52 protein-coding genes, 1 tRNA gene and 1 pseudogene (1 of these 54 running past the window's edge) are annotated in these 55,895 nt (G+C 71.1%); 31 read left to right on the plus strand and 23 right to left on the minus strand.

Annotation, left to right across the window (positions count from 1 at the left end; genetic code table 11):
- The first annotated feature begins 118 nt into the window (after positions 1-118).
- Positions 119-463 (plus strand): MerR family transcriptional regulator, encoded by a 345-nt coding sequence (locus ACZ63F_RS38455; protein WP_469718308.1) that lies wholly within the window; start codon positions 119-121, stop codon positions 461-463.
- 313 nt (positions 464-776) lie between these two features.
- The gene (locus ACZ63F_RS38460) at positions 777-1,592 is read left to right on the plus strand and encodes an SAM-dependent methyltransferase (protein ID WP_469718310.1); all 816 of its coding nucleotides are present in this window, start codon (positions 777-779) and stop codon (positions 1,590-1,592) included.
- Positions 1,593-1,738: 146 nt separating this feature from the next.
- On the opposite strand, the gene ACZ63F_RS38465 is transcribed toward ACZ63F_RS38460, so the two are convergent.
- Positions 1,739-1,816, minus strand: a tRNA-Met gene (locus tag ACZ63F_RS38465).
- Between the two features lie 424 nt (positions 1,817-2,240).
- Here ACZ63F_RS38465 and ACZ63F_RS38470 point away from each other — a divergent pair.
- A complete protein-coding gene (locus ACZ63F_RS38470; protein ID WP_093498613.1) occupies positions 2,241-2,411 on the plus strand; it encodes a hydrophobic protein in 171 nt (56 codons plus the stop codon).
- A 432-nt stretch (positions 2,412-2,843) separates the two neighbouring features.
- On the opposite strand, the gene ACZ63F_RS38475 is transcribed toward ACZ63F_RS38470, so the two are convergent.
- Positions 2,844-3,476, minus strand: a complete 633-nt coding sequence (locus tag ACZ63F_RS38475) for a type III effector protein (protein WP_469718311.1) — start codon at positions 3,474-3,476, stop codon at positions 2,844-2,846.
- 127 nt (positions 3,477-3,603) lie between these two features.
- Here ACZ63F_RS38475 and ACZ63F_RS38480 point away from each other — a divergent pair, with 127 nt between their 5' ends.
- The 3 genes from ACZ63F_RS38480 (at position 3,604) to ACZ63F_RS38490 (ending at position 5,469) form a co-directional block, all read left to right on the plus strand.
- Positions 3,604-4,041 carry an Hsp20/alpha crystallin family protein gene (locus tag ACZ63F_RS38480; RefSeq protein WP_469718313.1) on the plus strand — a complete coding sequence of 146 codons (438 nt, stop codon included), beginning with the start codon at positions 3,604-3,606 and terminating at the stop codon, positions 4,039-4,041.
- A gap of 484 nt (positions 4,042-4,525) precedes the next feature.
- On the plus strand, positions 4,526-4,960 hold the full coding sequence (locus ACZ63F_RS38485) for a DUF2267 domain-containing protein (RefSeq protein WP_469718314.1): 435 nt from the start codon (positions 4,526-4,528) through the stop codon (positions 4,958-4,960).
- A 167-nt stretch (positions 4,961-5,127) separates the two neighbouring features.
- Complete coding sequence (locus ACZ63F_RS38490; protein WP_469718315.1) at positions 5,128-5,469, plus strand: ANTAR domain-containing protein; 342 nt, start codon at positions 5,128-5,130, stop codon at positions 5,467-5,469.
- A gap of 31 nt (positions 5,470-5,500) precedes the next feature.
- Here the strand turns inward: ACZ63F_RS38490 and ACZ63F_RS38495 are convergent, their stop codons facing one another.
- Both ACZ63F_RS38495 and ACZ63F_RS38500 read right to left on the minus strand, forming a co-directional pair.
- Complete coding sequence (locus ACZ63F_RS38495; protein WP_469718316.1) at positions 5,501-5,686, minus strand: hypothetical protein; 186 nt, start codon at positions 5,684-5,686, stop codon at positions 5,501-5,503.
- Positions 5,687-5,709: 23 nt separating this feature from the next.
- Positions 5,710-6,987, minus strand: a complete 1,278-nt coding sequence (locus ACZ63F_RS38500) for an MFS transporter (protein ID WP_469718317.1) — start codon at positions 6,985-6,987, stop codon at positions 5,710-5,712.
- A 481-nt stretch (positions 6,988-7,468) separates the two neighbouring features.
- On the opposite strand from ACZ63F_RS38500, the gene ACZ63F_RS38505 reads away from it, so the two are divergent.
- Positions 7,469-8,311, plus strand: coding sequence for an RNA polymerase sigma factor SigF (locus ACZ63F_RS38505; RefSeq protein ID WP_469718318.1), 843 nt, complete (start codon positions 7,469-7,471; stop codon positions 8,309-8,311).
- 4 nt (positions 8,312-8,315) lie between these two features.
- Here the strand turns inward: ACZ63F_RS38505 and ACZ63F_RS38510 are convergent, their stop codons facing one another.
- Entirely contained in the window at positions 8,316-8,750 is a 435-nt protein-coding gene (locus ACZ63F_RS38510; protein ID WP_469718319.1) for an STAS domain-containing protein, read from the minus strand.
- 209 nt (positions 8,751-8,959) lie between these two features.
- On the opposite strand from ACZ63F_RS38510, the gene ACZ63F_RS38515 reads away from it, so the two are divergent.
- Complete coding sequence (locus tag ACZ63F_RS38515) at positions 8,960-9,373, plus strand: ATP-binding protein (protein ID WP_469718320.1); 414 nt, start codon at positions 8,960-8,962, stop codon at positions 9,371-9,373.
- Positions 9,374-9,521: 148 nt separating this feature from the next.
- Here the strand turns inward: ACZ63F_RS38515 and ACZ63F_RS38520 are convergent, their stop codons facing one another.
- The 3 genes from ACZ63F_RS38520 to ACZ63F_RS38530 all read right to left on the minus strand — a co-directional run bounded on the left by ACZ63F_RS38520 (position 9,522) and on the right by ACZ63F_RS38530 (position 11,928).
- Positions 9,522-9,800, minus strand: a complete 279-nt coding sequence (locus ACZ63F_RS38520; protein WP_469718322.1) for a GlsB/YeaQ/YmgE family stress response membrane protein — start codon at positions 9,798-9,800, stop codon at positions 9,522-9,524.
- 136 nt (positions 9,801-9,936) lie between these two features.
- Positions 9,937-10,953, minus strand: coding sequence for an SDR family NAD(P)-dependent oxidoreductase (locus ACZ63F_RS38525; protein WP_469718323.1), 1,017 nt, complete (start codon positions 10,951-10,953; stop codon positions 9,937-9,939).
- Positions 10,954-11,337: 384 nt separating this feature from the next.
- Positions 11,338-11,928, minus strand: a complete 591-nt coding sequence (locus ACZ63F_RS38530; RefSeq protein WP_469718324.1) for a TetR/AcrR family transcriptional regulator — start codon at positions 11,926-11,928, stop codon at positions 11,338-11,340.
- 230 nt (positions 11,929-12,158) lie between these two features.
- Here ACZ63F_RS38530 and ACZ63F_RS38535 point away from each other — a divergent pair.
- Positions 12,159-13,099, plus strand: a pseudogene (locus ACZ63F_RS38535) (alpha/beta fold hydrolase).
- 409 nt (positions 13,100-13,508) lie between these two features.
- Positions 13,509-14,852, plus strand: coding sequence for a PP2C family protein-serine/threonine phosphatase (locus ACZ63F_RS38540; protein WP_469718326.1), 1,344 nt, complete (start codon positions 13,509-13,511; stop codon positions 14,850-14,852).
- A 115-nt stretch (positions 14,853-14,967) separates the two neighbouring features.
- Here the strand turns inward: ACZ63F_RS38540 and dps are convergent, their stop codons facing one another.
- A complete protein-coding gene (dps, locus tag ACZ63F_RS38545; RefSeq protein ID WP_469718327.1) occupies positions 14,968-15,531 on the minus strand; it encodes a DNA starvation/stationary phase protection protein Dps in 564 nt (187 codons plus the stop codon).
- 225 nt (positions 15,532-15,756) lie between these two features.
- On the opposite strand from dps, the gene ACZ63F_RS38550 reads away from it, so the two are divergent.
- Together ACZ63F_RS38550 and ACZ63F_RS38555 are read left to right on the plus strand one after the other, a co-directional pair.
- Positions 15,757-19,935, plus strand: a complete 4,179-nt coding sequence (locus ACZ63F_RS38550) for a SpoIIE family protein phosphatase (RefSeq protein ID WP_469718328.1) — start codon at positions 15,757-15,759, stop codon at positions 19,933-19,935.
- Positions 19,932-20,231: an STAS domain-containing protein gene (locus tag ACZ63F_RS38555; RefSeq protein WP_469718330.1), complete on the plus strand. Its 300-nt coding sequence runs from the start codon at positions 19,932-19,934 to the stop codon at positions 20,229-20,231. The genes ACZ63F_RS38550 and ACZ63F_RS38555 overlap by 4 nt, the downstream gene beginning before the upstream one ends.
- A gap of 115 nt (positions 20,232-20,346) precedes the next feature.
- On the opposite strand, the gene ACZ63F_RS38560 is transcribed toward ACZ63F_RS38555, so the two are convergent.
- Together ACZ63F_RS38560 and ACZ63F_RS38565 are read right to left on the minus strand one after the other, a co-directional pair.
- A complete protein-coding gene (locus ACZ63F_RS38560) occupies positions 20,347-20,778 on the minus strand; it encodes a response regulator (RefSeq protein WP_352360095.1) in 432 nt (143 codons plus the stop codon).
- Positions 20,779-20,781: 3 nt separating this feature from the next.
- The gene (locus ACZ63F_RS38565; protein ID WP_469718331.1) at positions 20,782-21,150 is read right to left on the minus strand and encodes a hypothetical protein; all 369 of its coding nucleotides are present in this window, start codon (positions 21,148-21,150) and stop codon (positions 20,782-20,784) included.
- A gap of 126 nt (positions 21,151-21,276) precedes the next feature.
- Here ACZ63F_RS38565 and ACZ63F_RS38570 point away from each other — a divergent pair, with 126 nt between their 5' ends.
- A complete protein-coding gene (locus tag ACZ63F_RS38570; RefSeq protein ID WP_469718333.1) occupies positions 21,277-22,854 on the plus strand; it encodes a sensor histidine kinase in 1,578 nt (525 codons plus the stop codon).
- Positions 22,851-24,062 (plus strand): PP2C family protein-serine/threonine phosphatase, encoded by a 1,212-nt coding sequence (locus ACZ63F_RS38575; protein WP_469718334.1) that lies wholly within the window; start codon positions 22,851-22,853, stop codon positions 24,060-24,062. Before ACZ63F_RS38570 ends, ACZ63F_RS38575 begins: the two co-directional genes overlap by 4 nt.
- A 20-nt stretch (positions 24,063-24,082) precedes the next feature.
- On the opposite strand, the gene ACZ63F_RS38580 is transcribed toward ACZ63F_RS38575, so the two are convergent.
- Both ACZ63F_RS38580 and ACZ63F_RS38585 read right to left on the minus strand, forming a co-directional pair.
- The gene (locus ACZ63F_RS38580) at positions 24,083-24,919 is read right to left on the minus strand and encodes a YihY/virulence factor BrkB family protein (RefSeq protein WP_469718335.1); all 837 of its coding nucleotides are present in this window, start codon (positions 24,917-24,919) and stop codon (positions 24,083-24,085) included.
- Positions 24,920-25,051: 132 nt separating this feature from the next.
- Entirely contained in the window at positions 25,052-25,387 is a 336-nt protein-coding gene (locus ACZ63F_RS38585) for an STAS domain-containing protein (protein ID WP_469718337.1), read from the minus strand.
- Between the two features lie 218 nt (positions 25,388-25,605).
- Here ACZ63F_RS38585 and ACZ63F_RS38590 point away from each other — a divergent pair, with 218 nt between their 5' ends.
- Genes ACZ63F_RS38590 through ACZ63F_RS38600 form a run of 3 tightly spaced genes read left to right on the plus strand, consistent with a single transcriptional unit; the run spans position 25,606 to position 28,753 of the window.
- The gene (locus tag ACZ63F_RS38590) at positions 25,606-27,273 is read left to right on the plus strand and encodes a PP2C family protein-serine/threonine phosphatase (protein WP_469718339.1); all 1,668 of its coding nucleotides are present in this window, start codon (positions 25,606-25,608) and stop codon (positions 27,271-27,273) included.
- Positions 27,270-28,358 carry a cobalamin B12-binding domain-containing protein gene (locus ACZ63F_RS38595; RefSeq protein WP_469718341.1) on the plus strand — a complete coding sequence of 363 codons (1,089 nt, stop codon included), beginning with the start codon at positions 27,270-27,272 and terminating at the stop codon, positions 28,356-28,358. The genes ACZ63F_RS38590 and ACZ63F_RS38595 overlap by 4 nt, the downstream gene beginning before the upstream one ends.
- Positions 28,355-28,753 (plus strand): STAS domain-containing protein, encoded by a 399-nt coding sequence (locus ACZ63F_RS38600; RefSeq protein WP_469718343.1) that lies wholly within the window; start codon positions 28,355-28,357, stop codon positions 28,751-28,753. The genes ACZ63F_RS38595 and ACZ63F_RS38600 overlap by 4 nt, the downstream gene beginning before the upstream one ends.
- A 16-nt stretch (positions 28,754-28,769) precedes the next feature.
- On the opposite strand, the gene ACZ63F_RS38605 is transcribed toward ACZ63F_RS38600, so the two are convergent.
- From ACZ63F_RS38605 to ACZ63F_RS38615, 3 genes are all read right to left on the minus strand, one after another.
- Positions 28,770-29,219, minus strand: a complete 450-nt coding sequence (locus tag ACZ63F_RS38605) for an ATP-binding protein (RefSeq protein ID WP_469718344.1) — start codon at positions 29,217-29,219, stop codon at positions 28,770-28,772.
- Positions 29,219-29,578 (minus strand): STAS domain-containing protein, encoded by a 360-nt coding sequence (locus ACZ63F_RS38610; protein ID WP_469718345.1) that lies wholly within the window; start codon positions 29,576-29,578, stop codon positions 29,219-29,221. The genes ACZ63F_RS38605 and ACZ63F_RS38610 overlap by 1 nt, the downstream gene beginning before the upstream one ends.
- 249 nt (positions 29,579-29,827) lie before the next feature.
- Complete coding sequence (locus tag ACZ63F_RS38615; RefSeq protein ID WP_469718347.1) at positions 29,828-30,568, minus strand: hypothetical protein; 741 nt, start codon at positions 30,566-30,568, stop codon at positions 29,828-29,830.
- Between the two features lie 59 nt (positions 30,569-30,627).
- Between ACZ63F_RS38615 and ACZ63F_RS38620 the strand changes: the two genes are divergently transcribed.
- The gene (locus ACZ63F_RS38620) at positions 30,628-31,263 is read left to right on the plus strand and encodes a TetR/AcrR family transcriptional regulator (protein ID WP_469718349.1); all 636 of its coding nucleotides are present in this window, start codon (positions 30,628-30,630) and stop codon (positions 31,261-31,263) included.
- Positions 31,264-31,382: 119 nt separating this feature from the next.
- Here ACZ63F_RS38620 and ACZ63F_RS38625 read toward each other — a convergent pair whose 3' ends face one another.
- The 3 genes from ACZ63F_RS38625 to ACZ63F_RS38635 all read right to left on the minus strand — a co-directional run bounded on the left by ACZ63F_RS38625 (position 31,383) and on the right by ACZ63F_RS38635 (position 36,573).
- Positions 31,383-32,033 carry a TetR/AcrR family transcriptional regulator gene (locus ACZ63F_RS38625; RefSeq protein WP_469718350.1) on the minus strand — a complete coding sequence of 217 codons (651 nt, stop codon included), beginning with the start codon at positions 32,031-32,033 and terminating at the stop codon, positions 31,383-31,385.
- 113 nt (positions 32,034-32,146) lie between these two features.
- Positions 32,147-33,193 carry a zinc-binding dehydrogenase gene (locus ACZ63F_RS38630; protein WP_469718351.1) on the minus strand — a complete coding sequence of 349 codons (1,047 nt, stop codon included), beginning with the start codon at positions 33,191-33,193 and terminating at the stop codon, positions 32,147-32,149.
- A gap of 158 nt (positions 33,194-33,351) precedes the next feature.
- Positions 33,352-36,573: a bifunctional cytochrome P450/NADPH--P450 reductase gene (locus tag ACZ63F_RS38635; protein ID WP_469718353.1), complete on the minus strand. Its 3,222-nt coding sequence runs from the start codon at positions 36,571-36,573 to the stop codon at positions 33,352-33,354.
- Positions 36,574-36,816: 243 nt separating this feature from the next.
- Between ACZ63F_RS38635 and ACZ63F_RS38640 the strand changes: the two genes are divergently transcribed.
- From ACZ63F_RS38640 to ACZ63F_RS38650, 3 genes are all read left to right on the plus strand, one after another.
- Positions 36,817-37,464, plus strand: coding sequence for a TetR/AcrR family transcriptional regulator (locus ACZ63F_RS38640; protein WP_469718354.1), 648 nt, complete (start codon positions 36,817-36,819; stop codon positions 37,462-37,464).
- Positions 37,465-37,918: 454 nt separating this feature from the next.
- On the plus strand, positions 37,919-38,674 hold the full coding sequence (locus ACZ63F_RS38645) for a hypothetical protein (RefSeq protein WP_469718355.1): 756 nt from the start codon (positions 37,919-37,921) through the stop codon (positions 38,672-38,674).
- Positions 38,568-38,945: a peptidase inhibitor family I36 protein gene (locus tag ACZ63F_RS38650; RefSeq protein WP_469718357.1), complete on the plus strand. Its 378-nt coding sequence runs from the start codon at positions 38,568-38,570 to the stop codon at positions 38,943-38,945. Before ACZ63F_RS38645 ends, ACZ63F_RS38650 begins: the two co-directional genes overlap by 107 nt.
- 227 nt (positions 38,946-39,172) lie before the next feature.
- Here the strand turns inward: ACZ63F_RS38650 and ACZ63F_RS38655 are convergent, their stop codons facing one another.
- The 3 genes from ACZ63F_RS38655 to ACZ63F_RS38665 form a co-directional block, all read right to left on the minus strand.
- The gene (locus ACZ63F_RS38655; RefSeq protein WP_469718358.1) at positions 39,173-39,562 is read right to left on the minus strand and encodes an SsgA family sporulation/cell division regulator; all 390 of its coding nucleotides are present in this window, start codon (positions 39,560-39,562) and stop codon (positions 39,173-39,175) included.
- Positions 39,563-39,775: 213 nt separating this feature from the next.
- Positions 39,776-40,105, minus strand: coding sequence for an NIPSNAP family protein (locus tag ACZ63F_RS38660; RefSeq protein ID WP_469718359.1), 330 nt, complete (start codon positions 40,103-40,105; stop codon positions 39,776-39,778).
- 40 nt (positions 40,106-40,145) lie between these two features.
- Positions 40,146-40,511, minus strand: coding sequence for a hypothetical protein (locus ACZ63F_RS38665; protein WP_469718361.1), 366 nt, complete (start codon positions 40,509-40,511; stop codon positions 40,146-40,148).
- A gap of 343 nt (positions 40,512-40,854) precedes the next feature.
- On the opposite strand from ACZ63F_RS38665, the gene ACZ63F_RS38670 reads away from it, so the two are divergent.
- From ACZ63F_RS38670 to ACZ63F_RS38710, 9 genes are all read left to right on the plus strand, one after another.
- Positions 40,855-41,073 carry a ferredoxin gene (locus tag ACZ63F_RS38670; RefSeq protein WP_469718362.1) on the plus strand — a complete coding sequence of 73 codons (219 nt, stop codon included), beginning with the start codon at positions 40,855-40,857 and terminating at the stop codon, positions 41,071-41,073.
- Positions 41,070-42,473 carry an NAD(P)/FAD-dependent oxidoreductase gene (locus ACZ63F_RS38675; protein ID WP_469718363.1) on the plus strand — a complete coding sequence of 468 codons (1,404 nt, stop codon included), beginning with the start codon at positions 41,070-41,072 and terminating at the stop codon, positions 42,471-42,473. Before ACZ63F_RS38670 ends, ACZ63F_RS38675 begins: the two co-directional genes overlap by 4 nt.
- Positions 42,474-42,533: 60 nt before the next feature.
- Positions 42,534-43,802: a cytochrome P450 gene (locus ACZ63F_RS38680; protein WP_469718365.1), complete on the plus strand. Its 1,269-nt coding sequence runs from the start codon at positions 42,534-42,536 to the stop codon at positions 43,800-43,802.
- A 24-nt stretch (positions 43,803-43,826) separates the two neighbouring features.
- Complete coding sequence (locus tag ACZ63F_RS38685) at positions 43,827-44,870, plus strand: NAD(P)-dependent alcohol dehydrogenase (RefSeq protein WP_469718366.1); 1,044 nt, start codon at positions 43,827-43,829, stop codon at positions 44,868-44,870.
- A gap of 216 nt (positions 44,871-45,086) precedes the next feature.
- Positions 45,087-45,761, plus strand: a complete 675-nt coding sequence (locus ACZ63F_RS38690; RefSeq protein WP_469718368.1) for an HdeD family acid-resistance protein — start codon at positions 45,087-45,089, stop codon at positions 45,759-45,761.
- Between the two features lie 186 nt (positions 45,762-45,947).
- A complete protein-coding gene (locus tag ACZ63F_RS38695; RefSeq protein ID WP_469718369.1) occupies positions 45,948-46,901 on the plus strand; it encodes a diacylglycerol/lipid kinase family protein in 954 nt (317 codons plus the stop codon).
- Positions 46,902-47,114: 213 nt separating this feature from the next.
- Positions 47,115-49,577 (plus strand): SpoIIE family protein phosphatase, encoded by a 2,463-nt coding sequence (locus ACZ63F_RS38700; RefSeq protein WP_469718371.1) that lies wholly within the window; start codon positions 47,115-47,117, stop codon positions 49,575-49,577.
- Between the two features lie 67 nt (positions 49,578-49,644).
- Positions 49,645-52,083 (plus strand): SpoIIE family protein phosphatase, encoded by a 2,439-nt coding sequence (locus ACZ63F_RS38705; RefSeq protein ID WP_469718373.1) that lies wholly within the window; start codon positions 49,645-49,647, stop codon positions 52,081-52,083.
- 67 nt (positions 52,084-52,150) lie between these two features.
- A complete protein-coding gene (locus ACZ63F_RS38710) occupies positions 52,151-52,753 on the plus strand; it encodes a serine hydrolase domain-containing protein (protein WP_469718374.1) in 603 nt (200 codons plus the stop codon).
- Position 52,754: 1 nt separating this feature from the next.
- Here ACZ63F_RS38710 and ACZ63F_RS38715 read toward each other — a convergent pair whose 3' ends face one another.
- A complete protein-coding gene (locus ACZ63F_RS38715) occupies positions 52,755-55,526 on the minus strand; it encodes an AAA family ATPase (RefSeq protein ID WP_469718375.1) in 2,772 nt (923 codons plus the stop codon).
- A 202-nt stretch (positions 55,527-55,728) separates the two neighbouring features.
- Here ACZ63F_RS38715 and ACZ63F_RS38720 point away from each other — a divergent pair, with 202 nt between their 5' ends.
- On the plus strand, positions 55,729-55,895 hold the 5' end (the start) of the coding sequence (locus tag ACZ63F_RS38720; protein WP_469718377.1) for a LuxR C-terminal-related transcriptional regulator. The gene runs 2,599 nt beyond the window's last position; only the first 167 of its 2,766 coding nucleotides appear in the window; the start codon lies at positions 55,729-55,731; the stop codon falls past the right edge of the window.

Raw genomic sequence — 55,895 nt, forward strand, 5'->3', positions numbered from 1 at the left:
GATCACGCACAGCGTACGCCACGCCCCGTATGCGGTCCCGCGCTGGCCCGCCCCCCCCCCCCCCCCCCCCCCCCCCCCCCCCCCCCCCCCCCCGACGCATCCCCGAAAGAAGAGGTCTATGCCCTCTCGCAGTACCCGGCCCGCCGACTCCCTCGACGACGACGACTATCCCGCCTACACCATGGGCCGGGCCGCCGAGATGCTCGGCACCACCCCAGCCTTCCTCCGCGCCCTCGGCGAACACCGCCTGATCACCCCCTTGCGTTCCGAAGGCGGCCACCGCCGCTACTCCCGCTACCAGCTGCGCATCGCCGCCCGCGCCCGCGAACTCGTCGACCAGGGCACCGCCATAGAGGCCGCGTGCCGCATCGTCATCCTCGAAGACCAGCTCGAAGAAGCTCAGCGCATCAACGAGCAACTGCGCGCCCAAGGCGGCCAGGCGCAGTCGGAAACCCCGGCCTGACAAGGACGCCGGGAGCGGCCCCGACGCCGACCGACCAGCACCGCACCAAGGACCCCGACACGCCGGCCGGGGTCCTTGGCCGTTCACGTGAGCTGCCCCGTCGCATCCGCTTCGGTGGTGCCGGGGCTGGTCGACGCGAGTGGCGACAGCCGCAAGCGGAGGCCCGTCGACCCGGGTTTTCTCCGTCCCACCTGTTCCGGGACGAGATGGCGGCGCTGTGCGGCAGAATGACGCCCACCGATGCGCCGTAGCGCAGCCGTGACCGCAAGTGCCGTGTTTCACGCGGTCCTTGGGCGTGTGAGGAGAGGAAGACGTGAGCGAGAACCAGAGCGCCACCGCCGCAGTGCAGCGACTCGACACCGGGACGGCGCACAACGCTCGCGTGTGGAACTACTGGCAGGGCGGCAAGGACAACTACGAGGTCGACCAGCAGGTAGGCGATCACGTTGCCGGAATGATCCCCGTCATCCGCGACATCGCGCGCGCCGACCGGGCGTTCCTCGGCCGCGCCGTGCGCTGTCTGGCACAGGAGCACGGCATCCGTCAGTTCCTCGACGTCGGCACCGGCCTGCCGGCGTTGGAGAACACCCACGAGATCGCCCAGCGGATCGCCCCCGAGTCGCGGATCGTGTACGTCGACAACGACCCCATCGTGCTCGCGCACGCCCGCGCCCTGCTGGCCAGTGCTCCGGAAGGCGCCACCGACTACATCGACGCCGACGTGCACGACCCGGACACCATTCTGCGCATCGCCGGACGGACACTCGACTTCACCAAACCCACCGCACTCATGCTGCTCGGCATCCTCAACTTCGTCCTTGACGGTGACGAGGCGCGGGCCATCGCACGTCGGCTCGTGGAGGCGCTGTCCCCCGGCAGCTTCCTCGTACTGACCCATCCCACCACGGAGCCCGAACTCGGCGGCGACCTGCAGCTCGAGGCGATGGAGTTCTGGAACACCAACGCCAAACCGCCGGTCACCGCCCGCAGCAGCGAGGAGGTCGGCCAGTACTTCGACGGGCTCACGCTCCTGGAGCCCGGGCTTGTGTCCTGCTCGCGCTGGCGGCCGGAGCCCGGCGAAGAGCCCACGGTCGTACCCCAGTTGGGAGCCGTGGCGTTGAAGCCGTGATCTCTCGCTTCACCTTGGCGCTGGTCAGCCCCGGCGGCGTCGGGGTGCGAAGGCACCCGGATACGTCTGGCGACGACGTACGACCTGGAGCCTGCTGCCGGACGACTCCGGCCCCCGGCGACGAAATGTCGCCGGGGGCCGGATGTTGGTAGCGGGGGCGGGATTTGAACCACGCGACCTCTGGGTTATGAGCCCAGCGAGCTACCGAGCTGCTCCACCCCGCGTCGGTGTCTCCACCGTACGGCATCCGTGCGGCGCCGACAGGGATTTATGCCGCTCGGGTCCACGAACCGCACCCGTGGGTGGGTTCGTGGACCCCGGCGACCTACCACTCCACCTGATGTCCTGTCAGGCCCGCGGGCTCTCGGTGTCTGCCTGACGAGCGACCCGAGCAGAGCCCCAAGACGGGGAGTACACCGCCGGCAGGGTCGCCGACGTGCGGCGCAGTGATCGGTGCAGTGGTTCAGGCGAGGTCGCGTGTCAGTGCTCCTCAGGGCGATGCCCTCGACGATGTACAGGGCCTGGCCCAGGCCGCAGACGCAACCGGTAAAGGCCATGTGATGCCCCGAGTTCCCCTCCATAAACAAGGCAACATCCACGAATGAACGGATGACCGCAGGGCAATCGGGGCGCAGGAGGTTGATAATTATGGTTCCCCTGCTTCTGGTCCTGCTTCTGGCGCTCATTCTGTTCGGTGCGGGCTTCGCCCTGAAGGTCCTCTGGTGGGTCGCGGTGGTCGTCCTGGTGGTGTGGCTCCTCGGGTTCGTCATGCGGTCCACCACCACAGGGGGCGGCCGGGGTCGCTGGTACCGATGGTGACCTGAGCGCCCCAGCACGTCGCCGAAGGACCCGTCCGGACGCCCGGACGGGTCCTTCGCGTTCCTCGCGCGTGTCGCGGACGGAGTGGCGGCGCTTCCAACAGGCAAGAAAATGCTTCACGAGTCACGCCGGGATATCGGGGTAGGGGCGCCGTGCCGGGGACAGGAGGCGCCAGCGCGTGGGAACCCGCGCAACCTCCCGACGCGTCCCGTCCCCGGTCCCCGGGAGCACACGGTGGCGCCCCGTGTCTGCCGCCTTCGCGCCCTGGCGGACGAACTACGGATTCGTCCCGCGCTGGGCCGCAACCGGGGGACACCGGCGTCATCCGTGACCGGCTTCGCCGCCTGGCCCGCCTGGCCCGCCTGGCCCGCCTCGCCCGTCAGGCCCGCCTGGCCGGCGGAAAGCGGTCCGCGGAGGGCAGCGGTCACCGGCTCAGGGAGGTGTGAGGGTGTCGAGTTGGGCTGCGAGGTCGGGGTGGGCGCCGGCCAGGTGGGGGCGCGTGTCGCCGAGGGGGCGGATGAGCTCGGCGGGGTCGTCCTGGGCGAGGGCCGCGTGGAGCCTGTCGAGCGGGAGGCGAGCCGCGTCCGGCAGGTCGGTGAGGGCGGTGATCTGGCCGGCGATGCGGCGCAGGTCGGCTGCGTTGCGGCGGGCCCAGGTGGCGGTGGTGCGTTCGGCGGCGCGGCGTTCGCGGGTGGCCTGGACACGCTGTTCGCCGGTGGTTCCGGCCGGGCCGGGACGGCCGCGCAGGTAGCGGCGTTCGGCGGCCTGGCGGCTGGCGACGCCGAGGGGATGGGCGAGGTCGGCCCAGCTGGCCCCGGCGTCGCGGGCGGTCTCGATCAGGCCGGTCTCCCATCCGGCGAGCCGCTCGCGTACCTGCCGCAGCAGAAGGAGGGAGGCGAGGGCCTGGTCCGTGCCGACCTCGGGAGTGCCGGGAGGGTGGACGTCCTCGTGCTGGGCGGTACTCAGGGCTTGGTCTATGGCTTCCAGAGCCGCCGCGGCGGCGAGGAACGACGCCGGGCTGTGCGCGTCGGCGCTGGGCGAAGCCGGCTGGTCGGCCGGGGTCATGGGCACCTCCCTCGGGTTGTCGTCCTTCGGACGACGCCATGTTTGTCATCCATTGGATGACATGATACAACGGTTTCCGTGAGGCGCATTGGCAGTCACTGCCCGAACCTTCTGGAGGTGTTTTCCGATGTTGATGCGCACTGACCCCTTCCGTGAGCTCGACCGGCTGGCGCAGCAGCTGATGGGCCCCGGCACCTGGTCGCGGCCGTCCCCGATGCCGATGGACGCCTACCGCGAGGGTGACCAGTACGTGGTGGCCTTCGACGTCCCCGGCGTCAGCGCGGACGCGATCGACATCGACGTCGAACGAAACATGCTGACCGTCAAGGCCGAGCGCCGGCCGGTGGCGAAGGCCGACGACGTGCAGATGGAACTGTCGGAGCGGCCGCTGGGTGTCTTCTCCCGCCAGCTGGTGCTGGCCGACACACTGGACACCGAGCACATCCAGGCCGACTACGAGGCCGGCGTGCTCACCCTGCGCATCCCGATCGCCGAGCGTGCCAAGCCTCGCAAGATCGCCATCGGCGTCGGCTCCGGGTCCGACCGCAAGGAGATCTCCGGCTGAACCGGACCGGCGAGGGCTCGGAAGCGGCGGAGGACGGGTAGCTGTTCGCCTGACGTGCCCGTCCTCCGCGTCCTCCTGGGACCGAGGGAGACCGGCATCCTGCGTAACGGTGCGACGGGATGCGTCTCTCGGCGGCGTGACGGAACGCGGCGAGTACGGCACCGTGCACGAGGCCGAACGCACGGCCCGTGTGGTCCTCACCCTGCCGGGCGCGCACCTGGCCGGCGAGGTGTGCGCCGTACGCACCCAGTCGGCGGCGCCTCTGCCGAACGGCCACCGAGCAGACCGCCGCCCACGACGTCAGCGCCGTCCTCGCCGCGGTCGCCGACGCCGCCGGCGACGACCTGCCGAACCAGATCCCGCTCCGGCCCCCTCCAGCTGCGACCTGCTCTTCGGCCGCCCCAGGCCCCACAGACCACCCACCCACCGGTGACCGCACGCCGGCCACCACGACCCCGGTGACAGAAAGGCAACCACCGCAGTGATGTCCGACCGACCCGCACCGTTCCCGCAGCCCCACGACAGGGCGTACGAGCAGATGCTGGAGAAGGTCCGCTACGACGGCGCCTACCCCACCCGCGAGAAGGCCGAGGAAGCCGTCCGCCTGGTTCTCGCGGGACTGGGACGCCAGTTGACCGGCGACGAACGCGTCGAACTGGCCGCCCGACTGCCCTTCGAGGCCGCACGCATCCTCACCGCCCAGATCCCTGACCCCCAGCCGCTCACCGGCTGGGCGTTCGTCAAGGACCTCGCCACTCGTGCCGGCGCCTCGCAGGCCACGACCCGCTGGGACACCGGATCCGTCTTCGCCGCCGTCGCTGCCTGTGCAGGCCCCGACCTGCTCACCCGCATCCTGCGCCAACTCCCCTCCGGCTACGCGCTGTTGTTCGGACGCGCCGAACTCACCCCCGCCGCGTAATCAGCGGCGAGCGTGCTCGGGGCGGACAGCGACGACCACCGTTGCCGTCCGCCCCACGCCCCGGCTCGCGCTCCCGGCCGACCGCAGGAACGACGTGACGTATCAAGCCAGAGAGAACGCGCTGACCAGCTGCATCAGACCCCGGGTCGGCCTGCCAGGAGAGGAACATGACGGAGCGCGACCAGGAGGACCTCGCACCGTTCGACGCCGACGTCCCCGGGCCGGAAGAGCTCGCTCGGAAGATCGGTCAGTTGCAGCGGGAGATCGGCCAGCTTCAGGAAGCCGTGGTCTCGCATGCGGTGATCGACCAGGCCATCGGCGTGGTCATCTCCCTTGGCGGCCTTCACCCCGACCAGGGTTTCGGCGTGTTGCGGACGGTCTCGCAGAAGACGAACATCAAACTCCGGGAGGTCGCGGAGCAGATCGTCGCCTGGCCCGCCGGCCAGGAGCTGTCCGGGGACGTCCGGCAGGCGCTGGAGACCGCTCTGTCCGAGGCGGGGTCCGCCTGAGCACGTACACGGGCAAGTCCGTTCGCCGGTGTTACGGGGACAGGCCCGGCCAGGTACGGAGGGCCGGGGCGGGCCGCGCCGGCCTGTTTCCGTAGCAGAGGACTCCGTCTGTCGGGGTGCGCTTCGCCGAGCCGTCGGTCATGACCTGGGCGGCGACGTCGGCGACCGACGGCATGCCCGCGAGCAGCTTTCCGCGAGGCAGCGGGCGAGGGCGCATGGGCCGACGGCGCGGGCGACCGGTCAGGGAGCCCTGCGGTCCGAAGCGTGCGGGAGGGCCCGGGCCGGGTCGGTTTCCGGATCTGCCGACGCCGGACGCTGGCCGGCCAGGAGGGCGAGGCCCAGAACCGCGGCGACGACCTGGCAGGCGGCGGTTCCCAGCAGCAGAGCGGCAGCCCCCAGCCCGTTGAGGGCACCTGCCGCGGCCGCACCGGCGGCCGCGAACGTGCTCTTGAGCCCGGCGCCCAGGGTGAAGATCTGGGTGCGCACGGCCGCCGGAGCGTACCGTTCGCGGCTGGCCAGCAACGCGCTGAACAGCGGGCCGGTACAGAAGCCGGCCAGGGCGAACAGGACGGCCGCCGGGACGGCGTGCCGGGTCAGGGGCACCATGGCCAGCGGAACACCGGTGATCAGCAGCCCCCAGAGCACGACCTGCTCCGGGTGCCTCTGGCCCACCGGCCGGTACGCGTAGCTCAGGGAACCGGCCAGGGCGCCGGCGGCGAACGCGGTCATCAGTCCGCCGGTCGCCCAGGACGCGTGGTACTCGGCGGCCAGCAGCACGGTCACGACGGGCAGTGCTCCGACGCCCATCTGACCGACACCGCTGGCCCAGGTGACCGACCTCAGTCGGTGATTGCGTGCCAACTCGACAGCCCCTTGCAGCAGTTCGGTCGGCTTCAGCGGCCCCTCCGGTTTCCGGCCGCCGGCCCGCGGGCGCAGCGGGAGCGAGAACAGCAGCATTCCGCCCGTCATCGCTCCGGCGCCCAGGGCGGCGAGGGCGGTGCCCGAGCCGACCGCAGTGCCCAGGGCCGCCGCCACGGCGGGACCGCAGATGCCCGCCAGGTTGTAGGAGACGGCGTCCGCGCTGAACGCCCTGGTCAGCTGCTCTTTGCTGAGCAATTCGCCCAGCAGGCTGGTGAGTCCGCCGGTGAGCAGGGGGGCGACGCAGCCGGCGGCCACGGCCGGCAGCAGGGCTACAAGGTCGTCGGCCCTGCCCACCAGCACGGCGAGGGCGGCGAGCGCGGCGCCGTAGAGCGTCACGGCACCGCCGTGGAAGAGCCGGCGCCGCCGTACCGAGTCCGCCAGAGCGCCGGCCACGGGCGCGGCGGCCACGTGCGGAATCATCAGGGCCGCCACCAGCGCGCCGCCGAGCGCGGGGCTGCCGGCACGCTGGGTGGCCAGCAGGACGAGCGCGACCCGTGCGCCCTCGTCCGCGGTGCGGGCGAGGACGGCCGCCGTCAGGTACACGGGGAGGACCGGCCCTGCGCCCGCCCGGCGCGCGGTGTTCGTCGTGTCCGTCATGGGCTCCACACCCGGGCGAGTTCCCGGGCCCGCTGTCCAGGCACACGCTGATTCCGGCCTCCGGACGGTCGGAGAGCGTGGGGGTGGCGAGGTGCAGCAACTCGCGGAGGCCGCCACGGGCCGCGCCGAGTCCCGCCGCAGGGCGTGCGGCGCGCACGACCTGGCTTCGCTCAACTACCGGCCCCGGCAGGTCTGTTGGGAAGGTGAACCTGGCGATGTCCACGGCGCCGTCTCGGCCCTGCAGGAGCGGGCACAGTGCGCTACAGCTTCTGTCGCCGCGCCCGGGACCGGCACCGGCACCGGCACCGTGCCGCCCTGGCTGAACTCAGCTCATGGCGAAGGGCCGTGGCCGCGAAGCGGCTCGGTCCGCTGGTTCGCTCAGGCAGCAGGAGTGAACGCGAGTTGGCGGGGTACGCGCTCGGTCGGCGGGCCGTTCCGGCAGGCCGGCAGTGGTTTTATCGATCGTGGGAGGAGAGTCGGCATGGCACTCAGCACGCTGGCAACACAGACGCGGACGGCCGAGTTGCCGGAGGTGGCCGATCCTTCCCGGATGGCACCCAAGGACGCTCGCGAGCTGTCGAAGCTGTTCTTCCGACAGTTGGCCGTCCTGGAGGAGGGCACGCCGGAGTACAGCTACGCCCGCAACACGCTCATCGAGATGAACATGTCCCTGGTCCGCTACGCGGCCGGCCGGTTCCGTAGCCGGGGGCCGGAGGAGATGGAGGACATCGTCCAGGTGGGCATGATCGGCCTGATCAAGGCGATCGACCGGTTCGAGCTGTCCAGGGAGGCGGAGTTCACCTCCTTCGCCATCCCCTACATCGTCGGCGAGATCAAGCGCTTCTTCCGCGACACGACCTGGGCCGTGCACGTGCCGCGTCGGCTCCAGGAAGCCCGCGTCCAGCTCGCCCAGGCCACGGAGGAGTTGCGTACCCGGCTCGACCGTGACCCGACAGTCAGGGAACTGGCGGAGCTGATGAGCCTGTCCGAAGAGGAGGTCGTCGAGGCCCGCCTGGCCGCCAACGGTTACAACTCCTCCTCCCTGGACGCCGCGATCAACGGCAGCGAGGACGGCGAGAGCGCCCTGCAGGACTTCATAGGTACCGAGGACGCGGCGCTGGAACTGGTGGAGGACTTCCACGCCCTCGCCCCCATGATTGCCGAACTCGACGAGCGTGACCGCAAGCTCCTTCACATGCGGTTCGTGGAGGAGCTCACCCAGGCCCAGATCGGCGAGCGCCTGGGTGTGTCGCAGATGCACGTCTCCCGGCTGCTGTCCCGATGCCTGGCCCGGCTGCGTGAGGGCATGCTCACGACCAGCTGACTCTCTACGAGGTGCCGTTCTGATGCCCGCCGCGGTCGTGGCGGGCATCAGCCACGTCCGGTTCGTCAGGTTCGTCCGGCTGTCGGGGGTGGGCGTCCAGGGCGTCGTGAAGAGTCGGGTGGCAGGGGATGACCTCGGTGAGGCCGACGATGCCGAAAATCTCGGCGACGGTGGGGCTCGGGGCCGCGAGTCGCAGTTGGCCGCCACGGCGCTGTGCGGCGTGATGAGCGGCGATGAGGGCGTTGACGCCGCTGGAGTCCATGAAGCTGACGCCGCTGAGATCCACCACCGTGACCGGAGCGGCAGCGCCATCGGCGGTCAGGGCATCCAGGAGCCGGGGAGCGCTGTCGAGGTCGATCTCGCCGCAGGCGGTGAGGACCCTGACGCGACCGGTATGGCTGCAGGTGATCGAAAGGCGCCAGTTGTCGTTGTCCGTCACAGCCCCTCAGCATGTGTCGGTGCCGCCCTGCAGCACTTCCTCGACGAGGATCTGCTCACGCATGGTACTGGTAGTACCCCCGGACGGCCCTGCCACAGGTACACGTTGTGCCCGCGGGACAGGCTCCCGGGAGGACGGCGTACGCGACTGAGGCGGGAGTGGCAGGACGGATGGGCGGGGACCCGGAGTGCGAGTGTTGCCAGGGACCGATGTCAGCGGGGGTCGAGGAGACCATCGCACTGTCGGGAGAGCTTTCCTGCATCGCCGAGGCCCGTCACCGAACTGCCGTCTTTCTCACCCAGGTCGCAGCCGCCGGCTGTGGTTCGACGGTGTCGGAGCGCATCATGGATCTGGCTCAGCTCGTGGTCAGCGAGTTGGTCACCAACGCCTGCAAGTACGCGCCCGGCCCCATTCTGTTGCGGCTGCGCCGGGCGGAAGCGGCGGTGGAGGTGGAGGTGTGGGACAGCCATCCAGAAACTCCGGTGGCCGAACAGGCGGACCCGTACCGGGTGGGCCGGCACGGCCTCGAGATCGTGAAGGCAGTTGCGGCCGAACTCACTGTTCTGCCTGAGGCGGCCGGCAAACGGGTCACCGCCCGGATCGATCTCCGCCCGTCGGCCTGACGACTGCTTGACGGGTACGTGAACCCGCACTCGGCGGGCAGCCTTCGCGATCACCTCGCCGTCCCTGGTGCGCCGTACATGCTGACGGCTCCCGTCCGGCGAACCGGGGAGGGAGCCGTCAGCGGCGTGGGCATGTACCTTCGGCGGTTCAGGCGTGGCGGTGCGAGTGCCGGTTGCCGGTGAAGAGGCGGTACAGGACGAGCAGTATCAGGGAACCGACGATCGCGGCGATCCAGGTGGAGAGGTCGAAGAACCCGTCGATGGAGTCGACGCCGAAGATCACCTTGCCGAGCCAGCCGCCGAGCAGACCGCCGACGATGCCGATGAGCATGGTGACGATGATGCCGCCGGGGTCCTTGCCCGGCATCAAGGCCTTGGCGATGGCGCCGGCGAGCAGGCCGATGATGATCCACGCGATGATTCCCATGGTGCGTCTCCGCTTCCTCGGACAAGGGCTGGGTCAGCTCATCGTGTGCTCCGATCGGACTCGAACAAACGTCTCGTCCGGGTCACGGCGCCGCCGGTTCCTGAGGGGGAAGGGTGGCGCCGGAGTTCTCGGTGGATCAGTGCCGGTGTCCTTCAACGGCGGTGTGGCGGCGTTCGTTGTAGGCGCGGGCGGCGCGGTCGTTCAGCGCGCTGCCCACGGAGCGCAGGCGTTCCCCGAGTGTGCGGGGGGCTGCCGGTTCGACGTCGATGCCGGGACGCAGTTCCGGTTCGTCTTCCGCGGTCGGCAGCAGCGCGGCCGTCGCGTGGCTGAGCCGTGCGGTGAGCGCCGGGGCGAGGCCGTGGGCCTTGTCGGCGACGCGGGCGGCGGGGGTGAGCACGAGGCGCAGACGGCGCCGCTGGATGGCCGTGACGATGCGGCCGGCCGCCCGCTGTGCGTCCATCGACAGCAGCGGGGTGCCGGCGAGAGCGGAGAACCAGGCGAACTCGCGTCGTCGGTCACCGCCGAACACGGCGTGCAGATGCGAGCCGGTGCGCATCAGTCCCGGATGTACGGCGGTGACGGACACGCCGTCGCGCGCCGCCTCCGCGTACAGTCCTTCGGCCAGGGCTCCCACGGCGGCTTTGGCGCATGAGTACGGCAGCAGGTGCGGCACGGCGAGCAGACCGCCCACCGAGCCGATCAGGGCAAGCCTTCCGCCGGCCCGGCTCTCGCGCAGGTAGGGCAGTGCTTCGAGACTGGTGTTGAGCGCGCCGTGGAAGATCGTGCCCATCGCGTCGTCGAATCCGGCCGCGCCGACGGTCTCGGCGGGCGCGACCTGGATGATGCCGGCGTTGGCGACGACCACGTCCACGCTCCCGCAGTCCGCCGCCGTCCGGTGGAAAAGACCGGCGAGGGCCTCTCTCTCCCGCACGTCGGCCACGTCGGTGCGGACGGAGCCCTGCGGATGCCGCTGCCGGAGCAGCCCGTCGGCCCGCTCCAGTTCGGCGGCGTCCCGCGCGACAAGCGTGACCTGGCAGCCGCGGTCCATCAACGCGTCGGCGATGAGCAGGCCCAGACCTCGGGAGCCGCCGGTGACCACGGCGGACAGGCCGTGAAGGGATTCGGACGTCCGGGATGTCAGTGGTGTCGGCATGGAAGTGCCTCCCTGTCCTCACAGGGCGCTGCTCGCACGCCCATGCGATGTTCCGTTCCTGCGAATCCTGCGAATCCTGCGCACGGCGAGCCTCCTGACCTGGCCCGCTTCGGGTGGCTCGCAGCCGGGTTCCCGGCCTGCACGATCACGGCGGCTCGTCTTGTCTCGGCCCGGCACGTCCGCCGGTCTGTGCCCCTCCCTTCTTCCTCTGCTGCGAGTGTCCGCTCGGTATGACGGAAAACACGGGGTCCGGCCGCCGCCGGTGGCGTCGCCGGACTGCACGGCGGCCGGCCCCGTACCCGGCCGGACCGGGTCCTGGGCGGACGAACGGATGCAGCCGCACGCCATGGAGTGCGGGATCGATCGGCTCCGGCCCTTGCTCCCCTAAACGGTTGCGCGCAGCGCTTGCGAGAGCGCGCCGACGGTCACGCCCACGATGGCCCGCAACTGCGCCGGACTCGCCCCGGCCCTGCTCATGACGGCGAGAGACTGGTTCACGGCGGCCGTGTGGTCGGCGAAGGCATCGGCGTCCCGGTCGGTCAATCGCCCGGCCTTCAGCGCGGTGCGCAGGCGCAGCCGCTGGAGGCCGAGCGCTTCCTTGGCGTGCGCCGCGACGGCCGGGCTCAGCACCGGAATCGCCATGGCCGACTGGGCGATCAGGCATCCGTCGGGTAGTTCGGGATCGGCGATGCGCTCGAGGGTGACGTCGAAGAACGCACGAACAGCCGCCAGGGGTTCCGAGGCCGCACACGACAGGGCGGCGTCGTACTTGGCGCCGTAACGCGTGGCGTAGCGATCCAGACAGCGCAGGAAGAGCGTGTCCTTGTCGCCGAGCGAGGAGTAGATGGAGCTGCGGTTCAGGCCGGTTGCCCGGGACAGGTCGTCCACCGAGGTGTCGGCGTAGCCGGCGCGCCAGAACTGGATCATCGCGGCGTCGAGTGCCGCGTCCATGTCGAACTGCTTCTTGCCTGCCACGGGGCACTTCCTTGCCGGTGTGTCGATGTCCAGGGGCTGTGCTGCACACCATTCTATCTTGAACTGAATAGTTCAAGATGTGCTAGGTTCGCAGGCCTGATCACGACTGCCTCGGCCGCCGCGGTCCTGCGCCCGCGCCACAACCCGCGTCCTCATCGCCATCGCCATCGTGGGCCTGGCCCTGGTGCGCGACACCGAACCGGTAAACACGTCACCCATGGAGGATTCTCGTGACTGATCCTGCGACCACCATTCGGCAGGTCTCCGAAGCCAACCCCGTTCGCGGCCTGCCCCTGCACGGCCTGGACGCGTTCACTCACCGCTGGGTCGACGCGGACGGCATCCGCCTCCACGCCGTCGAAGGCGGCCGGCCGGCAGGCCCGGCTGTCGTCCTGCTCGCCGGGTTCCCGCAGACCTGGCAGGCCTGGCGAAAGGTCATGCCCGGTCTCGCCGACCGGTTCCGCGTCATCGCGATCGACCTGCCGGGTCAGGGCCACTCCGAGCGCCCGGAGCGCAGCTACGACACCCACACGGTCGCGGCCCTCGTCCATGCCGCCGTCGAGGCGCTCGGGGTGTCGGCCTACTGGCTGGCCGCCCACGACATCGGCGCCTGGGTCGCCTTCTCACTCGCCCTCAACCACGAGAGCCGGCTGCGTGGGGTCGCCCTGCTCGACGCCGGAATCCCCGGTATCACCCTCCCGGAAACGATCCCCACCGACCCGGCCCGGGCGTGGAAGACCTGGCATTTCGCGTTCCACCTCGTGCCCGACCTGCCCGAGACCCTGCTGGCCGGCCGCGAACGCGAGACTATGTCGGCTGGTTCCTGAAAACGAAGGCCCTGGCTCCTGACGTGTTCGACGACACCGACCTCGACCACTACGCAGCGGCCCTCGCCGCCGACGGCGGCCTCCGCGCCTGCCTCGCCTACTACCGGGACGCCGCCGAGTCGGCGCGCAGGAACCACCAGGCGCTGAACCGGCAGCGCCTCACCGTGCCCGTCCTCGGGATCTCCAGCAGCCACGGCTCCATCCCGGACATGGCAGCGTCCATGCGCCCATGGGCCGACAACGTCACCGCAGTGGTTGTGCCCGACGCCGGTCACTACATCCCCGACGAGCAACCCGAAGCCGTCGCTGCCGCTCTCCTCGGCTTCATCGCCGACGGAGACTGACGCCGCTCAGGCCCGCAGGGACTGAGGCACAGCCGGCGCACTTCGAACGCCACTGGTCGAGCCGGTCCTTCAGAAGCGAAAGCCGGCCGCACTCTCCGCGCTCTACGATCATGCCTCCCGCGTGGCGGGCCACGGCTGCGTGACGCGGTATGCACGTGAACGCCTGTGCTACAAATGTCGCTGCGGCCTTTTGCGGCCGCTAATCGGTCGGTTGTTGGGCAGACAGCAGCTCACCAGGTAGTTCTCATATCGTCACGCACCGACCGCAGCACATCGCCCGGCATCGCAGGGAGCCGGGCGTTCGCCGTCACCCGCCCGGGAACGTTGTCCGCTCACAGCGGGTGAGCGTGCCGGCGGGCCCTGACTGCCCCGTTCTGCGCCGCGTTGCACGGCCCGACAAGGAGCGGTCATGACCGATGCCATAGCCGACCCGGTGCGGCCGATCCCGTCGCAGGGGGCCGGCCGGGTCCTGTCGGAGCTGGAACGGCTGGCCCTGCTCGCCGACACCACAGCCCAGCTCATCTCCAACAACGACGTGGACGAGGCGCTGCACCGGGTGGTCGCCCTGGTGCTGCCTCGTCTGGCGGACTGGGCCGTCATCGACCTGATCACGGACAGTGATGACGTGTCGCGGTATCTGGTAGTCCATGCCGATACCGAAGGTCTCACCGTGCGTCCGGACCTGCAGGGACCGATGCCTCCGGTCTCCGACGCTTCCCCCATGCCTCTGTCCCGAGCCCTGCGAGGAGTGGCCTCCAACCTCGCCGGCCCGCAGACCTACGAAGGCGAACCGGACAGCGGTATCGCCGTCGAGCAGCGCAAGCTGTTCCAGGCGACGGGGATCAAGACCGCGGTGATCGCCCCGATCCGGGGGCCGTGGGAGGTGCTGGGCGCGATCACGCTCGGCCGCTCCGACGACGGTGTGGCCTTCACCACGCACGACCTGGCCCTGCTGGAGGACATCGCCCGGCGCATCGGCCTGGCGCTGGAGAACGCGCGCCACTACCAGCGCCAGCGCCAGGTCGCCGAGACCATGCAGCGTTATCTGCTGCCCCAGCTGCCGCATCTGCCGGGCGTCGGCATGACCGCCCGCTATCTCTCCGCCCCGGATGCCTCCTACGTCGGTGGCGACTGGTACGACGCGTTCCACCTTCCCGGCGGTGACACCGCACTCGTCATCGGTGACGTGGTCGGTCACGACCTCGAAGCGGCGGCGGGCATGGCGCAGCTGCGCAACATGATCCGCGCGTTCACCTGGTCGCAGGACCGGCCGACGCACGGCATCGTCGAGCACCTCAACGAAGCCATGATGCAGATCACGGACGTCCGCATGGCGACCGTCATCCTGGCCCGGCTGGCGGTCGACGCGGCCGGCGCCTGGCAGCTGCGGTGGAGCAGCGCCGGTCACCCGCCGCCGCTGCTCGTCGGTCGTGGCGGCCTGACGCGCTACCTCACCGAGGCCAACGGTCTCCTCCTCGGCATGCCGTCGCCCCGGCCACGTTCCGAGGCCCGCGTCACTCTCCCCGCGGCTTCGACACTCGTCTTCTACACGGACGGCCTGATCGAATCCCGCAGACAGCCACTGGACGAGGGGATGGAGAACCTGCGCCGGCACGCCGCCTCCCTGGCCCACCGCGACCTGGACTCCTTCGCCGACCAGCTGCTCCACCGCGCCCGGCCCCACGACAACGACGACGACGTCGCCCTGCTGGCCATCCGCCTCCCCGGTGCCGGCGGCGGCCGAACCTCCTGAACCCAGCCCCAAGGGCGGTTCACGCGTGGTCGGCGCGTCCGCGTGACGTCGGCGGCCGATCAGGTCCGGGAACTGCGCCGCGCCGGCACTTCCCCGCCTGCCGATGTGCGTCCGCTCAGTCGAGCTCGGCAGCCTTGGCCGCGGCCTCCTCCTCGGTCCGGGCCCGTCCGGTGGCGAGGGTGCCGCCCGCGCTCTCCAGGTGGGCCCGCACGAACCACTGGAACTGTTCCAGGTCGCGCAGCTGCTCGATCAGCAAATCCTCGGTGGCGGTGTCGATGTCGCCCGCTTCCTTGATCGCGGCGCGGACGGCCTCGATCACTCCGGTGTAGACGAGGTCGAGCGCGCCGAGATGGGCGATCGCGTCGGCGCGGCCGATGGAGTAGTCGTCCCAGGTGCGCTCGTCGACCAGGGCTCCTGGTGTCCCCTGCGCGACGCCACCGAGCGCGGCAATGCGTTCCGCCACGTCGTCGGCCATGTCCCGGACCCGGTCCACCTGCGGGTCGATCATCTCGTGCACGGCGATGAAGTGCGGCCCGACCACGTTCCAGTGCACGTGCTTGAGCGTCAGGTGCAGATCGTTGAGAGCGTGCAGGCGGAGCCGGAGCAGTCCGATCAGCCGGCCTGCCGCCTCGCGCTCGATGCCGGGCACCGTGTACTTCGGGGTCAGATCCTGCGCCATGGTTCACCTCGGTTCTCGGTGGAGTATGGGGGGCTTGCCCCAGCACGGCTTCCCTGGTCCGCCCAGTTCAGACATGTGTCGGTGTCGGCGTCCGCGGCGGCGTCGGCGGCGGTTTCGCGGGCAGAGGGGCAGAGGGGTAGTGGCGCGTGGTCGGAAGCTGTTCGAGTACGCGTTCGGCGACGGTGGGGCCCGGTGGAGGGCCGGCATGAGGGGAATGGGTACCGCGTGGAGCATTCGGATCAGGCGGCCGGACACAGGCCGCAGCCGGCGGCGAGGGACGGCGAGGTGTTCGCCGCCGACCACGAGGTGGGCCGGGACCTGGCGGTGGTGGACTGGGCGGCCACCCCCCTCGGCCCGCCTCGGGACTGGCCGCAGAGCCTGCAGACGGCCGTCAGCATTCTGCTGTCCTCCCGGTTCCCCATGTGGATGGCCTGGGGCGAGCAGCTGACCTTCTTCTGCAACGCCGCGTACCGGCGTGACACGCTCGGCCGCAAGTACCCATGGGCCCTGGGACGGCCCGCGAACGAGGTGTGGGCCGAGATCTGGGACGACATCGGCCCGCGCATCGAAGCTGTGCTCACCACCGGCGAGGCCACCTGGGACGAGGGCCTCCTGCTGTTCCTGGAGCGCTCCGGGTACAGCGAGGAGACGTACCACACCTTCTCCTACAGCCCGCTGCGTGACGACGCCGGCGCCGTCGTGGGCATGCTGTGCGTGGTCAGTGAGGACACCGACCGGGTGATCGGCGAGCGGCGCATGGCCACGTTGCGCGAGCTGGGCTCGGACCCGAGCGTGATCCGCACCGAGCAGGAGGTGCTGGCCTTCACCGACCGCCAACTGGGCCGCAACCAAAAGGATCTGCCCTTCACCCTCACGTATCTCTTCGACGGATCCACCGCACGGCTGGCCGGCTCGACCGGCATTCCCGCCGGCCATCCGGCCGCGCCGGGCGCCCTCCGGATCGAAGACCCCGACAGCGCGTGGCCCGTCGCGGCGCCGGCCGCGGGGGAGACGGCCCTGGTACCGCTCGCGGGCGACGCCCTCGCCGACCTGCCTGCCGGTGACTGGCCCGAACCGCCCGTCGAGGCACTCGTGGTCCCGCTGCTGCAGCAGGGCAGCGTGCCCTACGGCTTCCTGGTGGCCGCCCTCAACCGCTACCGCGTACTGGACGAGGGCTACCGTGGGTTCGTCGAGCTGACCGCCGGGCACATCGCCTCCGGCATCGGCAGCGCCCGGAGCTACGAGGCGCAGCAGCGGCGGGCCGAGGAACTGGCCGAACTGGACCGGGCCAAGACCGTCTTCTTCTCCAACATCAGCCACGAGTTCCGGACCCCGCTGACCCTGATCATGGGACCCGTCGAGGAGCTGCGGACCCGGCTCGCCGGCGCCGAGGAGCACGTACGGCAGGAACTCGACGTCGTCCACCGCAACGGTCTGCGCCTGGGCAAGCTGGTCAACACGCTGCTGGACTTCTCCCGGATCGAGGCCGGCCGCATGCAGGCCCGCTACGAACCGGTGGACCTGGCCGTGGTCACCGCGGAGTTGGCCAGCGTCTTCCGCTCGGCGATGGAGAAGGCCGGGCTCACCTTCGACGTGGACTGCCCGCCCCTGGCGGAGCCGGTGTACGTCGATCGCGGCATGTGGGAGAAGGTGGTGCTCAATCTGCTGAGCAACGCGCTGAAGTTCACCTTCGCCGGTTCGGTCCGTGTCCGCGTGCGCCGGGACGGCACGGATGCCGTGGTCACCGTCACCGACACCGGTATCGGTGTCCCGGACACGGAGACGCCCCGGCTGTTCGAGCGTTTCCACCGCATCGAGAACGCCCGCTCCCGCTCGAACGAGGGCAGCGGCATCGGGCTGGCCCTGGTGCAGGAGCTCGTCGGTCTGCACGGCGGGACCATCACGGCCGCCAGCCGGGAAGGAGAAGGCACCACCTTCACCGTCCGGCTGCCGCTCGGGAACGCCCATCTGCCCCCGGAGGCGGTGGTGTCCGAAGCGGGCGGCACGTCGGCCTCGGCCACCGCCGACCCGTACGTCCAGGAGGCGCTGCGCTGGCTGCCGGAAAGCGGCACCGGCACCGCGGGCGGCAGCTCGGGAGTGAGATCCGAGGTGGACGCCGTCGCGACCGGCTCCGGACCCGCAGCCGGTGCCCGGGTGCTGGTGGCGGACGACAACGCCGACATGCGCGATTACCTCGCCCGCGTCCTCGTCCAGGCGGGTTACGAGGTCACCACCGTCACCGACGGGGTGGAAGCCCTCCGCTCCGTCCGCCGGGACATGCACGACCTTGTGGTCAGTGACGTGATGATGCCCCGGCTGGGCGGGCTCGAGCTGGTGGCGAGGCTGCGCGGTGACACGCGTACCGCCTCGGTGCCGGTGCTGCTGCTGTCGGCCCGGGCAGGGCAGGAGGCGTCGATCGAGGGGTTGCGGGCAGGCGCCGACGACTACCTGGTCAAACCGTTCGCCGCCGCGGAGCTGCTGGCCCGGGTGCGCGCGAACGTCGAACTGGCCCGGCTGCGCGGCCATCACGTCCGGTGGCGGACGGCGCTCATCGACTCCCTCCAGGAGGCGTTCTTCGTCTGCGACGAGTCCGGCGCCGTCGTGGAGATCAACACCGCCTTCACCGACATCCTCGGCTACGGCCCCGAGGAGCTGCCGTACACGCCGTCGCAGCCGTGGTGGCCGGACGCCGCCACCGACCCCGAGGCGCACCGTCGGGTCAGGGACGCCTTCGCCGGTCTGCTGGCACGGGACCAGGGCTCCCATACCGTTCCTGTGACCCATCGCGACGGTCACCGCCTGTGGGTGACCGTCACCTACAACAAGGCCCAGGACCCCGACACCGGGCGCCGGGTCACCGTCGGCACCTTCCGTGACGTCACCGCGGAGCACTACGCGGTCCGGCGCGAGACGGCACTGGCCGCGCTGAGCACGACGCTCTCCCGAGCCGCCAGTATGCCCGAGGCGCTGTCGGGTGCCCTCGCCGAACTGAGGGCCCTGTGGCGCGCGCGGACCGCGGTGGCCGCCGTGTTCGAGCGCGGGGACGTACCGGTGCTCACGGCCACGGAGGCGGAACTGGGGTGGGAGGACCTGCCCGCCGAGCGCCGGGACGCACTCGTGGCACTGTGCCGCCGGGCACCGCTGACGCCGGTCGCCGCGGACAGCGGTGCCGGGATCCTGTTGGAGCACCCCGACGGCCCCCTGGCCCTGTGGATCGATCTGGGCGAACACCGGCCCTTCACCCCCGAGGACCAGTTCCTGCTCTCGCTGCTGGCCGGGCACCTGACCCAGGGCCTGGTACGGGCGCACCAGATCGACCAGCAGCGCCAGACCGCGATCGCACTGCAACGCGCCATCCTGGGACCGGCCCGGCTCCCCGCCGGATTCGCCGTGCGCTACGAACCCGCGACCCGCCCGCTGGAGGTGGGAGGCGACTGGTACGACACCGTGGCGCTGGCTGACGGGCGGATCGGCATCGTCGTCGGCGACTGCGTCGGGCGGGGGCTGGAGGCGGCCAGCGTCATGGGGCAGTTGCGCAGCGCCTGCCGCGCGCTGATGCTGCAGGACCCCAGCCCGTCCCGGACGCTGACGGCCCTCGACCAGTTCGCCGCGAGTGTTCCAGGGGCCCTGTGCACCACCGTCTTCTGCGGGGTCCTCGATCCGGGCACGGGCGAGCTGACGTACTCCAGCGCCGGACACCCGCCGGGCATCGTCGCACACCCCGACGGCGCCACCCGGCTGCTGGAGGAAGGGCGTTCCCTGCCCCTGGCCGTGCGGCCGGGCAGAAAACGCCCGGAGGCGGCGTACACCCTGCCCGCGCGGGCCACTCTGCTGCTGTACACCGACGGACTCGTGGAACGCCGCAGACGCCCGCTCAGCGCCGGGATCGACCAGGCCGGCGAAGCCGTGCAGAACGGTCGCGCCCTGCCCGTCGACGACCTCGCCACCGAGGTGATGTCACGGCTCGCGCCCCCCGGCGGTTACGACGACGACGTGGCGCTGCTGCTCTACCGGCATCCGGCGCCGCTGGAGATGTCCTTCCCCGCCGAGTCGGCTCAACTGGCGCCGGTCCGCAAGGCGTTGCGCAGCTGGCTCGCGGGGTGCGATCTTCCTCCGAACACCGTGCAGAACGTCCTGGTCGCCGTGGGGGAGGCGTGCGCCAACGCCATCGAGCACGGCCATCGGCACAACCCCGGTGAGGCCGTGCGGCTGCGCGCCGAAGCGCTCGTGGACGATGTGCGGCTGACGGTCGCCGACAGCGGCCGGTGGAAGGTTCCCCAACCGGAGGAGAACGCCCACCGCGGCCGTGGCGTGGCCCTCATGCGGGCCATGATGCAGCACGTCACCATCACCCCCGGCCCGTCCGGCACCACCGTCGACATGCAGATGAGGATCGCCCGATGACCACCCCGCTCACTTTGACCTCCGGGCGGCACCCGGACGGCACTGCCTGTCTCACCGTCAGCGGCGAGATCGACATGAGCAACGCCGGCTCCCTGGACGATGCCCTCGTCGGCAGGCCGGGGCCGCTCGTCCTGGACCTGACCGCGGTGGAATACCTCGACAGCGCCGGCCTGAGCGTGCTCTTCGCCCACGCCGAACGGCTGCAACTCGTCGTCACTGCACTGCTGGAGCCAGTGCTCACCGTCTCGGGCCTCGCCGATCTGGTCACGGTGCACCGTCCCGGCCCCGACGACTGAGGAGCACGGGCCGACGCGACCGGGACCGACGTGTGCGTGACGGGCGCACGCCGCCTGCCCTGGACATCATGAACCTCGCGCAGGTGCGCAGGCGTCGGACGTCCGCCGCGCTGTGCTACTTCCTGGGGGGCTTGACGGCGATGTCGAGGTAGAAGGCGTCGATGCTGCGGACGGCCGCCTCGAACTCCTCGAGGTTGACGGGCTTGGTGACGTAGGCGTTGGCGTGGTGGTGGTAGGCGCCGGTGACGTCGTCGGGGGCGGCGGACGTGGTCAGGACGACGACCGGGATGGTGCGGAGTTCGGCGTCCTCCTTGACCACGGCGAGGAACTCGCGCCCGTTCATGCGTGGCATGTTCAGGTCGAGCACGATGAGGTCGGGGCGTGCGTTGTCCGGGTCGCGCAGGTAGTCGAGCGCCTCGACGCCGTCGGAGACCTGGGTGAGGTTGCGGGTACCGCGTTCGGTGAGGGCGTCCTGGATGAGCATCGCGTCGGCGATGTCGTCCTCGACCAGCAGGACGTCGTACGGGCGGGTTGCGGCGGCAGCCATGATTCAGGTGCTCCGGTGCGGGGGGTGAGGGGTCGGGTGGGTTGTGCTGTTGGTGAGCAGGCCGGGCCAGCGGCGCCTTGCTCCCTGCCGGCTCATGCTGACTGCCTGGCCGATCTCGGGGTACCCGGCTCCGCTCTCGGCGGCGGCGTGCGCGGCCTGGTCCTCCAGGTGCCGGACCGCCTGCTTGACGTCGGTGAGGACCCGCAGGCGCAGCAGAGCGTATCTGCGGGACTCGCGGGCCCCGTCGGTGAGTTCCGCCGGCGGGTGGGCGCTCTCCGGTGCAAGGCGCCGGGTGACGTCGTCCACCAGCCGGGCCACGAGCGCGGCCGTATCCTCGCCCGGGCGGCGGGGAGCGGGAGACGGATCAGGCATGGCGCCACTGTACTGCCCAAGCACAGCACCGGACAACATATGTTGTCGACACGCGGGTACAGTGTGCTTGCCGCCCGCCACCGCACCGCGGCCAGGACCGCCGGTCGAAGGAGAGAAGCCACCACGATGACAAGCAAGCCGTCGGATTCCCCGGGCGTGTTCGCCGGTTGGACGACCCGTCGCTGGCTGCGCGTGGGGGTGACCGGCGCGCTCGTCGTCCTGACGGTGCTGGGATCCCTGGGCGGCTGGGCCATGTGGCGCACGTCGCAGATCACGGCTTCGCTGGTCGACCGGCGCACCCCGGCACTGGTCGCCTCCATCCGTCTCGAATCGGCTCTGGTCAACCAGGAGACCGGCATCCGCGGCTACGGCGTGTCAGGCCGGCGGGACTTCCTTCAGCCCTACACCCAGGGCGTGGCCGACGAACAGACGGCACTCGAGCTCCTGCGGCCCGTGCTCAGCGGCGACACCCGAGCGCTCGCCGACCTGGCCGAGGTCGAGAGGGACGCCGACGCCTGGCAGAAACGCATAGGCAGGCCCGTCGCGGCGGCTCCTCCCGCGCAGGCCGCGCAGATCGCCGAAGCGCGGGCCGACGAGGGCAAGGCGGACTTCGACGCACTGCGGCGGGCGATGGCACGCCAGCAGGCTCGCCTGCAGGACGGGCGGGTTGCGGCGACGCGTGAGCTGCGCGCGGCGGTGAACCTGCGGAACTGGGTGTTCTCCGTCATCGGCGTGGTCATCGTCCTGGTCGCGGTGCTCGTCTTCGAGGCCCTGCGCCGGGGCGTCACCGGCCCGCTCGGCCGGCTGGGTTCGGCCGCGCGCGATGTCGCGCAGGGCCGTTTCGACCGTTCCCTCGTCGGTACCGGCCCCGCCGACCTGCGCCGACTGGCTGCCGACGTGGACTCCATGCGCCTGCGGCTGGTGGAGGAGCTGCGCTTCAGCGAAGGGGCCCGCAGGCTGCTGGACGAGCAGGCCGAGGACCTGAAGCGGTCGAACACCGAGCTGGAGCAGTTCGCCTACGTCGCCTCCCACGACCTGCAGGAGCCCCTGCGTAAGGTGTCCAGCTTCACCCAGCTGCTGCAACGGCGCTACGGCGGACAGCTGGACGCGAAGGCCGATCAGTACATCGCCTTCGCCGTCGACGGTGCCAACCGCATGCAGATCCTCATCAACGACCTGCTGGCCTTCTCCCGGGTCGGCCGTGTCCACAACGAGCAGCAGACCGTGGACCTGGAGGACGTGTTCGCCAGGGCGCTGGACGACCTCAGCGTGAGCGTCGAGGAGACCGGTGCGGCCGTCACCCACGACCCCCTGCCCACCGTCGTCGGCGACCGGACCCAGCTGGGCATGCTGTGGCAGAACCTGCTGTCCAACGCGGTCAAGTTCCGCAGCCCCGACCGGCCGCCGCGGATCCACGTCGGCGCCGTGTGCGACGAGGGGGCGTGGGAGTTCACGGTCACCGACAACGGCATCGGCATCGCGCCGGAGTTCCGGGAGAAGGTCTTCGTCCTCTTCCAGCGGCTGCACACCAAGGACGCCTACCCGGGTACCGGAATCGGCCTCGCGATGTGCAAGAAGATCGTGGAGTTCCACGGCGGCACGATCAGGATCGACCCGGACTACCGGCTCGGCACCCGCGTCGTCCTCACCCTCCCCGCCCTCCCGGCCGCGACGGCGGCCCCGGACAGAGAGACGCAGCCGTGACCGCTCCAGCCGCAGGCCACGACGAGCAGTACGCCCTGCTTCTGGTGGAGGACGACGACGGGGACGCCCTCCTGGTCGAGGAACTCCTCCACGACACCGACCTGCCGCACTCCGTGAAACGGTGCCGCACGGCCGCCGACGCGCGCCGGGCGCTGGAATCGGGGCCCGTGGACTGCGTCCTGCTCGATCTCCACCTGCCGGACGCCGCGGGGGTGGAGACGGTGCACGCGATCCAGTCGGACACACACGCCGCCATCATCGTGCTGACCGGACTGGACGAGGCCCGCACGGGCGTCGACGCCCTGGCCGCCGGCGCCCAGGACTACCTGGTCAAGGGCAAGGTCGACGCGGAACTGATGCAGCGGGCCGTCCGCTACGCCGTCCAGCGCAAGCAGGCCGAACGCGCCAACGCCGCCCTGCAGATCGGCCGCCTGCGCGCGGAGGAGAACGCACGCCTGGAACGCGGGCTGCTGCCCGAACCACTGCTGTCCACCACCGCTGTCACCGTCTCCAGCCGCTACTACCCCGGGCGGGCCCAGGCGTTGCTGGGGGGCGACTTCCTCGACGTCGTCCAGACCGACGACGGCCAGGTGCACGCCGTCGTCGGCGACGTCAGCGGCCACGGCCCCGATGCCGCCGCCCTCGGCGTCTGCCTCCGCATCGCCTGGCGCGCACTCACCCTCGGCGGCCACCGCGACCAGGAGCTGCTCCACCTGCTGGAACAGATACACATCGCCGAGCGCGCGGGCAGCGACCTGTTCACCACCTGCGCCCTGATCACCCTGGACCCGGCGGCCGCCACGCTCACCCTGCACCTGGCCGGGCATCACGAACCCCTCGTCACCACCCCCGACGGCACCCGGCAGGTCAGCGCCGCCCACGGCATCGCACTCGGTATCGCACCCGGACTGGGCCACTGGCCCGCCACCACACTGGCCCTGCCCGCCGAAGGCGCGCTCCTCGCCTACACCGACGGTCTCATCGAGGGCTTCGCCGACGCCACCGGCGCCAGGCTCGGCGTGGACGGCCTGGTGCGCATCATCGACACCCTGCGCGCGTCCGATCCCGGTACCCACCTCGACGAACTCGTCGCCCGCACCCGGGCGCTCAACGCGGACCGCCACACCGACGACCTCGCCGTGCTCCGCCTGGACTGGAAGACGGGGGCGTCCGGCCGTACCGCCGGCGTCGGGCGTACCCGGTCGTAGCCGTGCAACGGGGCGGCACGTCATTTCGCCAGTTCCGCGTTGAACTGAGCGCCGATCAGCAGGGCCAGGTTGGACAGCCAGAGCCAGATCAGGAAGACGACGACGCCGGCGAGCGACCCGTACAGACGGTGATACGTACCGACGTGAGAGGTGTAGACGGCGAACGCGAGCGAGACGGCCAGCAGGAGGACCACCGCCAACGTCCCGCCCGGCGCCATCTTCCCGACCGGGCGGGACGGCTCGGGGCCCGAGCGGTACAGGATCAGCACCAGGACGACGGCGACCGCGGCCATGACGGGCCATCTCAGAGCGTCCCAGGCGGCCTGCGGTCCGGTACCCAGGTGCAGCGCCCGGCTCAGGCGCCGGGTCAGGGCGCCGGTGAGGAACAACGCGAGGACGGACGTGAGGAGCAGGCCGATCAGAACGAGTGCCGTGGCGAGGATGCGCGGAGCGGTCCGCCAGACCGGCCGGTTCGCACTGACCCGGTGCATGGCGTGCAGCGCCCGGCGGAAGACGGCCAGATAGCTGCATCCCGACCACAGCGCTCCGGTCCCGCCGAGGAAGATCAGCGTCCACGCCGCCGACGACTGTCCGGCCATCTGCCGCAGGGCGCTGCGCAGCAGAGCACGGGAGGCCACCGGCGCGGCCTGCGACATCCGGTCGATGACCTCCGGCTTGGCCGTGGGAATGGTCAGACCCACGATCGAGAGGATCACCAGCAGAACCGGAAACAGCGCCAGGACCGCGTAGTACGTCAGAGCGGCGGCCCAGTCCGTGACGTCGTCGTTCCAGACGGCCAGGGGTGTCCGGCGCAGTGCTGCCCACCAGCGCGCCGTGCGACCGTCCGTGTCGTCCATGGGCGGATGCCCTCACCTTCTGCTGCTCGCCCCCGGTGCCGAGCCCACAGACCGACTACCCGCTCTGTCGTGCGGCATGTGTGCAGCGACGGCCTGCCCAGCGAGGCCCGGCATGCGGTGAGCCGGAAGCCTTCAGGACCCCTGCTTGTCGCCGGCGGCCGTGCCAGGAGTGATGGTGATGGCGGTGTGCAGTCCCAGACGGGTCAGCAGGGAGAACAGGTGCTCGTTGACCTCCGACAGCGTCAGTGAGCCGCCGGCGGCGTCCAGGCGCTGGTACCAGACGACGATCGCGCTGACGCCGGTGGAGTCCAGGTAGAGGGTGCGGGAGCAGTCCAGTGTCAGGTGCCGGCAGCCTTCGTCGATCATGCGGTCGCCCAACGCCCGCAGGCCGGGCGTGCTGTGGAGATCCACGTCTTCCGGCAGCTCTGCGACGACTCGGTCTCCGGCCCGCTCGGTAACACGCAGCACCGCCGTCACCTCCGGTTCCCTCGGCGGAATGTCGGCCGCCGAACCTGTCGGCGACGTCTCGTGGCCCCCTCTACCAGGTTAGTGGTCCCCATGCCGGGCGACCGCCACTGCCGCCTGGCCTGCTTGCAACCTCGGGCCCCATACGGGACTGTTGCCGTAAGACATCTGTTTCCCAGGACAGGAAGGTGGTGAGGTACGCGCCGTGCGTGCCTCCGTTTGTGACTGCTTCCCCCGGTATCTCCGCCCGTCCGCCCGATGCCGGCCACCTGGTCGGTGCGACGTGGACTGAGGCCCCCTACCCCGTTCTTGTCGTCGACAGGCACGGCGGCATCGTCGAGATCAATGCGTCGGCCCGGGCACTTCTCCCCGGAGCGGCGAGCGGCGACCGGTTGCGCGAGCACGTCCCGGCCTGGCTCGCCGGTGCTCACCAGCGCATCAGCGACGGAGCGCGCGACGGTTCCGCCGGTCCGCTCAGCGGACCGATCAAGGGGCGCCACTACGAAGCGCATCCCACCGCTGCCGGCGCCGGACAGGTGGTGTGGTGGCTGGTCGACGACACCGACCGCCGCCTCGCCGAGACCGCGCTGAGCGACGCGCGGACGCGGACGGAGATCCTCTCGGACGTCTCCAGCACACTGCTGTCCACCCTGAACGTGTCCCGTTGCATGGAGGTGACCGCGTCCCTGGCCGCGGAACACCTCGCCGACGCCGCCGTCCTCGTCGCTCCGCCGCAGGGGCGGCGGTATCCGCTGACCTACGCCCACCGGGGCGGCGCCACCGGCCAGGTCGCGCGGCAGGTCGATGTCGCCGGCGTGCCGGGGCTGGCCGAGGCGCTCCAGGGCTTCCCGCCCGTACCGGCCCGCTGGATGGACCCCTCCGACCTGCCCGACTGGGTCGTCCCGGACGGGTTCGCCGGACCTGTGGGATCCGTGATCGTCGCTCCGCTCCCCGGCCACGGCGTGCCCGCCGGAGCCCTGGTGCTGCTGCGCTCCAGCGTCGAGCAGCGCTTCACCGACGGGGAGGAGGTCTTCGCACGCCTCTTCGCCGCCCGCGCCGGCGCGGCCCTGTCCGCTGCCCGCCTCTACGGCGAACAGGCCACCGTGACCGCCACCCTGATGCGTGAACTGCTGCCCCCTCGGCTGAGCAGCGTGCACGGGGTGGACTACGCCGGCGGCTACCGTGCCGCGAAGGACCACGAGCGCGTCGGCGGGGACTTCTACGACGTCCACCCGGGTTCCGACCCGTCCCAGGACACCTTCGTCGTCCTGGGAGACGTCGCGGGCAAGGGGCTGGACGCGGCGGTGCTCACCGGCAAGATCCGGAACACGCTGCACGCGCTGCTGCCGCTCACCGACGACCATCAGCGGGTGCTCAACCTGCTCAACGGCGCCCTGCTCACCTCCCACCACACCCGCTTCGCCACCCTGGTGCTCGCGTCCGTCCGCCGCCGCGGCACCCGCGCCCTGGCCCGGCTGACCAGCGCCGGACATCTGCCCCCGCTGATCGTTCGCGCCGACGGCACGGTGGAAGAGGCAGCCACGCACGGCAGCCTGGTCGGTGCCCTGCCGACGGTCACGGCCCACACGGTGGAGACGACGCTGGCGCCGGGAGAGACATGCTTCCTCTACACCGACGGCATCACCGAAGCTCGCGGCGGCCCGCTTGGCGACGAGTTCTTCGGTGAGCACCGCTTGCAGCGCGCGCTGTCCGAATGCGCGGGTCTGCCGGCGGAAGCGGTGGTGGAACGGGTGCAGATGCTGGCCTCCCAGTGGATCGGCGGAGGCCGGCACGACGACATGGCCACCGTCGCCGTCAGCGTTCCCAGGGCAGGTCCCCTGACCGTCCTCAACGGAACGGGCGCGCGAAGCGGCAGGAGGAACACGTGAGCCCCTCGGACGCGACGGCACAGCTGTCGGACCGGCTGTGGCAGGCGGTCGCCGACGGCGACGAACACAGAGCCGCCGGCCTCGTCCACCAGGCAGCGGCCGACGGCGTGGACGAGGAGAGGCTGCTGCTTGACGTGATCGCGCCCGTCCAGGAGAAGGTCGGCCTCGAATGGGCCGCCGACCGCATCACCGTGGCTCAGGAGCACGCCGCCACCGCCATCAACGAGCGGATCGTCGCCTCGCTCGCACACCGTCGGCCGGCGCCCGAACCCCGCACTCCCCGCAGGGGCCGGGTGACGGTCAGCTGCATCGACGGTGAATGGCACGCCTTCCCGGCCCGGCTCGTCACCGAGGTCCTCGTCCTGCGCGGCTGGCAGGTCGACTACCTCGGCGCCCAGACCCCCACGCCGCATCTGGTGGCGCACCTGCACCACACCGACCCCGATGCCGTCCTGCTGTCCGGCTCCATCCCCACCCACCTGCCGGCCGCCCACGCCGCCATCACCGCCTGTCAGGCCATAGGCGTCCCCGTCCTCGCCGGCGGCCGCGCCTTCGGCAGGGACGGCCGTCACGCCCGGGCGCTGGGCGCCGACCAGTGGGCGGCCGACGCCCGCGGGGCGGCCGCCGTGCTGCAAGGGCGCCTCGAGCGGCCCGGGCCGGCCACGATCCGTCAGGTGGCGGACGACCTGCCGCACTTGGCCGACCAGGAATACACGATGGTCGTCATGTCCCGCCCGCGGCTCGTCAAGCAGACCCTGGCCGACCTCGAAAGCCGCTTTCCGGCCATGCGCGCCTACACCGACGCGCAGCGCGAGCGCACCGCGGAGGACATCGCCCACATCGTCGACTTCCTGGCCACCGCCCTCTACGTCGACGACCCCGATGTCTTCACCGAGTTTCTCAGCTGGACAGCCGACGTCCTCGAAGCCAGGCACGTGCCCGCCCACTCCGTGGTGACCGGCCTCGATGCCCTTGCCGACCAGCTGCGCGAGTTCCCCCGCACCGTCGGCCTGCTCCGCTCGGGCAGAGCCGCCCTGTGCGGGGACCCCACCCGTCCTGTCCCCGACCCCGACATCCACGCATGACCGATATGCCTTCCCCCGAATTCACCGTCACCGTCTTCCGCGAGTCCACCACCCTGAGCGTGTGGGTGGGCGGCGAGCTTGACTACGACACGAGCGACGGCCTGGTCGACATGGTTGCCCAGCACCTCACAGCCGAGTCCGTGGGGCTCAGCGACGTACGTCTGGACTTCCGCGACCTGACCTGGATCGACTCCACGGGCCTGTCAGCCCTGCTGATGATCCACCGGCGGGCCGCCGCCGTCGGCGCGACTCTGCACCTGGACAGCCGGCCGGACTTCCTGGACCGCATGCTCCACCTCACCAACGTGCTGGACCACCTCACCGCGCCCACAAGCCGCGTGGACCCGCACGAGCATCGGGAGGACGACGGTTACACCGGTGCGGGCGCCACGTGAGGCGGTCCCGGAGCGGTCAGTCCGCTGATCGGTGCAGGCGGAGGTGGGCGACGACCTGCTTGCCGGTACCCGGATCGACGGTGTACAGCCGGTCGCAGAGCCGGGTGATCAGGCGGAGGCCGTGTCCGCCGACGCGCCGGGGATCGGGTGGCTGCGGACGCGGTGGGTCAGGGGAGCTGTCGCGCACCGTGATCCGCAGTTCGGCTCCGTCGGGCGTGACCTCCAGCAGGAGAGCGCCCGGGCCGGGTGCGTGACGGACGGCGTTGGTGACGAGCTCGCTGACGACGAGCTGGGCGTCCTGACTCGCCCGCTGGTCGGGGCGGTGCCCTGCCTGGGCCAGCAGGGTGCGCACGGCGTGCCGGGCATCTGCGATCAGGCCTTCGGTGCGGTCCCAGACCGAGCTGTACTGCCACGGTGCCGGGGGCACCGGGCGGTCCGGCGACTCCTTGCCGAGCGGGGTGACCATCACCGTGATCCCGTGGTTGTGCCGTGCCCGCCCGTGTCGGCGATCGTGAAGTGGCTGATCGCCCCGCTGAGGGTCAGCAGCCGGCTGACCGTCGCGGGAAGGGGGCCGAGGAGAACGAGTTGCCGGCCGCCGGACACGTGTCGGCGCCTGGCGTCCAGAAGAGCGTTGAGGAGCATGCTGTCGGCGAAGGTGACCTGGGACAGGTCGATGGCCGTGGTGGGCAGTGCGGCGTGATCGGCCGCATCCCAGGCCGCCTCGAACTCCTCGGTGTCCTCGTGGTCCGTCTCACCGCGCACCGTGATCACGAAGACCTGCTCATGGCGGGTGAGGTGCACCTTCTGCGCGGGAGCTGCATGCATGACGACATCCTCACACCGTCGGGCGTGAGCCCACCAGCCGCGTCGGTGGCGGGCCGGCAGTAAGTCTTGTCACACCGTGACGGGCGGCCGGCGGGCGGGGTGCGCGAGTCCCGGGGCGGTTGCCCTGCCGCCGCAGCGGAGAGCGTGGCGAAGGCCGCGGAGGGCGTGGTGTGTTGACCGGCGAGGTGGGACGGCCGCTCGGGTGTGGGCCCCAACGCTCCGACGCCGTCGCGTCGATGCCGTGCTGCGTCAGCGGTTCGTGCCGGCGTCGTCATCGTCGTTCGAAGAGCGCGGCGTCCCGTGGCCCGGAGTGGAGTCGTCCCCTTGTTTTTCCAGCAGTTCGAGGAGCGCGGCATCCGCCCTCTTCCGGTCTTCCTTCGTCAGCTCGGTCGGTGCGTTGTTGTAGACGGTGTAGTGATCCGGATCGGTGATGTTGGCGGCCCGCAGCGTGAACGTCAGCAGGCGGCGCCACCCCGTGCGGTGGCCCACCCTCGCTTGCAACTGGACCTGGTAGTCACGGGCTTCCGGCATGAACCCGGAAAACGGTGCCTCGAACTCGATGACGAGTTGGTGCGCCTCCCTGCCGGGCACGACGAATCCGGCCGGCAGCTTCGCGTCCTCGTCCGGTCCCGGCTGGAGGCGGGACGGTGAGCACACCCACAGCAACGGCAGGTGGGAAGCGGGTTCGTGGGGGAAGGTCAGGAGAAGGTCCTGTACGACTATCGGCTTGGGGCCGGTGTTGTGCAGGACGAGCGGGAGCCGCAGGCGGGCCGTGGAAGAGTGGATGATCGCTGCGAAGGCGTGGGGCTCCCACGTCTTCAGACGCCCTTGCCTGGCGTTGAGCCACCAGAACGACCCGACGGTGAAGAGCAGTGCGCAGACCGACACCACGCCGGCGCCCGTGAGTGATGAGGACGCGGCCTGATCGGTCGCAGTCATCAACGGAACCACAGATTCAGTGTGCCAGCCCCGGCGTGGGCTCGCGCCCACAGAAATGATGGAATCATCAGTTGTGTGCCGGTCATCTGCACGGTCGTTAGACTCGTCGTATGCCGACGTCAGCCCCGCCCAGGAACCGCTTCGAACGGCGCCGCGCCGAGACCCGTCAGGCGCTGATCCGTGCGGCCCGGCAGATCCTCGCGGAGACCGGGGACACCAGCGCCAGCATCCAGGCCATCGCCGAGCGCGCGGACGTCGGCTTCGGCTCGTTCTACAACCACTTCGAGTCCAAGGCGGAGCTGTTCGACGCCGCGGTGGCAGACGCCCTGGAGGAGTTCGGCCAGGTGATCGACGAGCTTGTGGAAGGCATCGACGACCCGGCCGAACTCGTCGCCGCGGGTTTCCGGCTCGCCGCCCGGATGGCGGACTCCCACCCCGAGCTCATGCGGATCCTGCGCGATCGCGGCCTGGCCCACATCCACTCCGAGCGAGGCCTGTCCCCGCGAGCCCTCCGTGATCTGGAACGCGGCATCGCCTCGGGCCGCTTCACCGGCACCGACCCGACCACGGCGCTGTCCGCTCTGGGCGGGACCCTGCTGTCCCTGGTGGCGCTGCGGCTGGCCCGCCCCGACCTCGACGGTGACGAGGCCGCCTCCGACCTGGCCGCGATGGTCCTGCGCATGCTGGGCCTCCCCCCGGACGATGCGCACGAGGTCACCCGGCGCCCGCTGCCCGACATCGGCTGAGCGCGGACCCAGGTCCACGGCCCCTGTCGCGCCCGTGCCCCGGGGCGACCACATGGACCGTGCACCGCATCGCCGGGGCCGCTCGCCCACCGCGGTCAGGCAGCGCTCCGGTCATGGCGTCACCGCGGCACGGCAACCAGGTGCTCACGCAACACGGTTCGAACCCGGCGCGACGCGACCTGAGGTGCCACGCCGGCGGCGACGAGGAACGCGGTCGCCGCGGCCTCACCCGTGGGATCCGCCCACGTGGCGGCGGCGTTCTCCGCGGCGAGGGCCAGCATCAGCGCCTCCAGCGCCTGGGTGAGGACAGGCGCGGGGACATGGTCCGCGAACACGCCTTCGTGCTGGCCCCGCCGTATGGCCGCGACGGCCTCCGCGCGGGCCGGTGCCAAGGTGGCGCGGATCGTCTCCTCTCCCAGGTGGCGTCGGCCCAGTGAGATGAGCATGCGGTACTGGTCGCCGACCGCCCATGCCGCCAGGGCCATCCGCGTCATCGTCTCCAGCGGATCGGTCCCTGGAACACGGGCCGCGGTGAACGCCTCGTGCAGCGCCTGGGCTGCTTCCTGCGTCAACTCGGCGATCAGTGCTCGCCGGTTGGAGAAGTGTCCGTAGAAGGTGCGTCGTGCGATGCCGGCTGCCAGGGCGATGCTGTCGAGACTCGCGTCGGGGTCGTCCCGCAGTTTCCGCCGAGCGGCCGCGAGAATGCGTCGCCGGTTCGACCGGGCGTCGCTGCGCCGCGGAGTGCGGCCCGGGGGATCGGTCGTCTGCATGGTTCCGTCTCCACGAGTGATGACTGCGGGACAGCCGTGGGCGCCGGTGCGCCCTCACGCACCGGCGCCCGGTCACCCCTGCCCAGGGTGGTCTGTGGTCCTGCTGACGGGCGTCACGGGACGAGGATGAGGCGGATCGGGTCGCCGATCTTGTTCTCGAGACGGCTGACCGCGTCGGCCGCGTCGACGAGCGGGATGTGGTCCGTGATGGACGGGGCCAGGTCGAGGCGGCCGGCCGCGCTCAGCCGCACCAGCTCCGAGACGGACTCGGGGGAGCCGCCGTAGTGGCCGCGCACCTGCTTCTGCAGGTAGTTGAAGGTCAGGCCCTCGCTGATGGTGAGCGGCCTGGGCGTGATTCCCACCAGGATGAGGGAGCCGCCCTGACCGAGCACGGCGGCGGCCTGCTCACGGACGGCCGGCACGCCCGCGCAGTCGAAGGCGTAGTCCAGCCCCCGGCCGTCGGTGGCCGCGCGGACCTGGTCGGCGAAGTCGGGCGCGGCCGGGTCCAGGGCGAAGTCCGCGCCGAAGGCGAGGGCGCGCTCGCGGGCGCTGGGCAGCGGATCGACGGCGATGATCGGTGCGGCACCGACCAGCCGGGCGAGGCGCACGTTGTGCGCGCCGACTCCGCCCACGCCCCACACACCGACGGACTGGGCCGGACGAACACCGGCGGTGGCGACGACGGCCGCGTACGGGGTGGAGACCGCGTCGGGGATGATCGCGGCCTGGTCGAAGGGCAGGCTGTCCGGGATGGGGATGAGGGTGTCCTCGCGGGCGACGACGTACTCGGCCCAGCCGCCGTCGTAGTCGATTCCGGCGGTCAGCATCCGGGTGCAGGGACGGTGGCGCACGCATCCGGCGCACGCGCCGCAGGTCTTGCCGGCCTCCAGGGTGACGCGGGTGCCGACGGGCAGGCCGCGCCTGAGGCCGGGACCGAGGGTGTGGACCACACCGGAGACCTCGTGGCCGACGGTGACGGTGTCGGATGTGGCGAACAGGGGGACGAGGGAGCCGTCGATCAGGTGGACGTCCGACAGGCAGACGCCCGCGGCCTTCACCTCGATGAGGACCTCGCCCGGGCCGGGTACCGGGACGGGGACCTCTTCCACGGCGAACTTCTTGCTGTCCAGGTGGAAGCGTCCGGCGAGCATGGTGTCCATGAGGATCTGCTTTCGGTGAGCGGCACCGGCCGCCTGCTGCGGGCGGGTGCCATGTGGTGTTCGGATGGCCGGTGGTGGCCGGGAGGCGTACGGCCGGCAGCGGGGGTGCCGCACGCCTCCCGGCGGCTGGAGCTCGCACGCCTGGCGGCGTGCGACGGTCAGGCGAAGACGTCCTGCTGGTAGCGCTCGTCCGCCTCCAGCTGGGCGAGCCACTGCTGGGCGGCCTCGTCGTCGCCGCCGGTCTTCTGGCGGTGGATCGCGGCGAGTGCCTCGCGGACGGCGGGTGCCATGCGGCGGCCGTCACCGCAGACGTAGACGTACGCGCCGTCCTGGATGGCCTGCCACACCGTGTCGGCCGCATGGGCGATCGCGTTCTGCACGAAGCGCGCCGGGTGGCCGGTCACCGCGGAGAAGGCGGTGTGCACCTGGGCGATCCCGGCCCGCTCCCAGTCCTGCATCTCCTGGCGGTAGAAGTAGTCGTGCTCCGGGTGGCGGCAGCCGACGAACACCTGCGACAGGCCCACCTGGGTGCCGTTCGCGTGCTGGGTCGCCCGCTCCTCCAGGAACCCGCGCAGCGGCGCGATGCCGGTGCCGGGGCCGATCAGGATCAGCGGCGTGGCGGGGTCGGCGGGCGGGGCGAACGTCGGGGAGGGCACGCGGACGTAGCCGTAGACGACGTCCCCGGGCTTCAGGCCCGCGATGTAGGCGGAGCAGGTGCCGCGGTACTGGCCGTCGCCGGACAGGGCCGGTCCCTCCAGGAGGCCGACGGTCAGGCGCACATGGCGCGGGTTGGCGGACGGGGCGGAGGAGATGGAGTAGAAACGCGGGCGGATGGGGCCCGTCATCTCCAGGAACACCGCCAGCGGCAGCTCGACGGCCGGGAAGCGCTCCAGCAGGCCCAGCACCGAGACGCGCTTGCCGAGGATCTCCTTGCTGTAGCGCTCCTCGGCCTCCGGGGTGTCGGCGGTGTACGCCTGGAGCTGCGGCCGGGTCCACGGGCAGTCGGTGTGCTCGGCCAGCGTCTGGATCTGGGAGCGGGTGGCCACGTCCTGCAGCTCCAGGAACTCGGTGAGCAGGATGCCGGCGGTGACCGGGGTGCCGACCGGCAGGTGGGTGCGGCCACCGGCCGGCTGGTCGAGCCGGAGCACCTGGTCGTAGTCGACGCCGAGCCGCCTCAGCGCGCGCTCCACCAGGGCGAGTTCGTTCTTGGCGAAGACGGCCAGGTGGTTGCCGGTGTCGTAGGTGACGCTCTCGGGCAGCTCGAAGGTGATGGACTTCGCGGACGGGCGCGGCGGCTCGATGGCGAAGTCCCACAGTCCGGTCGCGTCGGCCACCAGCTCCTCGTTGGCCACCACCGTGAGCGGGTACGCCTGCTCGGAGACGATCGCGGGACGCACGTCGGACTCGGTGAGCAGCTGGACCTGGTAGCGGGGGCCGCTGGCCTGGGAGGTGTCGGCGGCGTACTCCTCGGCCAGGGTGGCCCACAGGTTGTCCGTCCACCGCGTGGCCATGCCGTCGAAGTCACCGGCGGCGTCCGCGATGCCGCGTTCGACGACGGGGGTGGCGCCGGCGGCCAGCAGACCTTCCTCGATCCGCTTGGGGAACGCCTGGTAGGTGGCCACCCACTGGGTGTTGCCCGCGCCCAGCAGCGCGTACCGCACGTTCGCCAGCGAGCCCTCGGGCAGCCCGGCGGCGAGCAGGTCGTCGAAGCGCTGGGCGTTGTCGGGGGCCTTGCCGTTGTAGCTGGCGGCGACGACGGCGAGCAGGCCCTCGGAGGGCAGGTTGTCACCCAGTTCGTCCAGGCTGACGAGGGTGGTGCCGAAGCCGGAGCGCTCGCCGCGGTCGGCGATGGTGCGGGCCAGGTCCTCGCACGAGCCGAGGCTGGAGCCGTAGGCGACGGTCAGGTTCACCCCGACACCGCTGACCGCAGCCTGCGCCTGCGTGTCGCCGGTCTGCACGTCCGCGGCGCCGAAGACGGTCCGCTCGTGTTCCCGGCGGCGACGGACGATGAGCTCGAAGTTGCCGGGCTTGCGCGTCAGCGCCTCCCGGGGGTCCATCTTGTAGTCGGTGGTGTCGGAGAACTTGAACTTCTGCAGCACCAGCGCGAGGGCCAGGCGGGCCTCGGTGAGCGCGAACTGGCGGCCGATGCAGGCGCGTATGCCGTTGCCGAACGGCTTGTAGGCGTGCGGGTGCTGCTTGACCCGGTTCTCCGGCAGCCAGCGGTCGATGTCGAACTCGTCCGGCCGCTCCCACGCCTTGGGGTGGGTGTGCAGCGGGCCCTCGAGGATGAGGACCTTCGCACCCTTCTTCAGCTCGTAGTGGCCGCCGATGACGGTGTCCTCCCGCGCCGTCTTGCCGAACGACGGGATGGGAGCCCACAGGCGCAGGGTCTCGTCCAGGATCCGCGGGATGACGTCCAGCTGCATGATCGTGTCGTAGTCCGGGACGGTGTCGCCGGGCAGCAGGCGGTCCACCTCGGCGTAGGCCTGGGCCAGCACGTGCGGGTTGCGCATCAGCGAGTACGTGGCGAACGACAGCAGACCACTGGTGGTCTCGTGCCCGGCGATCAGGAACGTCAGCACCTGGTCGCGGACGTTGTCGTCGTACAGCCGCTTGCCGGTCTCCGGGTCGGTGGCTTCCAGCATCAGGCCGAGCAGGTCCTCCTCACCGCCGCCCTTCCCCTCGCGGCGCTCCTTGATCACGCTCTCGACCAGCTCCTGCATCAGCTGGACGTTCTCGGCGTACCTCCTGGCATCGGCCTTGCGGAGCTTGGTCATCACCGGCAGCTCCTGCGAGCGCCGCAGCGACTCCACCAGCGCGCCCAGCAGCGCGTTGAGGAAGGGGTGCAGTTCCTCCTTCGCGAAGGAGTCGAACCGGTAGCCGAACCCCGACAGGGCGATGGTGTCCAGCGTCAGCCGGGTGTAGTCGTCGGTGATGTTGACCGACTGCCCCTCCTTGCGCTCCCACTTGCCCGCCAGGTTCTGGGCGATCTCCAGCATCTGCCCGAAGTAGGCCTTCATGGCCCGCTGGCTGAACGCCGGCAGGAGGATCCGGTGGGCCATGCCCCACTCCTCCTCGTGCTGGTGGGCCGTGAACAGGCCCGCGCCCGCGAAGTCCCGGACGTGCTGCAGCGGCGTCTTCTCGATCTGCTTGAAGAACCGCGTCTCGTCGGAGACCTCGGCCACCAGGTCCGGGTCGTAGACGAAAAGCTGCTCGATACCGGCGATGTCCAAGCCGTAGATGCCCTCGGGGAACTGCTTGGACAGCTCGGCGAAGTACTCGACCGGGTTGGTGTCGGGGATCTGCGGCGTGTTGCCGAGCAGGGGGATCCCGCGCGGGGACCGGATGGGGCGAAGGTCGTTCGCGGGGTGCGTGGTCATGGCTTGCTCCTCTGCGTGGAGGGGGATGGGCAAGGGCGCGCTGCTCGGATCGATGCCGCGGTGTCACAGAAACATACGCCGTATGGAATTGGTACCGTACGACGTATGGAAATGGGAAGCAAGTCTGATCGCCCCGGTGGGCGCTGTGATTCAGGTCGCTTCCGTACGGCGTACGAAACTGATACCGTACGAGGTATGGAAAATAAGGTGAGGCGTCCCCCGCGGGGAACGAGGAAGAGGGACGTGCCTCTGACCGAGGCCGGGATCTACGCCGCCGCCCTGCGGCTGATCGACGCGGACGGCGTCGAGGCGCTCACCATGCGCAAACTCGCCACCGAGCTCGATGCGAACCCGATGTCGCTGTACCACCACGTGCCGAACAAGGAAGCGGTGCTGCGCGGCGTGACACGCATGGTCGGCGCCCAGTTCCGCACCGTGACGCTCGAGGACGCTCCCTGGCAGGAGCGCATCCGCCTGCTCGCAACAGATTTCCGGACCCTGGCGCACCGTCACCCCGAACTGATGGCCTACTCGTTCAGCCACCAGCCGGACTTCATCCAGCCCGACGACCCGTTCTGGATCGCGCTCACCGCGATCGTGGAGGCTGCCGGGGTTCCGCGCTCAGAGGTCTCGGAGATCGCGGCGCTGATGGTCGCCGTCGTCATCGGTGTCCTCGCCGCCGAGCTCAACGGCGCGCTCCACCAGTGGTCGACCCTCAAGCCCCCCGGCTTTGACGACACCGAAGACGGTGAGGCAGCTGACTCTGCGGGCAGCGCCCCTGAAGGCCCTGATCAGGACCACATGTTCCGCCTCGTGATGGACACGCTGATCACGGGTCTGGAAGGCCGGCTCACCGGCGATCGTGACGGCCGGGACACCGGCGGCCTTTGAGCAACACCTGCTGAGGCGCTTCGTTCCGGGCACCGGTCCGTGAGCCGCGTCCGCAGCCGGGCGATCCCAGGCTGCGACATGCGGGAGCCACCCCCCCGTCACGTCGAGGACCCGCGCGGCGGGGTGGCTCCACAGCCTCTGCACGGCAGCCGTCCGCCACCGTCACCTGGCGGGACCTCACCACCCGCAATGCCCGCAGCTTGTTCGACACCGGCGCAGGGTGACCGCCCGCCCTGAAGGAACGGTCGTGAGCACGTCGGTCTGACGACCGCGGGCGTCACAGCAGCACCGCGGTCCCAGCCTGCGGACGGCGTTTCGATCTGGTCCGGCTCGATGCCCTGAACGGCCTGTCCGACGGACGCTCACGGGCATGCAGGTATCGGCCCATCCCAGGGAACCCACCAGGCTCAGCCCAACGGCGTGCCCTCGGCTGTGGTTGATCGTTTGAACTGGTGTGACGATCACTGCTGCTCGGGCGCAGGCGGTGGGCTGGATGACGGCCGGTGCCGTGCTGGCGACGGTCCTTGCCGGAGGCTGCGCAGCGGAGTCAAGGCCGACGCTGCCGGCCTCGGAGCAGGGCCGCAGCGACCTGATCAAGGCCGCCCAGCAGGTGCTCGTGGACCGGTGCATGACGACCCGTGGCGCCGCCGGACCTCCCCCGGACGAGAAGGCGCTCTTCGGTACCGGCCCGGCTCAGCTGTCGCTCACCCTCGCCACCGGCTATACCGTCCGCACGCACACGGACGGCTGCCTGGCCCAGGCACAGCGTTTCCTCTACGGCGACCAGGCCCGCTGGTTCCGCGCTGAGGTCACCGTCAACAATCTGCGCCCCGTGGCAGAGGCCCGGCTCGGCAAAGATCCCGGATACCGGGCGGCACTCGCTCGCCGGGCCGCCTGCCCCGACAAGGACACCCGCTGTGTACGTGCCAGCGGCCTGGACGAACTGCGGGCCCGGCTGGAGCCTGCCCGGCTCGCTGAGGTCCGTGCCGCGCACCGCGAAGAGATCACCACCTACCACCAGCTGCGCGACCGCGCACTGCACCGCGCGGCCGGCCTGCTGGCGGCCCAGCCGACCCCCCCCACCGGAAAGGCCCCGACCCCTCATGACGAAAGACAGGCTGCTCGCTGTCACCGCCGCAGCATTGCTCCTCCTCGCAGGCGGCCTCGCCGCAGCCGGCCCGGCAGGTGCAGCCAACTGCCCGAGCGGTGAATTCTGCGCCTGGACGGACCCCGACTTCCAAGGCCAGCGCACCGACTGGTCCGGGGACGACGACAACTGGGAGGCCGCGATCGCTGATGCGGACTCCTCCTGGGCCAACCACGCGGTTTCCGGCCCGGGCATCAAGGACCACGTCCAGGTCTACGAGAACCCCGGCCAGGCAGGTCGCGCGACGGTCTGCCTCGGCCCCGGCCAAGAGGTCGCCTCCGACTCCGGGGGCAACGACAGGGGCGGTTCCCACAAGTGGGTCATGGAGTGCTGAATCCATACGCACAGGCCACCGGTCCCCGCCGGATGCAGCCCGTTGGGTGACCGCTGGTCAAGGACGGTCCGGCGGTTGACGCCCAGGCGGGGGACGCGAATGGTCCAGGACCGGAACCAACTGGGGCGCGTCACCCGCCTGTCCGGGCGGGACCAGGATGGCCGGCGGACGGCATCCGCCGTCGCTCAGCTGGTCTCACCGGGGCGGGTCGGCCGCGGAGACAGGACTCACCCTTCGGCGAGGAGGTGCGCCAGCAAGCGGTCGAAGTCGCTGTGGCCGAGCTCGGCCCCCCGCGGAACCACTGCCTCCGTTTCCTGCAGGAACGCCTTGAACTCCCGTGCTGGGGCCTTGAGGAGGGCCGTACCGGACGGCGGGTTGAGAAGGATGTACACGTCGCGGCAGCCCTCCTCGCCGGTGGGCCATATGCGAATGTCTCCCTCGCCGGCGGGGCCCTCCAGGCCGTCGATCAGCAAATCGCGTCCGATGATCCATTCCACCGGCTCGTCGCTGTCGACGCCGGTGCTGAATGCGGCATGGACCACATAGGGATCACTCGGCTCGTACCGCAGATTCATGAGCACGGGCAAGGACGTTCCATGCACGCCGACGAGCTTCACAGGTAGCCCCTGGATCACAGTTCTCGATGACTTCATCGGGTCTTACTCCTGGTGCTTCGATTCATCCGGGGAGGGCGATCGGAAACGCTGTCGTCTGATTCAAAGGGGCTGCACAGAAAAACGGTTACTGCGAACTCCCGGTGGCTCCGGCGGAGTGGGCCGCGGCGTTCTTCGCCGGCCCTTCTGGCCGCCTGACTCGTCGCAGGCCGACCGTCAGCGCAGGGGGGAGTTCACGGTGGGCGTCAGGAGGGTCTCGTCGAGGCCGACGATCTGGCTGATGTCGAAGCCCTCCATGTCCGCGCGGAATTCAGGACTCGACAGGTATGCCTCCAGTCGTTCCCGCACGTCGTCGGCGTCCCTGTAGGAAACGAGGGCGTAGAGCCGGGGGGTCTCGTTTCCGGGCGCCGCGGGCACCGTCCAGACGCCGTGTGTGGTGATCCGGTGCTTGGCCATACCGGGAATGTGCTGGGCCCAGATCTTCTCGTAGGCGGAGAGCACGTCGGAGCTGCCCAGGGTGTAGACGCGAAGCTGGTATTGGGACATGACACTGGTTCCTTTGCTTCTGAGCATGGATGGTCGGCGGTCAGCCTTGGGGGTGGAGGTGTGCCAGTTCGGCATCCCAGGACGTCCGGCCGTGTCCCTCGCCCTCCCAGCGGTAGAAGTGACCATCGCGGTAGGAGAGACCGTCGCAGTCGTGCCGGGTCGAATCGGTGCCGTGGTGGTCCTGGTGCCAGCCACGGGTCTCGTCGCAGGAGTAGCCCCGCTCAAGCAGGTAGCCGACACCGTGGTCCCAGCTGTAATCAGCGGCCACGGCCCCGCCGCTCGGGTGCTGGGCGTGCGTGGACGCAAGGGGCGCGGCCGAAGCGGCGCCACCGGAACCGAGGACGGCGGCACCGGCGACCGCGACGGAGGAGACAGTGAGGGCGATGCGCTTCGCGAGCTTGTTCATGATCTTTCCTTCCCGAGGGGGCGATCTGCGCCGGCGGCGGTTCTGCCAGGCGATATTGCAGTTCCATACAACGCATGGAAGCTCTTTTTCATTGTTACCATACGACGTATGGAAATGTCGAAGTGACGAAGGTAACCGTTCACCGGGTGGCGTGAGCGCCACCAGATACCCAGTTCGCCGCAGTGGCAGGTTTGCGAGAGCCGGAAGGCGGGACGACTATTTTTTTTAGGGCGTGATGACCAGGAAGCAGGCTTGAGTAACCGGCCCATGGCTTCATGACCGGGGCTTCATGACCGGGTCGATGGTCGCCGTGGGGCGGAGGCAGAGCGGAAGGAGTCTGCCCATGCGGATCGTCGTGGACCTGAATCGGTGCCAGGGATACGCGCAGTGCGTGTATCTGGCGCACGAGGTCTTCAGGTTGACCGGCCAGGAGGCGCTCACCTACGAGCCGAACCCCGACGACGAGCGGCGCCTCCAGGTCGAGCGAGCGGCTGCGGCGTGCCCGGTGCAGGCGATCGCGGTCGACCGCTTGGACGCTGCGGAGCGGGGCGAGCCGTCATGACACTGCGGGCGACGGTCGCGGAGCTGGTGCGCGAGTTCCGGGCCGGTGGCCGGATCGTCATCGTGGGCGCTTCTCTGGCCGGGCTGCGGGCGGCGGAGACCCTGCGCGAGGAGGGCTTCACCGGCTCCCTGACCATCATCGGGGACGAGCCGTACGAGCCGTACGACCGTCCGCCGCTGTCCAAGCAGGTACTCAAGGGCTGGGTGCCGGCCGATCACACGAAGTTGCCCCGCATGCGGGAAGTTGATGCGGACTGGCGGCTCGGGGTGGCCGCCACCGGCCTGGACCGGGCCGCCAAGCAGGTGCGCCTCGCCAATGGTGAGCAGGTGCCCTACGACCGGTTGCTGATCGCCACGGGCACCCGCGCACGCCAGTGGCCGAACCCGGCCGAAGCCGCCCTGCACGGGGTCCACACGATCCGTTCGCGTGATGACGCGGAGCAGTTGCAGAACGCGCTGGCCGAGCCGCCGTCGCGGGTCGTCGTCATCGGCGCGGGGTTCATCGGCTCGGAAGTGGCCTCCGTGTGCCGGGAGCTCGACATCCCGGTGACCGTGGTCGAGCGGGGTTCGGCGCCGCTGGTCGGCGCGCTCGGCGGGGTGATCGGGGAGATCGCCGCGCAGATGCAGCGCGATCACGGCGTGGACCTGCGCTGCGGGCTGGGCGTGTCGTCACTGGAGGGCGACTCCGAAGGGCATGTGCGGCGGGCGCACCTGTCCGACGGCGCCACTGTCGACGCCGACGTGGTGGTGGCCTCCCTGGGGTCGATCCGCAACGTGGAATGGCTGGAGGGCTCCGGGCTGGCGGCCGGTTTCTGGGGCGTCGGGTGCGACGCCGGTGGCCGGGCCTTCGACATCAACGGGGTGGTCACCGACAGCATCTATGTGGCGGGGGACGTGGCGCGTGCGCCGCACGTGCTGTACGAGTACCAGTTCCTGGCGATGGAGCACTGGGACAACGCCGTTTTCGGCGCCGAGGTCGCGGCCCACAACATGGTGAACCTCGAACCCCACTACCGTCCGCATCTGCTGCTGCCGGGCTTCTGGTCCGGTCAGTTCGGCGTCAACATCAAGTCCGTCGGGGTGCCACCCTTCGGCGACGAGATCGTCTTCACCCAGGGGTCCGTCGCGGAGCGCCGTTTCGCCGCCGCCTACGGTCACCGGGGCCGCATCGTCGCGGCCGTCACCTTCGATCACGGCAAGTGGCTGGAGTACTACGGGAAGTTGATCGAGCAGTCAGCTCCTTTCCCGCCTCCGCCGCCGGGCTGGGACCAGCCGCCCGACATGAAGCCGGTGCCGGCCGAGTTCCCCGATCCGAGGGTCCCGACGGCGATCCCCGACGTCGTCCTGACCGGACACGCCCCGAGCGAGCGGACGGCCGAGTTCCGGCCGCGCCACCACTGACGCGCTCGCCGGGCCGACCCGTAGGCGGAAAGCATCGACAGGAAGAAGGAGGGGAGCCTCGTGGTCGAGGAAACCCCCTGGCAGCAGGCCCTCCGCTACGCCAACCGCGCCAATCCGTACCCCTTCTACGAGGAACTGCGCAAGACACCCGTGGCGCGGCAGCCGGACGGGACCTATGTCGTCAGCACCTACCGGGAGATCGTCGCGCTGCTGCACGACCCCCGGGTCAGTTCTGACCCGCGCAAGCGTCCCGGCCCGGCCGCGGCCATGGAGGAGGGCTCGGCGGATCCGGCGGCCGAACCGATCAGGGCGGTGCTGACCGAGCCGAACATCATCACCTGTGATCCCCCCGAGCACGACCGGGACCGCCGGCTGATGATGCCGCACTTCGTCGGCCCGCCCCACGCGCCTCACCTGATCACCGACCTGCAGCCCGACATCCGCCGCATCGTCGACGGACTGCTGGACGACATGAGGGGCAAGAACCGGATCGACGCCGTCGACGACTTCGCCTACCCCCTGCCGGTGACGGTGATCTGCAAGGTGCTGGGCGTGCCACTGGAGGACGAGCCGCGCTTCCACCACTGGGTCGAGACGGCCCTGGACGCCCTGGACTTCGGCCCCGAGGCCGGCTCCGAGGAGATCCAGAGCCGGCAGGCCGGGGGACAGCGGGCCGTGCAGGAATTCGGGCAGTTCGCAGCCGATCTGCTCGACCGGTACGCCCGGGAGCCCGGCCCCGGCATGCTCTCGGCCATGGTGCACGACGACAGCCCGGAAGGACCGATGTCCAAGGGCGTCCTGGCGAGCAACGCCCTGCTCCTGATCTTTGCGGGACACGAAACCACGGTCAATCTCATCGCCCACAGCGTGCTCACCCTGCTGCGGCACCCCGACGCGCTGGAAAAGCTGCGCCGCAGGCCCGAGCTGATCGTGCCCGCGGTGGAGGAACTGCTGCGCTTCGAGTCGTCGGTCCAGTTCTGGCACACCCGCTCCGCCGTGGAGGACATCGACATCGCCGGCACCACCATCCCGAAGGGGGCACCGATCTTCCTGGCGTACGGCTCGGCCAACCGCGACCCGGAACGGTTCACCGACCCCGACGAACTCGACCTCGAACGCCAGGACAACCAGCACCTCGGCTTCAGCCAGGGCATCCACTTCTGCTTCGGCGCTCCGCTCGCCCGGCTCGAGGTGCAGGTCGCGGTCGGCGAGTTCGTCCGCCGGGTGCAGAATCCCCGGCTGGTCGAGGACCCGCCGCCGTACCGGCACAACCAGATCTTCCGCGGCCCGCGACACGTCCTCGTCGACATCGACGGCGTCCGCGACTGACCAGCGTTTGCGTAAAGGATCGCCATGCGGGCCTTTCAACTCGTCGGTTGGCGGCAGCCGCCCGAGCTGCGCGAGGTACCGGTACCCGAGCCCGGCCCGGGCCAGGTCCTGGTCAAGGTCGCTGGTGCCGGTGCCTGCCACTCCGATCTGCACATCATGCAGGCACCCGGACCGCTGCCCGGCTTCACGAATCCGCCCTTCACGCTCGGCCACGAGAACGCGGGGTGGGTGGAACGGCTGGGACCGGGCGTCACCGGCTTCGCACCGGGAGACCCTGTGATCGTCTACGGCTCCTGGGGCTGCGGGGTGTGCGCCAACTGCCGTCAGGGCCGGGAGAACTACTGCCAGAACCTCGGGGGTCAGGGCCCGGGCCTGGGCGGTGGGCACGACGGCGGCATGGCCGAGTACCTGCTGGTCCCGGCGGCGCGGTACCTGATTCCGCTCGGCACCCTAGACCCCCGCCAGGCCGCCCCGCTCACCGACGCCGGACTGACCAGCTACCACGCAGTCAAACGGTCGCTGCACCTGCTGGGGCCGGGGTCGACCGCAGTCGTGATCGGGGCGGGCGGGCTGGGCCAGATGACCATCCAGGTCCTTCGCGCGCTCAGCGCGGCGACCACCGTCGTCGCCGTGGACACCGACGCCGGCAAGCTGGAAACCGCCAAGCGCCTAGGAGCCGACGAAGCGCTCCTCTCGGGCGACGAGGCGATCGCGCGCGTCAAGGACCTGACGGGGCAGCAGGGCGCCGAGCTCGTGCTGGACATGGTCGGCGTGGACCCGACTCTCCGGATGGCCGCTCAGGTGGCCAGGGTGCTCGGCCACCTGACCATCGTCGGCCTCGGCGGAGGAGCCCTGCCCGTCAACTTCACCAGCCCGCCGCACGAGTGCTCGGTCGCCTCGCCCTACTGGGGCTCCCTCCCCGAACTGATGGAAGTGATCACGCTCGCCCAGCAGGAGAAGATCAAGGTGCTGGTCGAGCACTTCCCCCTGCAACGCGCCGACGAGGCGTACCAGCTCCTGCACGACGGCAGGATCCAAGGACGCGCCGTCATCACCCCCCACGCGTGAATGCGGTCGTCGACGCGAACGGACACCACGACCGCGCCTGGCCGCCGGCATCGGGCGGTCCGGCGGAAACGCCTCCGGCTCCCGCAGGAGGAGCTTGCTCGGACTACCTCATGCGCCACGGACCCTCGCCCTCCCCACCGAGCGGCGTGAGGCTGATCGGGTGACGATGGACATGTAATGACGTGACCACGCTGCTCACAGAAGGAGGTAGGTGCCATGACATCTCCTTCCGATTCCTCCGGTGCCGTTCCGCCACGTGGCACCGAACCAGAAGGTCCTGCGGTCCAAGGCATCGCCGCTCTGGCGAACATGGGCTGGCAGATCCTGCTCACCATGGGCCTCGCCACCATCGCCCTGGGCGTCATCGCCCTGGTCTGGCCGGGCGAGACGCTCCGCGTCGTCGGCGTGCTCTTCGGCGTCTACCTGCTGGCCACCGGTGTCTTCCAGCTCGCCGCCGCCTTCGGCACCCACGTTCCCCGGCATCTTCGGGTACTGCACTTCATCACCGGCGCGGCCTCCATCCTGCTGGGACTGATCTGCTTCCGGGGCCCCCTGGAGTCGCTTTTCCTGCTGGCCCTGTGGATCGGCTTCAGCTGGCTGCTTCGGGGCACCTTGGAGACGGTCGCGGCGGCCTCGGACCAGACCATGCCGGCCCGCGGCTGGCACGTGGCCTTCGGCATCATCGGCGCCATGGCCGGCATCGTGATGATCGTCATGCCGTTCGCCTCCATCGCGACACTCACGCTGGTTGTGGGCGTCATGGCCATCGTCGTCGGCCTGACCGAGGTGGTCCGTGCCATCAGGACACGCGTCGAGATCGGCCATCTGGCCGCCGGCCCCGCCCCCCAGCGGCGCCCCCTGTTCCACGCACGTGCGCACCCCCAGCACTGACGGCGGAGCCGGACCGACTGGGCGTCGGCGAGCGGAGACATCACGTCGAGCTGCGCCCTGCAACCCCGAGCGGCCTGTCGACGATCTTTCGCCTGACGAGGAAAGACGCAGCCGTCGACCCGGGCCGGCCCCACGCTGCCCTTGCGGTTGCGCACGGCTGACGGATACGGCTTTCGGGTACGCGCCGTGAACGAGAACGCGCCGCGACCGGCGACCGGCGCGCGGCGGCCCTTTCTGATCGTGAATCCGCGTTCTGGGGGAGGCAGGGCGAGCCGGTTGCGGATCGCGGAACGCGCCCGCACGCTCGGAGCCCAGGTGTTCCTGATCGATCATTCGCTGCCCCAGGATCTGGCGGCGGTCGCCCGACGCGCGGTGGACGACGGTGCGGATCTGCTGGGCGTGGCGGGCGGGGACGGTACACAGGCGCTTGTCGCCGAGGTGGCCGCGGAGAGCGGCCTGCCCTTCGTGGTCATTCCGGCGGGTACCCGTAACCACTTCGCCATGGATCTGGGCCTGGACCGTGAGGATCCTTCGGCCGCGCTGGAAGCTCTCACGGACGGCGTCGAGCTGCGCGTGGATCTGGGGTACGCAGGCGAGCGGGCATTCGTCAACAACGTCTCGTTCGGTGCTTATGCCGCCCTGGTGCAGGACCCGGCCTATCGGGACGACAAGCTCGGCACGGCAGTGCGCATCCTTCCGGAATTCCTGGCCCGCCACGAGGGCCCGGAGCTGGTGGTCCGCACCGAGCTGCTCACCGTTGAGGGGCCGGATGCCGTGCTGGTCAGCAACAACCCCTACCAAGTGGACGACCCGGCCGGGCCCGGCAGGCGGGCGCACCTCGACTCCGGTCTCCTGGGCGTACTGGCCGTCAGGGCGGAGACGCCCGCCGAGACGGCCACGAGGCTGCGCAGCGGGCGACCGCACGGCCTCACCCGTCTCGCCACGCCCGACGAGGTCGTCGTCCACGCCGACGTCCCGGCCCTCCCCGCGGGACTGGACGGCGAAGCCGTCAGCCTGCCGACCCCCGTGCGGTGCCGCATCAGCCCTCGGGCACTACGGGTATGGGTTCCCCGGCATCGTCCCGGCGCCCGGTCTGCCGAGCGGCCGCCAGGGTGGGCCGCCATCCGGCGGGTGGTCTGAGTCCGGGGGAGCCGCTCCCACCCGCACCCGTGAGGGTCTTGACGTCCACGCCATTACATCTGACGATTTCATCATTAATGGACGAATTGCTCTAATATGACACATGCCGCACCGTGTGCCGCTCACCGGGACATCGCCGTTCACCACCGCTGCACACAGGGTCGCCGGGCCACAGGCCGACGCCTACTTCCGCACCGATGGGACGGACCGCGAATGACCAACATCGACCACTCCCTCCCCGCCGAGCCGGTGAGCCTCCCTGAGGTGTTCGACGCCGCGATAGCGATGATGGATGCCGAGGGCATCGTCGTGGGGTGGACGCACGCCGCCCAGCAGCTGGTCGGCTATACGGCCGAAGAGGTCGTGGGCCGGTCCGCCGTGCACGTGCTGCCGCCTCCCGAGGACGCACGGAGGGCTTCGGCGTTCTCCGAGCAGTGCCGTGAGCGGGGCGGCTGGTCCGGCACTGTCGCGATACGCCACCGCGACGGCCACACGCTCAGGATGACGCTGCGGGTCTCGCTGCTACGGGGACAGGGCGACGGCACCCGGTGGCTGGCGTCCGTGACGGACATAGGTTCCCTGTCCTCGGGGGCGAGCGGGGGACCGGTGCGCGATTCGCTCCTTGCCCGAGCCCCGATCGGCATCGTCGTTTACGACGCGCAGCTGCGCTGTGTCTGGGTGAACGACGCCATGGAGCGGCACGACGGCGTGCCTCGTCACCGACGCTTCGGGCGCGGTCTGAAGGACTCACTGCCCGCCGTCGAGGCCGAAGCGCTCAAGGTGGTGATGCGACAGGTGCTGCAGAGCGGCACGACGACGGTGCACGAGTACCGTGCGTGGCCGCCTGCGGACCGTCCCCGCGAGCACGCGTTCTCCGCCTCCTTCTTCTGTCTCCAGGGCGCGGACGGCACGCCGCTGGGCGTGTGCTCCATGACCGTGGACGTCACCGGGAACAAGCGGGCGCGTGAGCGCCTCGCCATCCTCAGCGAGGCCGGCACGCACATCGGCAGCACACTCGACGTGATGCAGACCGCCCAGGAACTGGCAGAGCTCGCCGTGCCCCTGCTGGCCGACCACGCCGTCGTCGACCTGGTGGAGTCGGTTCCGTTCGGACTCGAGCCCGCCGCCCGGATCGGCACGACGAGCGGACGCCGCCCTGTGTTGCGCCGTGCCGGGGTGACCTCCGTCGACCAGAGTGTCCTGGAGATGCCGGCGGTGCGTGAAGAGGTGATCCACGTCCCCCCGACCTCGTCGTTCGCCGCCGTCCTGCGCACGGGCAGGTCTCACCTGGAACCGGTGCTGGACACCCATGGCGGCCCCTGGGTCGACCACGATCCGACGCGTGCGCAGAAGGTACGCGACAGCGGCGTCCACTCCTTGATGGTCGTCCCCATCCGTGCGCGGCGCTGCGTGCTGGGACTGGCGCTGTTCGCCCGTTCCACGGAACAGACGCCGTTCCAGGAGGACGACCTGCTCCTCGCCGAGGAGCTGGTCACCCGGGCCGCGCTCTGTCTGGACAACGCGCTCCAGTACGCGCGCGAGCGCACCGCCGCTCTCACCCTGCAACGCGACCTGCTCCCTCACCGGGTGCAGGGCGGTGCCGCCGTCGATGTCGCCTCGCGCTATGTGCCCGCCGACATGGACCACGGTGTGGGGGGCGACTGGTTCGATGTGGTCGAGCTGTCCGGCGCACGGGTGGCGCTGGTCGTCGGCGATGTGGTGGGGCACGGCATCAACGCCGCGGCGACCATGGGCAGGTTGCGCACCGCGGTGCGCACGCTCGCGGACCTCGACCTGCCCCCGGACGAACTGCTGGCGCACCTCGACGACACGGTCCGGCGACTGAACGACGAGGACGCCGACGCCACCGACCGGGTTCCCGCGGTCGTCGGTGCCACCTGCCTGTACGCCGTCTACGACCCGGTCTCCCGACGGTGCACGCTGGCACGGGCCGGGCATCCGCCGCCCCTGGTCGTCGACGCGCAGGGCGGGGTCACCGTCCCCGACCTGCCGGCCGGAGCCCCGCTCGGCCTCGGCCTCGGACTGGTGCCTTTCGAGTCGGTGGAACTGGAACTGCCCGAAGGAAGCGTGCTCGCCCTCTACTCCGACGGCCTGGTGGAGTCCCGCGGCGAGGACATCGACGTCGGCCTGCGGCGTCTGGGCACCGCCCTGGCACAGCCAGGTGCCGCCCTGGAGGACCTGTGCTCGCGGGCGATGGAGACCTTGTCGGCGCAGGCACCGGCCGACGACGTCACCTTGCTCCTTGCGCGGACGCGCGCCCTGCCACCCGCCCAGGTCGCGTCCTGGGATCTGCCGAACGAACTCGTCACCGTCCCGACGGCCCGGCGGCTGGCCGCCCGTCAACTCCGTGAATGGGGTCTGGGGCCACTGGTGACGGTCGTGGAGTCGCTCGTCAGTGAACTGGTCACCAACGCGATCCGCCACGGCGACGGCCCGATCCGCCTACGGCTCATCCAGCACCGGGTGCTTACCTGCGAAGTCTCCGACACCAGCACCGGCCGGCCACGCCCGCGCCATCCCGGCCATCTCGACGAGCACGGCCGCGGCCTCTACCTGGTCGGTCGGCTGTCGAACAGGTGCGGTTCCCGCTCGGTGACGGACGGCAAGGTCGTCTGGGCCGAACAGGACCTGCCCTCTCCGAGAGGCGTCCGCTGAGCGCGGACAGCCGCCGCAAGGTCCCCATCTCCCGCAGCCGCGGATTCTCGTCATGGAAGCCAGAGACATGGACACATCGGATGTGGAGAACGCCGACCCGGCAGGCGCCTTTCGAGGTGCGACGAGCGTCTCCGGCGCCGGGCCCGGCGGCCGGCCGCCCGCCTTCGACGGTCTGGCCGCAGCCGTGCTCGACGCGCGGGGCACCGTGGTGGGGTGGACCGGCACAGCGGAGGACCTGACCGGGTTCTGTGCCGACGAGGTCCACGGCCGCCCCGTGCAGGAGCTCGTGGCCGACGTCCCGCACGACCCGCGCAGGGCCGCACACGTGCCGGCGACCGGCCGGGTACGACTGCGTCACCAGTGCGGCAACACGATCGACGTCACGTTCCGGACCACACGGGTGAGCGGCTCGGCGGACTTCCTCGTGCTCGCGGCCCCCACTCCTCACGTCGCCGACCACCGGCACGGCGCAGCCCTCCTGCGCGCACTGTCCGCACAGAACCGGATCACGATCGCCCTGCACGACACGGATCTCTCCACCGTGCAGACGAACGCCGTGCCGGACACTCCCGAGGGCCGTCCCATACAGCCCGGTGCCCGACTGGGTGACGTGCTGTACGCCGAGGACGCCGAGAGCATCGAGGCGGTACTGCGGCAGGTGCTCGAGACGGGCGTCCCGGTGTTCCACAGGAACCAGCGAGTGGGCTGGCGACACCATCCGGCGCGGCGGCACGCACTGTCGCTGTCCGCCTTCCGTCTGGAGGACGCGCGAGGACGCCCCGCAGGGGTCGCAGCCCTGTACATAGACGACACCGACCAACTGCGTGCCCGCCGGCAGCTGGATCTCGCCCATGCGGTCGCCGAGCGTGTGGGGGGCTCCCTGGATGTCGTGCGGACCGCCCAGGATCTCGCGGACGTCCTTGTACCCGCCTTCGGTGATCTCGCAGTGGTCGACCTCGCGGAAGCCGTCTTCGACGGTGACGAACCCGTCGCACGGCTGGGCGGGGGAGATCCGCATGGACGCAATGCGGCCCTGGCGCCGGCCACCGCCAACTGGCCGCCCGGCATCCAGCGCGGAAACCGCGTCCCGTCCCTGTCCGACCACCCCCTCCTGCGCCGCTTCCAGCAGGGCGAGACGGTCGTCTGCGACCGGGACGACTACATCGCCCTGATCGGCGGCCCACATGCGGCCGAGCGGTTCCTCCCGCACGACATCCAGGCGGTGATGGTGGCACCGCTGCACGCCCGCGGCCTCACCCTCGGAGCGATCGTGGTCTGGCGCACCGGTCCGCCCGAACCGTTCACCGAGGACGAGGTGGATCTCATGCGGCAGATTGCCTCACGGGGAGCACTCGCGATCGACAACGCCCGCCGCTACACGCGCGAGCACAGAGCGGCCATGGCCCTGCAGCAAAGACTCCTTCCCCCGGCCACGACCGACACCCCGGCAGCCGAGACCGCCGGCGTCTACCTGCCCGCAGACCGTGGGGGCGGCACCAGCGGCGACTGGTACGACGCCATACCCCTGCCCGCTCTCCGGCTGGCCCTCGTCGCCGGAGACGTGATCGGCCGCGGCATACCCGCCAGTGCCACCATGGGCCGTCTGCGCGCTGCCATCCAGACCCTCGCCGACCTCGAACTGGAGCCGGACGAGGTGCTCACGCGTCTCGCTGACCTGGTCCAGCGCCTCGCGGCGGAAGCACCTCCTGGCGACCATGACGTCATGGGCGCCACCTGTCTGTACGCGGTCTACGACCCGGTCACCCGACGCTGCGCCATGGCCAGTGCCGGGCACCCGCCGCCGGTGCTCGTGCGGCCCGACGGGAGTGCCGAAGCCGTCGACGTACTCCCGGGGCCGCCCCTCGCCGTCTGCGGCATGCCGTACGAGACGACCACGATCGACGTCGAGCCGGGCAGCGTGCTCGCGCTGTACACGGACGGCCTGGTCCAGGAAGCCGCACACGACGTCTGCGACGGGCTCCAGCGGCTGACCGATGCCCTCGCCACCTCCTGCCGCCCGGACCGCGCGCTGGAGGAGACCGGCAGCGCCCTCCTCGACCATCTCGTGGACGAAGCACCACGTGACGACGCGACCCTGCTGCTGGCACGCACGCGCGCCGTACCCGCCGAGGACACCGCTCACTGGCAGATACCGGCTGATCCGGCTGCTGTCTCGGACGCCCGGGAATGGGCGACCCGCCAACTCACCGCATGGGGGTTGGACGACCTCTTCTTCCCCACCGAGCTCATCGTCAGCGAACTGGTCACCAACGCGATCCGCCACGGTCGTCCGCCGGCCGAGCTGCGGCTGATCCGCCACCACGTTCTGGTCTGCGAGGTCACCGACTCCAACAGCGCCCAACCCCGCCTGCGCCGCGCTCGCACCACCGACGAGGGCGGACGCGGCCTGTTCCTCGTCGCCCAGCTCGCCGAGCGCTGGGGCTGCCGCCACGGCCAGAACCACAAGACCATCTGGTCCGAACAGCCCATCACGCGCGCTCACTGATCCCGCGTGGCCGCACGCCGGTCGCGATCGTCGGGAAGACCACCTGGCCGCGCCGCGCTCCTACGGCGTGGCCGCCGTCCGGGAGGACCTCGCGGCCGTACGGCAGGCCGGGGGCGGCGACGTGAACGTGCTCGCCAGGGTCGACCGGGCGGACGGACCGCCGGTCATGGCGCGCATCGGCACCCGGGCCGCCGGCTCCTCGCGACCGGTCCCGTGGAACGCGCACTTCCGCGTGGCGAGCACGACGAAGACGTTCACGGCCACCGTGGTCCTCCAACTCGCCGCGGAGAAGCGGCTGTCGCTGGACGACACCGTCGACCACTGGCTGCCGGGGGTCGTCGACGGCAACGGCAACGACGGCAGCCGCATCACCGTCCGCGACCTGCTCCGTCAGACCAGCGGCCTGTACGACTACGTGGACGACCCCGAGATCCAGGACCGGTTGATCAACCACTTCGACGAGAACCGCTACGACACCACTCCGCCCGAGGGCGACGGGGCGGGCGTCAACACCCGCCCCGCGGTGGGGGCCGACGGCAGGCGCGCGGTGACCGTCTACCTCACCACCACGACCGCGCCGCCGGACCTCGCCGTCCCCAACCGCGCCACGGGCACGCTCATCGACGACGCCCTGTGCGACCGCCCCTCCGCGGGTTCCCGGACGCGGTAGGTCAGCCCTGGTCCTCCTGCGTGAGCGCGTCCCGGAGCTGGGCCCTGGCCGTGATGCCGAGCTTGGGGAAGACCTTGTGCAGGTGGTAGCCGACGGTACGGGGGGAGAGGTAGAGGCGGGCCGCGATGTCGCGGTTGGTCAGGCCCTGGGCGGCCAGTTCGGCGATCTGGCGTTCCTGCGGGGTGAGTTCACCGACGGGGGCAGGGCCGGTCGCCGCGCCCGCCGCCCGGAGCTCCGCCGTCGCGCGCTCGGTCCACGGGCGGGCGTCCAGGCGCTGGAAGCACTCCAGGGCCGCGTTCAGGTGCGGGCGGGCCTCGGCGCTGCGGCGGCGCCGGCGCAGCCACTCACCGAAGTCGAGGTGGGCGAGGGCCTTCTCGAACGGCCAGCAGTCGGTGGCCGGGTCGTCGAGGGCGGCGCGGAAGTGCTGTTCGGCGTCGTCGGTGTCGGTCAGCAGGGCGGTGGCCCGGTGCAGTACGGCGGCCAGCCGTGGGGACGGGTCGGGCTTCAGGTCCTGCCGTACGGCGTCGGCCACCGTGCGCGCGTCGTCCGCCCGCCCCGCGCGCACCGCCGCTGCCGCCAGGTCGCCCAGGTAGTAGAGCGAGGCGTGGTAGTGGACGGGGGCCGGCCGGAAGTCCCGGGTGAAGGCAGCCCGCAACTGCTCGTAGGCGTCCGCGTGGTCGCCGGCGGCGAACGCCGCCATGCCCATGGCGTGCCGGTGGCGGACCTGAAGGCTGAGCGACCTGCGCAGGTCCACACCCCGTACGGCCAGCACCGCCTCGGACCTGGCGGCCGCGGGATCGCCACGGAGCGCGCGCAGGGTGGCCCGCAGGAGGCCGGAGCCCACGGTCACGTTGTCCGCCCCCGCCTCCGTCGCCATCCAGAACGCCTCGTGCGCCGCGTCCTCGGCCGCCGTCCACGAGCCGCTCTCGAACAGGGCGAGGGCGAGCGCCTGGGTCACGGTCGCGTTCGTGCCCGCGCTGCCGGCCCGCCGCAGGAGGTCCATGGTCAGTCCGAGGACGCGTACGGCCTGCTCGGTCTCGTCCAGGATCCAGGTCGCGCCGCCCAGCGCCGTGAGGTTGCCGAGCGACTCCTCGCGTGCCAGGGCCGTCAGCCCCGCCGCCAGGTGCCGTTCCAGCAGCGGCCGTTCGTGGACGGGGTCGACGACCGCCAGGGTCCAGAGGCGGCCGGCCGGGTCGTCGTCCCCGTCGATCAGGCCGCTGATCCGGTCCAGTTCGGCGCGATGACGCGGCGCGCCGGAGTTGTAGACGGAGGTGGCGGCGGTGCTCAGCGCGCCGAGTGCGAGGTCCGGAGCCGAGGCGGCGGTGGCCTCGGCCACCCCCAACAGAAGTGCCAACGCCTCCTCGTGACGGAGAGTCACCCCGAGGGCCCAGCCGCCCAGCAGCGAGGCCTCGGCGCGCAGTCGCGGATCCTCGGTCAGCCCGCCGACCCGGCCGCTCAGCTCGCCGACCCACTGCGGGTGACCGGCGAACATCGCCGCCCGCGCGGCCGCCAGCAGGCGCCCGGCCCGCAGGTCCGGTGCCGGGGTCAGCTCCGCGGCGCGTTCCAGCGCGGTCGCGGCCGCCGCGTAGCCGCCCCGGCCCCGGGCCCGCTCCGCGGTCTCCGCCAGGGCGTCGGCGACCTCGGCGTCCTGGCCCGTCGCCGCGGCGGCCAGCTGCCAGGCCCGGCGGTCCGGCTCCCCGGCCAGCGCGGCGGCCAGGGCGAGATGGGCTTGGCGGCGCTCCTGGAAGGAGGCCGCGTGGTAGACGGCCGAGCGCACCAGCGGGTGCCGCAGCAGCACCGCGCCGTCCGCCACCCGCACCAGCCCGGCCCGCTCGGCGGGGTCCAGCGCCGCCACGACGTCCAGCCCCGGGGCGGCCCGCATGAGGTCCGTCAGCCGGGCCGGGCCGGCCGCGGCCACCAGGAGCAGGGCCGCCCGGGTGGGCGCGGGCAGGCCGGGCAGGTCGGCGGCGAAGAGGTTCTCCAGGCGCGCGGTGAGCGGCAGCGTGGCGCCCCCGGCCCCGCCGGCCCCCGTGTCCCCGGTCCGGCCCCGGGCCAGCGCGCGGGGCAGCTCGATCAGGGCCAGCGGGTTGCCCGCCGCCTGCCGGAGGATCTCGGCCCGCGCCTTGCCGCGCGGCGGATCCGGCTGCGCGTCCAGCAACTGCCCCGCCGCGGAACGGCTCAGCGGGCCCAGCGTGATCTGCGGGAAGGCCCGGTCGAACCGGGCCGGTACGCCGTCCTCGCGGGCGGCGAGCAGCAGCACCACCGGCCTGCCCTCCAGCCGCCGGGCGAGGAAGGCCAGGACGTCCACCGACCCGAGGTCCAGCCACTGGGCGTCGTCCACCAGCAGGAGCAGCGGCCGGCGCGCGGCGGCCTCGGTGACGAGCCCGAGCACGCCGCCGCACAGGGACAGCTGATCGAGTTTCAGCTCGTACTCCGCCGCCTCCGGCCCGAAGGCGCGGTCCAGCACCTCCCGGTGCGCCGCGGGCAGGCCCTCGCCGGGCAGCAGCGGATGCAGCAGCTGGTGCACGCCCGACAGACCGAGACCCGCCTCGCCCTCGCTGCCGCGCACCCGCAGGATCCCGAGGCCCCGGTCCCGGCCCCGCTCGGCCGCCCGGTCCACGAGGGTGCTCTTGCCCGCCCCCGGCTCCCCGGTCAGCACCAGCACCTGCGGGCCGCTGCCGTCCACCGCCTCCAGCAGCCGGTCGATACGGCCCAGCTCGGCGGCCCGGCCCAGGATGTCCTGGTCGGAGGGATGGTCGGTAACGGCGTGCATGAACCGTCCTGGTCGTCGAGGTCGCCGAGGCGCTGATACGGCAATCCTGCCAGCGGCCGGCGGCAGGGCGGGAACCGCGGGCTCGCGCACCCCGGTCGGGCACAGGCACCGGTGACTGGTCAGGTGACAGAAGCGCGCCTGTCCGGTCGCCGCGAAGATGGCTCCGGCCAGGGAGAACGCGCACCATCCGGGGAGTACGTGCATGACGGTCCACCCACCCCAGCAGTCCACGACCGGCGACGAGAGTGCCGTGCTGGGCCGGGACGGCGAGACCGAGCGGATCCTGCGGTGCGCGACGCGCGAGCCCGGCACGCCGCAGACCCTGTTGCTCCTCGGCGAGGAGGGGACCGGGCGAACGGCACTGCTCCG

This window comes from Streptomyces sp. NPDC104761 (assembly GCF_055583445.1).

What these genes read in the sequence shown, in the direction of transcription:
- ACZ63F_RS38455 (WP_469718308.1), top strand. Translation starts at nt 119, where the DNA reads ATGCCCTCTCGCAGTACCCGGCCCGCCGACTCCCTCGACGACGACGAC.
- ACZ63F_RS38470 (WP_093498613.1), top strand. Translation starts at nt 2,241, where the DNA reads ATGGTTCCCCTGCTTCTGGTCCTGCTTCTGGCGCTCATTCTGTTCGGT.
- ACZ63F_RS38475 (WP_469718311.1), bottom strand. Translation starts at nt 3,476, where the DNA reads ATGACCCCGGCCGACCAGCCGGCTTCGCCCAGCGCCGACGCGCACAGC.
- ACZ63F_RS38480 (WP_469718313.1), top strand. Translation starts at nt 3,604, where the DNA reads ATGTTGATGCGCACTGACCCCTTCCGTGAGCTCGACCGGCTGGCGCAG.
- ACZ63F_RS38485 (WP_469718314.1), top strand. Translation starts at nt 4,526, where the DNA reads ATGTCCGACCGACCCGCACCGTTCCCGCAGCCCCACGACAGGGCGTAC.
- ACZ63F_RS38490 (WP_469718315.1), top strand. Translation starts at nt 5,128, where the DNA reads ATGACGGAGCGCGACCAGGAGGACCTCGCACCGTTCGACGCCGACGTC.
- ACZ63F_RS38495 (WP_469718316.1), bottom strand. Translation starts at nt 5,686, where the DNA reads ATGCGCCCTCGCCCGCTGCCTCGCGGAAAGCTGCTCGCGGGCATGCCG.
- ACZ63F_RS38500 (WP_469718317.1), bottom strand. Translation starts at nt 6,987, where the DNA reads ATGACGGACACGACGAACACCGCGCGCCGGGCGGGCGCAGGGCCGGTC.
- ACZ63F_RS38505 (WP_469718318.1), top strand. Translation starts at nt 7,469, where the DNA reads ATGGCACTCAGCACGCTGGCAACACAGACGCGGACGGCCGAGTTGCCG.
- ACZ63F_RS38515 (WP_469718320.1), top strand. Translation starts at nt 8,960, where the DNA reads ATGTCAGCGGGGGTCGAGGAGACCATCGCACTGTCGGGAGAGCTTTCC.
- ACZ63F_RS38520 (WP_469718322.1), bottom strand. Translation starts at nt 9,800, where the DNA reads ATGGGAATCATCGCGTGGATCATCATCGGCCTGCTCGCCGGCGCCATC.
- ACZ63F_RS38525 (WP_469718323.1), bottom strand. Translation starts at nt 10,953, where the DNA reads ATGCCGACACCACTGACATCCCGGACGTCCGAATCCCTTCACGGCCTG.
- ACZ63F_RS38540 (WP_469718326.1), top strand. Translation starts at nt 13,509, where the DNA reads ATGACCGATGCCATAGCCGACCCGGTGCGGCCGATCCCGTCGCAGGGG.
- dps (WP_469718327.1), bottom strand. Translation starts at nt 15,531, where the DNA reads ATGGCGCAGGATCTGACCCCGAAGTACACGGTGCCCGGCATCGAGCGC.
- ACZ63F_RS38555 (WP_469718330.1), top strand. Translation starts at nt 19,932, where the DNA reads ATGACCACCCCGCTCACTTTGACCTCCGGGCGGCACCCGGACGGCACT.
- ACZ63F_RS38560 (WP_352360095.1), bottom strand. Translation starts at nt 20,778, where the DNA reads ATGGCTGCCGCCGCAACCCGCCCGTACGACGTCCTGCTGGTCGAGGAC.
- ACZ63F_RS38565 (WP_469718331.1), bottom strand. Translation starts at nt 21,150, where the DNA reads ATGCCTGATCCGTCTCCCGCTCCCCGCCGCCCGGGCGAGGATACGGCC.
- ACZ63F_RS38570 (WP_469718333.1), top strand. Translation starts at nt 21,277, where the DNA reads ATGACAAGCAAGCCGTCGGATTCCCCGGGCGTGTTCGCCGGTTGGACG.
- ACZ63F_RS38580 (WP_469718335.1), bottom strand. Translation starts at nt 24,919, where the DNA reads ATGGACGACACGGACGGTCGCACGGCGCGCTGGTGGGCAGCACTGCGC.
- ACZ63F_RS38600 (WP_469718343.1), top strand. Translation starts at nt 28,355, where the DNA reads ATGACCGATATGCCTTCCCCCGAATTCACCGTCACCGTCTTCCGCGAG.
- ACZ63F_RS38605 (WP_469718344.1), bottom strand. Translation starts at nt 29,219, where the DNA reads ATGGTCACCCCGCTCGGCAAGGAGTCGCCGGACCGCCCGGTGCCCCCG.
- ACZ63F_RS38610 (WP_469718345.1), bottom strand. Translation starts at nt 29,578, where the DNA reads ATGCATGCAGCTCCCGCGCAGAAGGTGCACCTCACCCGCCATGAGCAG.
- ACZ63F_RS38620 (WP_469718349.1), top strand. Translation starts at nt 30,628, where the DNA reads ATGCCGACGTCAGCCCCGCCCAGGAACCGCTTCGAACGGCGCCGCGCC.
- ACZ63F_RS38625 (WP_469718350.1), bottom strand. Translation starts at nt 32,033, where the DNA reads ATGCAGACGACCGATCCCCCGGGCCGCACTCCGCGGCGCAGCGACGCC.
- ACZ63F_RS38630 (WP_469718351.1), bottom strand. Translation starts at nt 33,193, where the DNA reads ATGGACACCATGCTCGCCGGACGCTTCCACCTGGACAGCAAGAAGTTC.
- ACZ63F_RS38635 (WP_469718353.1), bottom strand. Translation starts at nt 36,573, where the DNA reads ATGACCACGCACCCCGCGAACGACCTTCGCCCCATCCGGTCCCCGCGC.
- ACZ63F_RS38650 (WP_469718357.1), top strand. Translation starts at nt 38,568, where the DNA reads ATGACGAAAGACAGGCTGCTCGCTGTCACCGCCGCAGCATTGCTCCTC.
- ACZ63F_RS38660 (WP_469718359.1), bottom strand. Translation starts at nt 40,105, where the DNA reads ATGTCCCAATACCAGCTTCGCGTCTACACCCTGGGCAGCTCCGACGTG.
- ACZ63F_RS38665 (WP_469718361.1), bottom strand. Translation starts at nt 40,511, where the DNA reads ATGAACAAGCTCGCGAAGCGCATCGCCCTCACTGTCTCCTCCGTCGCG.
- ACZ63F_RS38670 (WP_469718362.1), top strand. Translation starts at nt 40,855, where the DNA reads ATGCGGATCGTCGTGGACCTGAATCGGTGCCAGGGATACGCGCAGTGC.
- ACZ63F_RS38675 (WP_469718363.1), top strand. Translation starts at nt 41,070, where the DNA reads ATGACACTGCGGGCGACGGTCGCGGAGCTGGTGCGCGAGTTCCGGGCC.
- ACZ63F_RS38685 (WP_469718366.1), top strand. Translation starts at nt 43,827, where the DNA reads ATGCGGGCCTTTCAACTCGTCGGTTGGCGGCAGCCGCCCGAGCTGCGC.
- ACZ63F_RS38690 (WP_469718368.1), top strand. Translation starts at nt 45,087, where the DNA reads ATGACATCTCCTTCCGATTCCTCCGGTGCCGTTCCGCCACGTGGCACC.
- ACZ63F_RS38700 (WP_469718371.1), top strand. Translation starts at nt 47,115, where the DNA reads ATGACCAACATCGACCACTCCCTCCCCGCCGAGCCGGTGAGCCTCCCT.
- ACZ63F_RS38705 (WP_469718373.1), top strand. Translation starts at nt 49,645, where the DNA reads ATGGACACATCGGATGTGGAGAACGCCGACCCGGCAGGCGCCTTTCGA.
- ACZ63F_RS38715 (WP_469718375.1), bottom strand. Translation starts at nt 55,526, where the DNA reads ATGCACGCCGTTACCGACCATCCCTCCGACCAGGACATCCTGGGCCGG.